Source organism: Bradyrhizobium sp. CCBAU 51627, from assembly GCF_028128765.1.
Lineage (GTDB): Bacteria > Pseudomonadota > Alphaproteobacteria > Rhizobiales > Xanthobacteraceae > Bradyrhizobium.
In genome coordinates this window covers 93,549-148,753 of sequence record NZ_LBJG01000012.1, presented here as the reverse complement: position 1 = coordinate 148,753, position 55,205 = coordinate 93,549, and the positions used below count along the sequence as shown (strand labels likewise).

Below are 55,205 nucleotides of genomic sequence, written 5' to 3'. Positions count from 1 at the left end.
TTTCCAATCTTTGCGCTAAGCATGACCTGACAACGCCGGTCCCTGCCGGCGTGAGCGGGGACGACGGGACGTGGTCGACATCGCGCACCAGGCTGCGATTGGTCCGGCATCGACAAAGGATGCAACGCCAGCGCTCGTCCCGCTCACAGCGGTCGAGCCCGGCCCGTGGCGCGCACTGGCGCAGCGCGCGATCGAGCCGAACGGCTATTATTTGCCCGCCTGGGAGCTCGCCGTCAGCGCAAGCGCGCGCGGCCGCACGGGTGCCTCGGCCCTGTCCGTCTGCGGCGGCTCGTCGACGCGGCCGATCGGGCTGATGCCGGTGGTCTCGCTCTGGCAAGCCTGGAAGATTCCCCTGCCCGCTTTGGTGAGCGCGCATCCCTATGGCACGCTGTGCAGCCCGCTGATCGATCGCGACTCCTCGGTCGAGGCCGCGACGCGCCTGTTGCAGCGGGCGCGCAAGGCCGGCGCGCATGCGCTGATCCTGCGCGACGTCGCGCTCGAAGGCGCGGCGATGGCGTCATTCAAGGAGGCGCTCGGCCGTGACCGGCTGGAACCACGCGTGCTCAGCTCTTATGTCCGTGCCAGCCTCGATGCGACACAGGATGGCGACAGGCTGTTGCACGAGGCTCTCGGTGCCAAGAAGCTCAAGGAGTTGCGCCGGCAGCGGCATCGCCTTGAGGAGCATGGCGCGGTCACCTTCGACATCACGCGCAAGGTGGACGAGATCAAGCCCGCACTCGAAACGTTCCTGCAACTCGAAGCCAGCGGCTGGAAGGCCGAGCGCGGCACCGCGCTGATTCAGGATGCCGGCGATGCGGCCTTCATCCGCCGCGCCGTCCCCGCCCTCGCAGAGACTGCGCAGTGCGAGATCGTGACGCTCCGCGTCGGCGCAACGCCTGTCGCCGCCGGCATCGTGCTGCGCCACCAGGACCGGGCCTTTTTCTTCAAGGTCGGCATCGACGAGCGCTTTGCAAAATATTCGCCGGGCGTGCAGCTCACGCTTGATCTGACGCGCCATCTCTGCGCCGATCCGGCCATTGCGAGCGCGGATTCCACCGCAAGCGCCGACCATCCCATGATCAACCCGATCTGGCGCGGCCGCTTCGCCATCGGCGATGTGCTGATTCCGCTGCGGCGGAACGATCCGCTCGTTGCGCTGATTCATGCGGCGCTGGTCGCACGCGGCTTCGCGCGCGAGACGGCGCGCCGCGCCATTCACCTGCTGCGCAAACCGACTCGCGCTACTCCGCCGACTGCGCGTTGATCTCCGCGGAGACCTGGCGGATGGCGCGGGCGAGCAGGTTCGGATCCTGAGCACCGGAGACGGCGTATTTCTGCGCAAACACGTAGGTCGGCACGCCCGAGATTCCCTTCTCGGCAGCCTCTTGCGCGTCGGCCGATACGCGCGCGACGTCCTCGTCGGACGCAAGGCGCCTGCGCACATCATCCGCATCGAGGCCGACATCGGCCGCCGCCTGCACCAGCACGTTCACATCAGTGAGATCGCCGCCGTCGCGGAAGTACAGCTCCATCAGGCGCTGCTTCATCTCCGGCGCCTTGCCGATCGCCTCGGCCCACAGGATCAGGCGGTGGCAGTCGGTCGTGTTGGGCTGACGCGCGACCAGCTCGGGCTTGTAGACGAGCCCCTCCTCGCTCGCGGCCGCGACGACGCGGCCGGCGATACCCTTATAGGCCTCCACCGAGCCGAACTTGGTGGTGAGATAGTCCTCGCGGCTGATGCCTTCGCGCGGCACCCAGGGATTGAGGAAGAACGGGCGGAAATTCAGTTTCACCGGCACGTCGGGCACGAGCGCCAGCGCGCTCTCGATCCGGTGCTTGCCGATGTAGCACCACGGGCACACCACGTCGGAGACGACGTCGATCTGGAGCGGTTTCAGCGTGCTCATGAGCGCCTCCTTGGGGCGATGCGGGTTCGCCCCAAGATAAGCCGAACCCGCCCCGAGGCAAGGGTACCGGATGAAGCGCTAGGTCATGGCGGCGGCCATCTGCCTCAGCCGCTCCGCCGTACGCTCGTCCGCCGGAAAGAACGTCTCGAGTGCCAGCTCCGAGAGCGTGATGTCGACCGGCGTGCCGAACACCATGGTGGTGGAGAAGAAACTGAGTATCTCGCCATCCTGGCGCAGCTTGAAGGGAATCGCGACATTGTCGCCCGACAGCGGCCCCGAGCGCGCCGGGATTGGGTAGCTCTTGAGGTCATTGTAGAGCTTGATCAACTCGGGATCGGCCGTCGCCTCGCACTGCCGGTGCAGCCGCTCCAGAAGGTGGGCGCACCACTCCGCGAGATTGACGGTGCGCGGCGCCAGTCCCTCCGGATGAAAGGCGAGCCGCAACACGTTGAAGGGCTGGCCGAGCAGCCGCTCCGGGACGCCGGCGAGCAGCGGCGCCACCATGCGGTTGGCGGAGACTAGGTTCCAGTGCCGGTCATAGGCCAGCGCCGGATTGGGCTCGTGCGCCTTGAGGACGAGATCGATCGCCTGACGGGCTGACTTCAAGGCAGGATCCTCCAGCGGCCGCTGCGGAAAGGCCGGCGCGTAGCCGGCGGCGACCAGCAGCACGTTGCGTTCGCGCAAGGGCACGTCGAGGCGCTCGGCGAGCCGCAGCACCATCTCGCGCGAGGGCGCGGCGCGGCCGGTTTCGACGAAGCTCAGATGCCGCGCCGAAATCTCCGCCTCGCCCGCGAGATCGAGCTGGCTCATGCGGCGGCGCTGCCGCCATTCGCGCAAATGGTCGCCGATATGGACCGGCTGGCTGCGATCGGCCTGTGCCGCGGATGCATGTGCGTTCATGGCCGGAAACCTACCACGCGCATTTCCCTCCATCCATTACCCCCGAGGTAATCGAATTGAGGCTCCGACCAGCGCATCTTCGGTCACGACAGGAGATGACCATGATCGCGCTGCTGCTCTATCGGACCGTCGCCGACCATCTGCTCCCCTGGGCCATGCCGTTCGCAATCCGGCTGCTTGCGCGCGGGCTCAACGTGCCCGAGCTGCTGGTGCACTCGAGCGGCAACTATGTCGTCGCCCAGGTCACCGCTTTTGAGCACAGCATCGGCAGGAGCCTCTGCCCGTTCCGCCTCGCCCGCCTGCTCCGCGCCTGGTGGCGCGGATGGCATTGATTTCATCCCCGCGTCCAACCAACCACGGAGACCTCTCATGATCGATGCATCCAGCTTCCTGCGCCGCGCCCTGCTCGCCGATACCGTCTTCAGCGGGATCGCCGCAATCGGCTTCACCTTCGGCGCCGGCGCGTTCGCGACGCTGTTCAACCTGCCTGAGACGCTGTTGCGGGAAACCGGCATGTTCCTGATTGCCTACACCGCGCTGGTCGGTTGGCTCGCCTCGCGCACGGCGGTGCCGAAGGCGCTCGTGCTGCTGGTCGTGATCGGCAACGCCGCCTGGACGGTCGGCAGCATCGCGCTGCTGTTCTCAGGCGCGGTGTCACCGAACCTCGTCGGCGAGCTCATGATCGTGGCGCAAGCGATCGCAACAGGCGTATTCGCCGAGCTGCAATATGTGGGCTTGCGCAGGAGCGGGAACGTGGTGGCAGCGTGATGCGCTCCGCTGGACCGTCCGCCCCCGGCCCCGGCTTCGCTAGGTTACGCTGGGCCTACAGGAACGCTCGGCCGGCGAAGCTTCCGCCAAGACGGCAAGCTGGAGCATGACAGCGGAGCTGGACTACGCCCGCGCGCGGCCGTTCGCTTTGCCCACGGCGTGACCGTTCAGCTTCTTCCTGGCCGGCTTCTTCGTGACGCTCCTGGCGCCGGCCTTGCGTTCAGCCCGCGCCTTCACCTTGGCGCGTTCGGCGCGGGCTTCAGCGCGGAGCTTCTTGCGTTTCTTCTCGCAGGAATCGCACTTGCAGCCGATCGGCTTCAGATAGGCTTTGAAATAGTCGGTGCCGTAGTCGTAGTTGATCTCCTCGCCCGGCTCGATGTTCTTGATGGCGCGGATGAAGACCTTGCGCTCGCGCGGGCGGACGTCGGATTCGGCGTTGGGCCGGCAGGAATGATTGATGTAGCGGGCGAGATTCTTGCGCACCGAGCCATCGATGGTCCAGCGGCCGTTGAGCTCGAACAGATATTTGTTCTCGATCTCGTCCTGCTCAGGAATACGGCAGTCCAGGATCGGCCCGAAATATCGGATGATCCGGGTGCCCTTCTTGATCGGCATGGTGGCGAAGAGGCCAAGTCCGGTCTTGGAACGACCGACGCGATAGGCTTTGCGAGGAGCGATGGCTGGCATGATCGAAAGAGATGAGGAACGCAAACTGGGCCGGATGCCCAAGCGAAGCCGCTCTTCTAGAACGATTCCGCGCCGCTGTCAGGTCTTTCGGACTGCGTCTGAGCCTTGCCCACAGTGAAGATGTCGACTGACGGAGTTCCGCAAGGTGCAGGCGTTGTCATGGTGCCTGTCACATCGGCCTGCTCCGGTGCTACCGCGGGAGTTTCCCCGCCACCGTCGACTTCAGGATCGCTTCCAGAAGCTGTTCGGCCGTCGTGCCATCAGGCAGCCGCTGCAAGATATCCTCAAGACGTCCGTCGAGCAGCAGCATGGTGAAGCCGTGCACCATCGACCAGGCCCGCGCGATCGCCGCCCCCTGCTCGATGGTCAACTTGTCGCCGCTGATCGGCTCCTGCCGCATCGCGCCGATGGCATTGGCGAGTCCGGCGAAAGAGGATTCCGCGGCCTCGTGCAGCGATGGCCTGGAATAGTCGAGCCGCTCGGTTCGGAACATCAGACCGTACATGCCGGGATGCGTCTGCGCATAGGCGACATAAGCTTTCGGCCGCGCCAGCGCCCGTTCCAGCGGCGAGGCGACCGCCTCGCAGGCCGAGGCCATCGCCGCATTGAACTGGCGGAAGCCGATCGCGGCGAGTTCGCTGACGAGACCGGTGAGATCGCCGAAATGATGGGTCGGCGCGGCATGCGAGACGCCGGCCTCGCGCGCCACCGCGCGCAGTGTCAGGCCGGCGAGCCCGTCGCGCTCCAACACCCGTTCGGCCGCCTGGAGCAGCGCCTCGCGCAACGCGCCATGGTGATAAGGCGTCTCGGTCTTTGCAACTGCCGGGCGGCGCGCCGGACGCGGCGCTGGCGATGTCTTTTTCGGCTGGCGCGCACTCCGCGCCGTGTCGCCCGTGGTGTCTCTCTTGGCCATTTGCAAGCTATATGACGCAATATTGACAGTGTAAAGATTTCACTTGACGGACGCTACTTCAGGCCTTATCCGATCTTTACGATGTAAAGATGAGGGAATGCGCCGTGCTTCAGGATGCGACCGCCGAGCGCCGCAACAACATCGCGCCGATCCCATTCGAGGCGGACGCGCCCTTCCTCAAGATCGTCGGCGAATTGCCGCGCGAGCTGAACGGCACGCTCTACCGCAACGGTCCCAACCCGCAGTTCTCTTCTCCCGGCGCCCACTGGTTTGTCGGCGACGGCATGTTGCACGCCTTTCACCTCGAGGACGGGCGCGCCAGCTATCGCAATCGCTGGGTCCGCACGCCGAAATGGCTCGCCGAGCACGATGCCGGCCGGGCGCTGTTCGGCGGCTTCGGCCGCAAGCTGCCGGATGCGCCGCCAAACCTTACCGACGGCGGCGTCGCCAACACCAATATCGTCTTCCATGCCGGCAAGTTGCTCGCGCTTGAAGAGGGACATCTGCCGACCGAAATCGAGCCGGGCACATTGGCAACGCGCGGCTATTACAATTATCAAGGCCGCGTCGCCGGCGCCTTCACCGCCCATCCAAAAATCGATCCGGTGACGGGCGAGCTGGTGTTCTTCGGCTACAATGCGGCGGGACCGCTGACACCTGCCCTCTCCTACGGATCGATCGACGCGAGCGGCAAGGCCACGCGCTTCGAACGTTTCGAGACGCCCTATGCCAGCATGGTGCACGACTTCATCGTCACCGAGAATCACCTGCTGTTTCCGATCCTGCCCCTCACCGGCAGCATGGAACGTGCGATGAGCGGCAAGCCGCCCTATGCCTGGGAGCCGGAGAAGGGCGCCTATGTCGGCGTTATGAAGCGCAACGGCACGGCGAAGGACATCGTCTGGTTCCGCGGCGAAGCCTGCTACGTCTTCCACATCATGAATGCGTGGGAGGAGGGAGGCCGCATCGTCGCCGACGTCATGCAGTTCGAAGAGGCCCCGCTGTTTCCGCATCCCGACGGCCGGCCGACGGATCCGGAGAAATCGCGCGCCCGCCACTGCCGCTGGACTTTCGATCTCTCGGGCAAGACCGATCGCTTCCAGCAGGCATATCTCGACGATCTGACTGGCGAATTCCCGCGCATCGACGATCGCCGCGCCGGCCTGAAGAGCCGTCACGGCTGGTACGCTTGTGCCAATCCGAAGGGGCCGATGTTCGGCGCGCTGTCGGGCATCGTCCATGTCGACGGTGCAGGCATGCGGCTCGGCCAGTATCTGTTGCCATCAGGCGATACCATCTCCGAGCCCGTGTTCGTCGAGCGATCGAAGGATGCGGCCGAGGGCGACGGCTGGCTGCTGGCGGTGGTCTGGCGCGCGCGGGAGAACCGCAGCGATCTCGCCGTGTTCAATGCCACCGACATCGAGGCCGGCCCCGCCGCGCTGGTGCAACTCGGCCATCGCGTGCCCGACGGCTTTCACGGCAATTGGGTCGGCGCGCGGTAGTTTTTGTCATTCCCGGGCGCGCCCCTTGGCGCGAGCCCGGAATCCATTTCACCGCACGTCCCGTTGGCTCACGCTTCGCGTGCCCCGGAATCACGAAAGAGGAGTTTCATGTGGATATGCCCTCGATCACCGCAGGCGGCCTCGTCGTTCTCGTCGTGATCTCGGCCGCGCTCACAGTCCAGATGATCCGGCGGCGGCGGCGAAGCGGCCAGACCATCTTCAACGGCGGTATCTTGCTCGGCCTCGCTCTCTCGATTGCCTGTGCTCTACCCCTCCTGTCGCACCTGTCTTGGGCGGAATTTCTGGACGAGGCGCTCGACCAAGGCGTTGCAGCAATTCGGTTTTTGGAAGCCACCTATCTCATTTTGACACTGTAAAGATTTCTCTTGACCCGACGCCGCCCCTGAACTATTGATCTTTACATCGTAAAGATTGGTTCGACCGAGGCGACCATGACGATCTTCCTGATCCTTGCCCCCTACGGCGTCTACACCTTCCTCATGTTCATGACGTCGGCCACTATCAGCGTGTTCGCAGCCTCCGCGATCTGCCTCGCCACGATCGCGATCGATGTGGCCCGGGGCCGCTCGGTCAAGGTCCTCGCCGCCGGCTCGGCGATCCTGTTCGCAGGCGTCGGCCTCTACCTCACGCTGCGCGATCCCTCGCTCAGCGCCCTCGGTGTCAAGCTCTCCGTCGATATCGGCATCTTCGCCATCTCGCTCGGCTCGATGCTCGCGCGCCGGCCATTCACGCTGCAATATGCGATCGAATCCGTGCCGGCCGAGACCGCCGCGATGCCCGGCTTCCTCACCGCCAATTACATCATCACAGCCGCATGGACCGTAGCTGCCCTGCTGATGATGACCGCCAACATCGTGCTGCTGTATTTCCCGGGCCTGCCGGTCTGGTCAGGTCTTGCGGTCGCCTTTGCCGCCCGCAACAGCGCGATCTATTTCACCAAGTGGTATCCCGAATATCGCCAGATCAAGTATGGTGCGCCTGATGGCGCGCTGCCCGAAGCCCAGTGAGACAGGACCGACCATGAAGGACGTATTCGCCCGCCTCGCCTCCGACTTCCTGTCGGCCATCGTCTTCCTGGTGATCTACCTGGCCACCGACAATGTCATCCTCGCAACATCGGTGGCAATTGCCGGGGCGGTCGCGCAGGTGATCTACGCCCGCATCAAGGGGCGCGAGCTCGGCTACATGACCTATGCGAGCGTCGCGCTCGTCGTTGTTCTCGGTACGGTGACGCTGCTGACCAACGATCCCCGCTTCGTGATGGCAAAGCCCGCGATCGCGCATTTCGCGATTGGCGCAATCATGCTCAAGCGCGGCTGGATGCTGCGCTACATGCCGCCGATGGTGGTCGAGACGGCGCCGGAATATGTCACAGCTGCGGGCTATGCCTGGGCCGCGCTGATGTTCGTTCTCGGCGCCGGAACGATCGCGGTCGCCGCCACAGGCGATCTGAAGCTGTGGGCGTTCTACATCTCCGCGGTCGCGGGCGGCGCCAAGGCCCTCGCCTTTGCCGTGCAATACGTGGTGTTGAGGCTTGTCGTCACCAGCCGCCGGCGCGCCGCCGCCCGCGCCTGAATGCCGCCGAAGGGACGTTAGGCAGCGGCGCCGAGTTGGGTTATAGGCTCGCCCAGGACTGGCCGCGGATCGTCGCGGCCCGCCAAAGTTTGTTCGGGAGACGGGAATGGCCGTGGACGGCAACTGGAATCTGACCATGACGACGCCGATGGGCGAGCGCAACTCGACGCTGAGCCTGAAGGCTGCGGGCGGCACGCTCACGGGCACGCAGGGCGTGGAAGGTAACACCGCCGAGATTTTTGACGGCGCCGTCAACGGCGACAATGTCTCCTGGAAGGTCTCGATCGACAAACCGATGCCGCTGACGGTCGAATTCACGGGCACGGTTTCCGGCGACAGCATCAGCGGCGAGATGGGCATCGGGCCGATGGGCAGCTTCCCCTTTACGGGCGCGCGAGCTTGATCTTCTCCCTCGCCCCGCTTTCGCGGGGCGAGGCGAAGAGCTAGCCCAGGTTCAGCTCCTTGAAGAAGTCGTTGCCCTTGTCATCGATGATGATGAACGCCGGGAAGTCGACGACTTCGATCCGCCAGATCGCTTCCATGCCGAGCTCGGGATATTCGAGCACCTCGACCTTCTTGATGCAGTGCTCGGCGAGATTTGCCGCCGCACCGCCGATCGAGCCGAGATAGAAGCCACCATACTTCTTGCAGGCCTCGCGTACCGCGGGCGCGCGGTTGCCCTTCGCCACCATCACCATCGAGCCGCCGGCGGCCTGAAACTGGTCGACGAAGGAATCCATGCGGCCCGCGGTGGTCGGACCGAACGCGCCGGAGGCGTAGCCCTCGGGCGTCTTGGCGGGACCGGCGTAATAGACCGGATGGTTCTTGAAGTAGTCCGGCAGCGGCTCGCCCTTCTCCAGGCGCTCACGCAACTTGGCATGCGCGCTATCGCGCGCGACGATCATGGTGCCGGTCATCGAGACCCGCGTCTTGATCGGATGCTTCGAGAACGTCGCGAGGATGTCCTTCATCGGTTGGTTGAGGTCGATCTTGACGACCTCGCCGCCGAGCGACTCTTCGACCTCGGGCAGGTATTGCGCCGGATTGTGCTCGAGCTCCTCGAGATAGACGCCGTCCTTTGTGATCTTGCCGAGCACCTGGCGGTCCGCCGAGCAGGACACCCCGAGCCCGATCGGCAGCGAGGCGCCATGACGCGGCATGCGGATCACGCGCACGTCGTGGCAGAAATACTTGCCGCCGAACTGGGCGCCCACGCCCAGGCTTTGCGTCATCTTGTGGATTTCCTTCTCCATCTCGACGTCGCGGAAGGCGTTGCCGTCGGGCGAGCCGTGGGTCGGCAGCGCATCGAGATAGCGGGCCGACGCCAGCTTCACCGTCTTCATGCAGAGCTCGGCCGAGGTGCCGCCGATCACGATAGCGAGGTGATAAGGCGGGCACGCCGCGGTGCCGAGGGTGAGAATCTTCTCCTTCAAGAAGGCGAGCAGCCGGTCCTTGGTCAACACCGAAGGCGTCGCCTGGAACAGAAAGCTCTTGTTGGCGGAGCCCCCGCCCTTCGCCATGAACATGAACTTGTAGGCATCGTCGCCCTCGGCGTAGATCTCGCACTGCGCCGGCATGTTGTTGGCAGTATTCTTCTCCTCGTACATCGAGAGCGGCGCGACCTGCGAGTAGCGCAGGTTACGGCGCAAGTAAGCATCGCGCGCGCCTTCCGACAGCGCCGCCTCGTCGTCACCGTCGGTGATGACGTTGCAGCCCTTCTTGCCCATGATGATCGCGGTGCCGGTGTCCTGGCACATCGGCAGCACGCCGCCGGCCGCGATGTTGGCGTTCTTCAAGAAGTCCAGCGCCACGAACTTGTCGTTCGGGCTCGCCTCGCCGTCCTCCAGGATCGCGCGGAGCTGCTTCAGATGGCCGGGCCGCAGGTAATGGTTGATGTCGCCAAAAGCCGCTTCCGACAGCGCGCGCAGCGCCTCGCGCGACACCACGAGCATGTCCTTGCCGAGCACCTTCTCGACCCGCACGCCCTCGGTCGAGATCTTCTTGTAGGGCGTCTCGTCCTTGCCCAGCGGGAACAGCGGGGTGTGCTTGTAGGGCGGAACGGGCTTGGACTGGTCGGGAAAGGCGGTCGGAGCGTTCATGGGGCGATCTCGGGTTCTGGAGCCCTCGCGGGGCCTCTAAGCGTAGAAGCGTTCTAAGCTTTTTTGCCGCAAAGGGAAGGCGTTCCGGCGCGGCCGGGCATCCCGATTCAGTGCCATCTGGGCCATTTTCCGGGACCGGGCTGCCCCTTGCGCTTGGCGCGCGGCGACGGTTGAATGCGCGCCCTAAGGGGCTTTTCATCATGATTTCCAGACTGCACGTCCGCGGCGCGATCCTGGTCGCCGCCGCCATCATCGGCCTTGTGACCCTCGCCGCGCCCGCGCGCGCCGACCAGTGCGACGACATCGCCAGGCAGCTCGCCGGCGGCATCGACGGGCTCAAGGTCAACTTCAAGGCCGCCAACATCATCTACCTCACCCACCCGGCAGCGAAGGAGCTGTCGCTCGGCTGCCGCTCGCGGGGACAGGCCTATTCCAACGAGCTCTATGCCAAGGGCGACCGCAAGCCGACGCCGCAATTCTATGATCTGGTGGCGTCCGCGGCCGCGATCATCTTCACGGTGACGAAGGATGACACCACGACCGGCGCGACGCGCTGCCTGAAGCGCATGGGCCTGTTGCGCGGCGACAAGGTCACCATGCGCTACAAGCGCCTCAACATGGAATGCACCCGCACCAAGACGGAAGCCGCGATCGCGATCACGCGACCGAAGGACGAGTAAGGTCCGCCAGATCCCTCGCATTTTAGCGATCGGCTTGAAGGAAATTTCGTCTCCTCCGGCGCAGGGTCAATCGTTCCCACCTGTGAGGATTTGTGGATGAGCGTTTCCAGCGTTTCGACCGTTGCTCCGCCGCCGATCGCGATCGTGGTTCCGAGCTACGACACGACCAAGCCGTCGGACGACCAGACCAAGACCGGGGATAATGACCCGACCAATCAGCCGACGCCGCCTGCGCCGCTGCCTCCGGGCCAGGGCACACGGATCGATCAGCTCGCCTGATCGGTCCTGCCGACGGAAGATCGCCCGATCCTGACGATCGGGCCTTTCGCGTGTCCGGCCCCATCTTTGCCCGATAGCGCGGCCACACTCGTGCGAGACTGCCCGGGGAAACCGCGCATGATCGCCCGCCTCTTGCTGCAGAACACGATCTTCGTCATCGCGATGGGCGCATTGTTGTTCGCCTCCGCGGGCACGCTGCGTTGGCCGTCGGCCTGGGTGTTCCTCGTCACCTCGGCTCTGGTCGGCCCGCTCTGCGGCTGGTGGCTCTACCGGATCGATCCGGGGCTATTGGCAGAGCGGCTTCGTCCCGTGATCCAACGGGACCAGCCGGGCGCCGACAAGGCCTTCATGATCACCTTCATGGCGGCCATCCTGGTCTGGCTCATTGTCATCGGTCTTGACCGGCGCGCAGTTGCCTCAAATGTACCGCTCGCATTGCAGGCCCTGGGCTTCGTGCTGTACCTCGCCTGCACGCTGTTCACGATGTGGGTATTCCGCGAGAACTCGTTCGCCGCGCCGGTGGTGAAGCTGCAGGCTGAGCGCGCCCAACACGTGATCTCATCAGGGCCTTACGCCTACGTCCGGCATCCCATGTACAGCGGCATGCTGATGTTCTTCGTGGGTGTGCCGCTGGGTCTCGGCTCGTGGTGGGGCCTTGCGATCGCACCGCTCCTCGTCCTGTTGATCGCAGTCCGCATCCGCATCGAGGAGCGCACGCTGACCGCGGGGCTATCAGGCTATGCCGACTATGCGGCACGGGTGCGCTATCGCCTGATCCCCGGCGTGTGGTGATTCATGCATCCAGCTCCTTGTAGCGTCGGAAGATGCCCTGCTCGTTGAAGGGAATGCGGCGCTCGCTTGCGAGATAGGCCTCGATGTTCGGCCGCGCCGCTACACGGCCGTGCAGACCGACGAGGCCGGAGATGGTCTTCTCGAACAGCTTCATGCGCTTGGGAAAGGCGTAGCGCAGCCCGTCGACGATCTGGAACAGCGAGAGATCGACGTAGGTGAGACGACGACCGGTGACATACGCGCCGCCATTGTCGTCGAGGAGCTGCTCGAAATAGCCGAGATATTTCGGCACGCGCTCGTCCCAGAATTCGGCGGTGCGCTTCTTCGCGGGCGGCTTCTGGTCTTCGTAGTACAGCGACGGTCCGAGCGGATGATGGGTGTCATGGATTTCGACAACGAAATCGGTGATCGTCAATTGCAGCTGATGCACCCACAATTGTCCGGCTTCGGTCTTCGGCGCGAGCCCGTGACGGGCGCCGAGGTAGAACAGAATGTTCGCGGTCTGACCGATCAAGAGCTTGCCCGCTTTCAGGAACGGCGGCGCAAAGGGCGGCGTACCCTTGCCCGCGTCCATCATCTTCATCATCGCAGCCGAGCCGCGAGGCCCGCGCGCGACGTCGACGTAGTCCGCGCCCGCCTCCTCCAGCGCCAGCCGCACATATTCGCCGCGTCCCTGGATCTCGGGCCAGTAGTAGAGCTCATAGGTCATGAGACGGTCCTTTGAAGCGCGCTGGACAAGCCTAGCACGCGACGCAAGTTCCGTCGTCACGCACTCCCGGCAATGCCGGGACGCTCAATTCGCCGCGAAGCAATACAACAGACCGTCGCCCCCGGTGCTCTTCAGATCGGCCTGCGAGCAGCCGCCGTCGGGACCGCGCGACAGGTGGGAGCTGTTCCAGGACTTTGAGGGCTCGTCGTCGCGCAGGCCCTGACGATCGGCATGGCCGACGACCGCCGCGCCTTGCGTGCTCGACGTCCAGTTCTTGCAGGTCTTGTCGTCGCCCGCAGCAAAAGCGGTGCCGTCCGCTTGCGACCCCGTGAGAATATCGTGTCGGTTCGGCGTGTCGCCGCGTCCGTTGATGACCTCGCCCTTCTCGCTGAGCGCGGTCTGCTTGGTGAGATTGTTGGCTGCGCTGTGCAGTTCGGCAACGTCCTTGGCGATCACCACGCCCTTGGCGTTCTGCCAAGGTCCCTTGCCGATACGGTCCCTTGCATTGACGGCCGGCTTGCCGTCGGCCGCCTGCGTCGAGAGATAGGCGCGCCACGTCTTGGTGCCGGCGCCGCTCGTTTGCGCCAGCTTCTGGCAATGCGCATCGGCGCCATCAAGGCCGCCAAGGTCGGCGCCCTTGCCCGGGCCGGTGGACGTCACAAAGAATGTCATGTCGGCCGTCTGCGCGTGCGCCGTTGGCGCGGCAAGCAGGGCCACGGCGAGCCCGAGGCCTGACATCGTCATGGATCTTTCGATGCGGATCATCTTGTCCTCCCGGAGTGCTTGTATTTGGCCGCCTGATGTCAACCCGACGCGCGCCCGCTTATTCCGGCGCCGCAATGCGAAACCACCAAAAGAAAAGGCGCCGTGCTGAAAGCACGACGCCGCCTTGGTTTCTCATGTTGCAGGCGATCAGTTGGTCTGCTGGATCGCCGACAATTCCCAGGGGCTGCCCGGGCGGCGGGCAAAGGTCCAGACCTCGGTGACTTCGCCGGGCTGCTCGCTGCCGGCGACGATCGCGCCGGTGTTGCGGTCGACGGTCTTGTCGGTGAGCGCGAAGCGCATCGCCACGGTCGCATAGTCGGTCTCGCCTTCGCGCCAGGCTTCCGCGAGATCGCCCTGGAGCAGCTTGACGTTGGTCACCTTGTTGACGGCGTTGCGCGCGCGGTTCTGGGCAAGATCCTGCTCGAAATAGGAGACCATTTCCGGCGTCGCCAGCGTGTGCAGCTTGGCCACGTCCTCGTTCGACCACGCCGACTGGATGTCGCCGAGCAGGCGCTCGAACGCCTCGTAATCGTCAGGCTTGATCTCGAGCGGCGCGTTGTTGGCGCCGAAGCCGAAGCCGCCGCCAAGCCCGCTGCGATAGCTCGCCTGCGGTCCCGGAGCCGCGCCGGCATAGGCTGCCTGCGGCGCGTTGCGGCGCTGCCACCAGGACATCGCCAGCCGCACCACGAACACGATCAGCACGATCTGGATGATCAGGCCCAGGATCGACGACAGGCCGCCGAGGCCGCCGAACAGGCCGCCGCCGAACAGCATGCCCAGAAGCCCTGCGCCGAGGAAGCCGGCCGCAAGCCCGCCGAGGAAGCCGCCGCCACGGCCGAACAGGCCGCCGCGCGAAGGCGCAGCCGTGTTGAAGCCGCCGCCCGGCTGGCTGTAGGTGCGGTTGAATTGCGAGGTCGAGCCCGGCGCGGTCGTGGTCGACGGCGGGGCCGAGAAGGTCCGCGAACCGCGCGAACCCGACGAGAAGCCGCCACCGACGCGGGCATCAGCGGAGGAGATCGCAAGCGCCGTCGGCAGCGCCAGCGCCAGAACGACAGCGATCGTCTTCACGAGGCTGCGGGACCATTGCGAGAAATTCATGTGCGTTTCCCAAATCCCCGGCATGGGGACGTGCCAGTAAGATGGGCAGGCCTCACGAAAAGGGAAGCCGGTTCCGCGACTTATAACTGCGGCCCTCGGTCGCGGGGAAGCGGCAAAAACCGAGATTTGTCGGGGATTTGGCCCGGTGCGGGGAGCTGTGGTCGCCGGTTACCGGCGGTCTCGCGGCCGGAGTTCCGCTCTTTCCGCTGTCATTGCCGCGGAAAGACTCTGGATTGCTTCGCTATGCTCGCAATTGTGCAATGACGGAGCATGAGGCGCCTCACCCCTGCTTCGTCATCGTCTCCTTCACCGCCGCGACGAGCTGGCTGAGCGTGAACGGTTTTGGCAGGAAGTCGAATTGCTGCCCCTCGGGCAGGCTCTTCTCGAAGGCATCCTCGGCATAGCCGGAAACGAAGATGAAGCGGATATCCGGGTTCTTTTCCCGCATCGCCTTGAGCAAGGTCGGCCCGTCCATCTCCGGCATCACGACGTCGGAGACGACGAGATCGATGGCGCCGCTCTGCTCCTCCAGCACGTCCATGGCTTCGACGCCGTTCTCGGCCTCGACGACGGTATAGCCGCGCGAGCGCAGGCCGCGGGCGTTGAGCGCGCGCAGGCCCTCTTCATCCTCGACCAGCAGAATGGTGCCCTGTCCCGTGAGGTCGGTGCGGGGCTTCGCTTCCGCGGCAACGGGCGCGGCTTCTTTCGCGGCACCATTGGTCGCGGTCGCCGCCGCGGGCTGCTCGACCTGCACTTCCGGCTCGGCGTGATGGCGCGGCAGGAAGATGTGGAACGAGGTGCCCTGCCCCGGCTCGGAATCGACGTAGATGAAGCCGCCGGTCTGCTTGACGATGCCGTACACGGTCGAAAGACCGAGACCGGTGCCCTTGCCGACTTCCTTGGTCGAGAAGAACGGCTCGAAAATCTTGTCGCGGATGTCGGCGGGGATGCCGGTGCCGGTGTCGGCCACTTCGATCCGCACATAGTCCGCCGCCGGCATGCCCTTGTAGGCGAGCTTGCCGGCCTCGTCGCTTCCGACATTGGCGGTGCGGATGATCAGCTTGCCGCCATCGGGCATGGCGTCGCGCGCGTTCACCGCGAGGTTCACGATCACCTGCTCGAACTGGGAGACGTCGACCTTGACCGGCCAGAGGTCGCGGCCGTGGATCAGGTCGAGCTTGACCTTCTCGCCGATCAGCCGGCGCAGCAGCATGGTGAGATCGCTCAAAGCATCGCCGAGATCGAGCACCTGCGGCCGCAGCGTCTGCCGGCGCGAGAACGCCAGCAGCTGCCGCACCAGGGTCGCGGCGCGCGTCGCGTTCTGCTTGATCTGCATGATGTCCTGGAACGACGGATCGGTGGGCTTGTGCGCGTTCAGCAGGAAGTCGTTCGCCATCATGATGGCGGACAGCACGTTGTTGAAGTCGTGGGCGATGCCGCCGGCGAGCTGGCCCACCGTCTCCATCTTCTGCGACTGGTTGATCTGGTTCTCCAGCGCGCGCCGCTCGGTGGTCTCGAGCATGTGGACGATCGCAGCTTCCGCGTCGTTCTCGGCGGCGTCGACCGCCGTGACGAAGAACTGGCCCCAGCGTTCCTTGGGTCCCTCCAGCGCCACCTCGACCGGCGCGATGTCGGCCTGGCCTTCGGCAGCCTGGTTGATCGCAGCGATCACCAGATGGCGGTCCCGCGCATTGATGGCGCGGAAGATCGACTTGCTGGCACTGTCGAGCCCGAGGCCCTGCGCGAGCTTGGCGTAGCGCGCGTTCGCGCGCACGACGTTGCCGGCGCGATCGACGGTGGCGATCGCCATCGGCGTGTGGTCGAAGAAGCGCATGAAGCGCACTTCGGCGGCGCGGTCGGGGTCGCTGCGCTCATCGCGGGCCCGGCTGATGACGAGCGTGCGCGACGGGCCCGGCGCGCCGTCGGCGCCGAAGGCAAGCTTGTGATAGAGCCGGACCGGCATGGTCTTGCCGGAGCGCATGCGCAGATCGATGTCGAAGACTTCGGTCTTCACCTCGCCCGGCACCGCCACGATCGCGCTCAGCAGCGACGCGCCGTCGCCGGAGACGATGTCGGCGAGCCTCAAGCCGCCGGAGCCGATCTCGGCGAGGTCGTAGTCGAGCCAGTTCGCGAGCGTCGCGTTGACGTAGGCGAGCTCGCCGGCGGCATTGACCGAGAAGAAGCCGCAGGGCGCATGATCGAGATATTCGATCGCGTGCTGGAGCTCCTGGAACACGTCCTCCTGGCGCTCACGATCGCGGGTGATGTCGGCGATCGACCACACCGCGTATCTGGCCTCGCGCTTGCCGTTGCCGAGCGGGCGCACCCGCATGCGCAGCCAGCGGCCCTGATTGCCGTCATGGCCGGAGATCCGCACTTCCTCCTGCTGCCGTTTTCCCTCGCGCGCGGCCTTGAGCAGCCGGAACACGGCTTCCGAGACGTCGGGGTTGCCGATGAAGACGCGCTCGACCGGGCGCACGTCCTGAGGGCCACTGGCACCGGTCAGCGTCAGATAGGCGGAATTGGAATAGACCACGTGGCCGCGCGCATCGGTCACCGCGAGCCCATCGAACGCGTGATCGGAGATCCGGGCGATGATGGGATCGTCGAGATTGCGGTCGGCGAAGCGGACGATGCCGGCGGCGAAGGCGAACAGGTTGAACAGGCCGATCATGGCCAGCACGGCGAGGATGCCGAGGATATAGGGCTGCGCCTGCGCGCGCCCGAGCGTCATCAGCCCGATCGCAACCGCGACGAGGCCGGTGGCCACCAGCAGCACCAGCGCAATGCTGCCCGAGCGCGGCGACGGCTCATGCGCCGCAACGGGCTCGCGTGACAGGTCGTGGTCGGTCTCGGCGGTCATTTCACGCTGGTGCAGCCTGTCGGCAGAGAATCAACGCGCCGTGGGGCACGTCGGGTCCTCCCTGCCTGAATCGGACCCGCAGACGCAAGGGCGCCAGGAAGGAAAGGTACGCTGATTCCCAGTTTACAGCCATTTCCGGTACTTTTCGGGGGGTTTTATTGCCGAGCGGCACTAAAACCGCGCTTCATCCGCATGACGTAGCCGATGACTTCGGCCACCGCATGATAGTGCTCCATGGGGATTTCCTGGTCGATCTCGACGGTGGCGTAGAGCGCGCGGGCCAGCGGCACGTTCTCGACGATGGGAATGTCGTGCTCGCGTGCGATCTCCCGGATCTTGAAAGCGAGGTTGTCGACGCCCTTGGCGACGCAGATCGGGGCCGACATGCCGCGCTCGTAGGAAAGCGCCACGGAATAGTGGGTCGGGTTGGTGATGATCACCGAGGCCTTGGGAACCGCGGCCATCATGCGCTTCTTGGAGCGCTGCTGCCGCAATTGCCTGAGCTTGCCCTTGATGTGCGGGTCGCCTTCGGACTGCTTGAACTCCTCCTTGATTTCCTGGAGCGACATCTTCTGCCGCTGGAACCAGCTGCGATACTGAAAGAAATAGTCGCCGATGGCGATGATCGCGAGGGCTGCGACCACCGCGCCGAGCAGATGGACGGTCAGGCCGGTGGCGGCGCCCAGCATGGCCATCGGATCGAGCTTGACCATCGCCTCCATGCGGTGCCGCTCCGGCCACAGGACCGTGGTCATGACCGCGCCGAGCACCACGAGCTTGCCGATGCCCTTCAGGAAATTGACCCCCGCCTGCTTGCCGAAGATGCGCTTGAGGCCGGCTGCCGGCGAAAGCTTGCTGAATTTGGGTTTGAGGGATTCGCCCGACCACACCAGCCGATGCTGGAGCATGTTGCCGGCAATGGCCGCGATCACCAGCATCAGCAGCGGCACGCCGACGGCAGCCAACACGGCGACTTCGATCTGCTGCATCAGCCCGAGCAGGTTTCCGGGATCGGTTTTGATCATCCAGGAATTGGCCAGCAGATTGCGCATCGGCGTCAACAGGCCGCTGCCGACCGAGCCCGAGAAGGTCGAGACCACGAGCGTGCCGCCCGCGATCATGAACCAGGTATTGATCTCCTGGCTTTTGGCGACGTCGCCGCGTTCGAGCGCCTCTTCGAGACGTTTTTGCGTCGGGTCTTCTGTTTGACTTTCTGGATCGTTGTCTTCCGCCATGTAGCGCCTTTATTTCAACGGCATCATCTGGTGCATGACACCGATGAAGTAGTCGAGATAGGTGCCCATCATCGCCGTCAGCACCACGGCCAGCACCATGAATCCAGCGAAGATCGACAGCGGCACGCCGACGAAATAGACCTGCATCTGCGGCATCAGCCGCGCCATCACGCCGAGGCCGATGTTGAAGACGAGGCCGAACACCAGGAACGGCCCCGACAGCTGCAAGCCGAGCAGGAAGGCAGCGGAGAAGGCGCGCGTGGCCAGCGAGGCAACGTCTCCGCTCGACACGGTCTCGCCCGGCGCGAAGATCGAATAGCTGTCGTTCAGCGCCGCGATCACCAGATGATGGCTGTCGGTGGCGAACAGCAGGGTCACGCCGAGCATCGTCAGGAAGTTGCCGACCAGAACGCCCTGCTGGCCCTGCGTCGGATCGACCGAGGTGACGAAGCCGAGCCCCATCTGCTGTGCGATCACGGCGCCTGCGACCTGGAGCGCCGCAAGCGTCACGCGCGCGGTCGCTCCAAGCACGATGCCGATCACGATCTCATGCAGCATCAGGACCAGCATCGGCGCGAGCGAGCCCATGTCGACGTGGTAGGCGTTCCGATGCAGCGGCAGGATGATCAGCGTCAGAACCAGCGCGATCGACAGTTTCACCCGGGTCGGGATATTGGTCTCGCCGAGCCCCGGCAGCAGCATCACCATTGCGCCGACCCGGGCGAAAGCGAGCATGAAGGCCGCGGCAAGCGCCGGCAGCAGCGAGACGTCGATGCGCATGACGTCCGCATTGTGCCTCAGCCGCCGATGATTCGCGACGAGATCCGCAGCATGTGGGAATGGAGGGCGTCCGCCATGAAGGGGAGCGCCAGCAGCATCGTGGCGAAGATGGCCAGGATCTTCGGCACATAGACCAGCGTCTGCTCCTGGATCTGCGTCAGCGCCTGGAACAGCGACACGATCACGCCGACCACGAGCCCGACCACCATCAGCGGCGAGGACACGATCACGATGGTCCAGATTGCATCGCGGGCGACGTCGAGGGTTTCAGGTCCGGTCATAGCAGAATTCCTTTATTCAACCTTCATCCCCACCAAACCTGGTGAGGAACGATTGCCCTCTCCTCGTCATTGCGAGCGCAGCGAAGCAATCCAGACTGCCGCCGCGGAAACACTCTGGATTGCTTCGCTACGCTCGCAATGACGGCGGAGGCCCGATCAGATCGGCATCTTCATGATGTCTTCATAGGCCGCGATCACGCGGTCGCGGACCGAGACCAGCGTCGACACCGCGACGTCGGTGTCGGCGACCGCCGTCACCACGTCCATCACGTTGGCCTTGCCGTTGGCCATCGCCACGGTCTGCGCGTCGGACTTGCGGCCGGACTCCAGGACACTGCCGACGGCGTCCTTCAGCAGCGAGGCAAAGGACTGCCCGTTCGGCTCGCTGCCCTTGCCGGCGCCGGCATTGTCCAGCACACGCGCAAGGTTGGCATAAGCATTGGCTGCGATTGTCGGTGTTGCCATGGCCTGGGAATTCCTGTCAGGTCTTGAGGATGTCGAGCGTGCGCTGGATCATGCGGCGCGTCGCACTGATGATGTTGACATTGGCCTCGTAGGACCGCTGCGCATCGCGCATATCGGTCATCTCGACCACCGAATTCACGTTGGGATATTTGACGTTGCCGCTCGCATCGGCCGCCGGATTGTTCGGTTCGTATTTGACGCGGAAGGCGGACTGGTCGGGCTTGATTCTGCCGAGCGTGACGACCTGCGCTTCGAGCGTGCGGTCGAGCGCCGAGGAGAACGTCGGTACCTTTCGCCGATAGGGATCGCCACCTGCGGTCTGCGAAGTCGAGTCCGCATTCGCGATGTTTTCCGAGATCACCCGCATCCGCCCGGCCTGTGCCCGCAACCCGGAGGTTGCGATCGCCATGGAACGGGCAAAGTCACTGCTGTCATTCGCCATGATGAGACTCCGCTAACTCTAGCCCTTGCCGATCGCGGTCTTCAGAAGATGCAGGCTCTTCGCATAGAGCGAGGTCACCGCCGCGTAATCCATCTGGTTGTTGGCGGATTTCATCATCTCCTCTTCGAGATTGACGGCGTTGCCCGCAGGGCGGGTCTCGAAACTCGCATTCCTGTTCAGGTCGAAGGTCGAGGCGCCGGAGGGCGTCATGTGAGAGGCGCTGGTGACGGTCATCGCCAGGGGCCCCATCGAGCTCGCGGGCGTGCCGGTCTTGTCGAATTTCGGCTCGACCAGCTCGCGCGGCCGGAAATTGGGGGTGTCGGAATTGGAGACGTTCTCGGACAGGACACGCTGGCGTTCCTGGTGCCACTGCATCTTGGTGCGAAGCGCCGACAGGACCGGGAGATCGTTGATGGACATCGTTGCGGCTCCTTCCGCCTCGCAAGGAGCCCCAAGTGCAAACCCTGGCTCCGAGCTAGGCAGAATTTGCCGCGTGTATGGTTAACAAGTGGTTAAGGCACGGCCGATGCATGTCTCCGATCGAGGCATAAAATGCGCCTCGTGATTCGCCCTGTTCCAAAAACCGCATTAACCCAACCGCTTGGCGGCCTGCGCACAGGCCAAGAAGTCGTTTTGGATCGGACGATTCATAGGTTATTAAGAGTTGGGGACGGCAAAACTTGCCGTGGGACGTTAAGAAATCGCAGTTTTGGGGCATCGCAGGCCGATGGTCGGCACATCCGACCATAGGCACGACGAAAGCGCCATTTACCGGGGACAGGTATGAACGGTAGCCCTATCACCTTCATCGTCGCGTTCATCGTCGTTCTGGCGTTGATCGCCGTCGCGGCGTGGCTGGTCCGCCGGTTCGCGACCACCCGGCTCGGTGCCAATACCCAGCGCGGCAGGATGCCCCGGCTCGCCGTGATCGACGCCGCCGCGGTCGACGGCCGCCGCCGCCTCGTGCTGGTCCGCCGTGACAACGTCGAACATCTGCTGATGATCGGCGGTCCGACCGACATCGTCGTCGAGCCGAACATCGTCCGGGCAGCGGCTGGCCGCGACCAGATTCCGCAACGTCCCAGTGCGGCCGAGGCGCCTCGCCTCGCTCCGATGCCCGATGCCGGCAGCTGGGCCGACGAAGCACCGCGACCCGAAGTGCTCGACCATCCCGAGCCGCACATGCCGGAGCCGCCGCCGCGGCCCGCACGTCCCTCTTTCGCCGATGAGGTCCGTCGGCCGGCGCCCACCCTGGCCGAACGCCGCGGCGAGCCGCAGCTCGGCGGCTTCTCGCCTGAACCGATGCCGCCGCGTCTCGAGCGCGAGCCTCGTCCCGAGCCGATGCCGCCGCGCATTGCCCGCAACGAGCCGCCTCCGATGCCGCGCCCGCCGCGCCAGAGCGAGCCGGTGAAGGTGCCGCCGGTGCGGGCCGAGCGCGCCGCCGCGCCGCCGCCGCCCGTGCCGCAGGCCTCGCCTGGATTACAGGCGCCGCCGCCGGCCCCTGTGGCCGCCGCGCCGTCGAGCGCTGAACAGAATCTCGCCGAGATGGCCCAGCGCCTCGAGGCGGCCCTGCGCCGTCCGGCCGGTGAGGCCATCGCTCCGCCCGTTGCACCGGACGCGCCTCCCCCGCGGACCGCGCGCAGCGAGCAGCCGTCACCTCCGGCCCCGCCGGCCAAGCCGGCCGCGGAAAAGACCAGCTTTGAAAATCTCGAAGACGAGATGGCCTCGCTGCTCGGCCGTCCGAAGCCGTCTTCGTGAGGCTGCCGTCCTTCCCGCGTAGAGTTCTTGTCCCTTCTGTTCTGATCACCGCGGCCTTGCTCGCCACCCCTGCGCACGCGCAGGACATCAGCATCAATCTCGGCGGCCAGGGCGGTGGCGGCGTCACCGAGCGCGCGATCCAGCTGATCGCGCTGCTCACGGTGCTGTCGATCGCGCCGTCGATCCTGATCATGATGACCTCGTTCACGCGCATCGTGGTCGTGCTGTCGCTGCTGCGCACCGCGATGGGCACGGCGACCGCGCCGCCCAACTCGGTGATCCTGGCGCTGGCGATGTTCCTCACCTTCTTCGTAATGGGACCGGTGCTGCAGAAATCCTACGACGATGGCATCCGCCCGCTCGTCGCCAACCAGATCGGCGTCGAGGACGCGCTTCAGCGCGCCTCCGTCCCCTTGCGCGGCTTCATGCAGAAGAACGTGCGCGAGAAGGACCTGAAGCTCTTTCTGGATCTGTCGGGTGAACCGCCGCCGGCGACACCCGACGAGCTCGCGCTGCGCATTCTCGTCCCCGCCTTCATGATCTCCGAGTTGAAGCGCGCCTTCGAGATCGGCTTCCTGCTGTTCCTCCCCTTCCTGATCATCGATCTCGTCGTCGCCTCGGTGCTGATGTCGATGGGCATGATGATGCTGCCGCCGGCAACGATCTCGCTGCCGTTCAAACTGATTTTCTTCGTGCTGGTCGACGGCTGGTCGCTGGTGGCGGGAAGCCTGGTGCAGAGTTACGGGGGGTAGTGCCGAATGCACCGTCGCGGCCGACCCTGGCAGCAGGGTTTTCCGGCGACGCAGCGCCGTTGCGCATGATGACATCATGCCGGTGTTTTGCCCGACGAGTCAAATCTATTTCGCAAAATCCGTATTCAATCGCAACCTCGGCCAACCCCCTGATTCGGTTGCTGCCGTCTACTGTGCATGGGGTTGTTTTCGCTACCGCGTCATCTTGATCTGCCGCACCACCGGGATCGTCGGCAGCGAGCCGGTGTGTTCGCTCTCGTCCCTGGCCAGCGGCGTGCCGGGCGCGCGGGCGGTGGCATCGGGGAAGCGCTGCTTCATCTCGCGGAGGAAGCCATCCAGCGTGTCGACGCTTGCGGCGAGCTTGGCGATCTCCTCGAATTCGGCGCTGGAGGCGGCGGCCGGCTTGCTGGCGATGTCGAAGGCAAGCCGGTCGGCGCTCTCGCTCATCAGGGGCCCGTACTTCTCGCGGAAGCGCGACAACCCGATCGAGTCGTCGGCGAGCGCGTAACCGACGGCGGCGCGGATGATGTCGCTCTTCTCCACCGCATTGAGCGGCTTGAAGTCGCGGAAGCGCTCGCCGTAATAGAGCTCGATCTGCTCGGCGGATTCGCGCCAGCGCCGCGCCGCCCAGAAGATGTCGGACCGCAGTCGCAGCACCTCGCGCCCCGAGACGTTCGAGACGATATCGAGCGCGAGGTCATGGCGACCGACGTCGCTTTGCGCGCGCGCCTCCAGCAGCAGACGCTGCTGCCGCAATTCGCCGGAGAGGTCGCTGATGCGGCTCGCCCGCAGCGCCGTGATCGCCATGTCGGGCTTGCGATTGGCGAGATAGATCATGGCAAGGCGCGCGGCAACCTGGGCCCGCGCAGCACCCTCGAGGCGATGGTCGACCTGGTATTGCAAGAGCTCGGCGGCCTGGTCGAGCAGGTCGACCGAGGCGAGACGATCGGCGAGGCGCCGGATCAGCTCGTCGCCGCGGCGACCGATCGGCGTCAGCTCACGGAACTCGTAGAACATCCCGAGCGCCTCGACCGGAGGCAGCTCGTCGCCCTTCGACCCCAGGAATATCTGCGTGAACAGATCCGACGCCAGATCCTGCGCCTGACGCGAGGCTTCCGCGTTCGGCTGCAGCCTGGTCGCGGTCCGCGCGGCAGTGAGCGCGTCACGGTAGCGTCCGTTCTCGGAATAGAGCTGCGACAGCATCTGCAGCGTCTTGACCTCGATCGCATCGCCGCGCCAGGTCATCGACAGCGTCTCGAGTTCGCGCAGCGCTTCTTCCCTGCCGATCTCGTCGCGCTTCTGCCGCAGCGCGACCTCGAGCTGCTTGGCTTCGGCGGCGGCCTGCCGATCCTTCGAGTCGACGGCGAACCTGTAGTCGTCGAGCGCATCCTTGTCGTGGCCGAGCGCTTCGGCGAGCCGCCCGCGCAACACGGCAAAGCCGGGCGCGGCCTCCGGCGGCACGCCGATCACCTCGATCTCGCTGCGGCGCTTGGAGGCGCCGGCATAGTCCTTGACCTCGAGCGAGGCGCGCATCGCGTCCATCGTCACGATGCGCTGGATGTCGAGCGGCAGCGAGGCGATGGCGAATTCGACGTTCTTGAACTTTTCGCGGGCGTCCGCCCATTTGCCCTGGCGCGCATAGGCGAGCGCCTTCCAGAGCTGAGAATCGTGACTGTTGCCGATCACGGGATTGGCGAGATCCTTCAGGCCCTGGGCCGTCCGCCCGATCAGGATGCTCGCGATCGCGTGGATGATCAGCGCGCTGCTCTCCTCCTTGTTGAGGGGATCCGTCAGCATCAGTTCGGTCACGGACTTGGCTTCGTAATACATCGCGCGCGACATGTAGAACTGGGCGAGATCGAGCCGCGGCAACGAACGCTGCGCCGGCTCGACGGCCGCGATCGCCGAGATCAGTTCGCTCTGGCGCGTCCAGAAATCTTCCGACTGGCCCTTGCGCCAGCTCTCTGGACTGAACACCGGCCGCACCGCGGTCGGTGCGCGCTCGGCCGAGACGTCGACCGGCGACAGCGTCAGGCCACCCTTCTTGCCGAGAATGACCTTGTCGGATCCGACCTCCACACCGACATCGTCGGAGTTCGGCCGGATCGCGATGCCGTGGGCGGATTCCAGCAGCGAGAGATCAACGAGGTCCTGCCGCTTGATGAAGCCGCGAACCGGCCGCTGCGCGGTGACGACGTAGAGCATGTCGCCGGCATCGGGATCGGTGAGCTTGTGGAGCAGGCCCGGATTGGCAAAGGGAATGGCGATGTTTGCGAGCGCCGGATCGGTGATGTTGCGCGACATCATCAGCGGCAGCGGCGTGGCCTGGATCTTGTCGGCGAGCGTGAGCAGCCAGTTGGTTTCCTTGCCGACCTCCTCGCTGGTCAACGAATAGACCAGCGGACGGGTGAGACGGATGCGCACCGCCTGCCCCTGTTCGAGCGGCATGCGGCTGACGTCGCCGATCATCGCGCCGCCCCGGGTGCGGATCGCCTCGACGTCGACAGGCTTCGGCGAGTCGAACACCAGCCACACCGTGTCGCCGCGGCGGAACGCTGCGGCCGGCGTTGCCGCGGCAATCGGGAACGTCACGCGCAGGCCGTCGCTGTCGCGCCGCGCATCGACGCTGGCAACGGGAGATGATGATGGCGCAGCCTGCGCCTCTGCAGGCACAGGCCAGGCAGCAGGCTTCACGACCTCTTTCGGAACATCCCTGACCGGCTCCCTGGCCGCTTCCGTCACGACCTCTTTTGGCGCCTCGGCAACCGCGGGTGCCGGGGGCGCCGCGGCCTCCTTGGGCAATTGCTTGGGGAGTTCCTTGGGCGTATCGGCAGCGTGCGGAGCTTCAGTCACCGGGAGTGCAGGCGCCGGCTTCGGCGTCTCGGTGGGCGGCATCGTGGCCGGCGGTTCCGGCTTCGCCTCGGGCTTGACGTCGATCTTGGCTTCGCGCGCGATCGTTTCCGACGTCGGCGGCATGACCTCGCGCTGGACGTCTTTCGGCTTCGCGGCCCCCGGCTTTTCCGCCGCGGGTCCGTGACCGCCAGCCCCGGCCTGCGCAATCGCGGCTTCAGGTGTTGCGGCTGCCTTGCCCCTGTCCGGCTGGAAAGCGACGTCGACAACATAATTCTTGTCGTCGCGGAAGGAGTGCACGTCGGAATCGCCGATCAGCTCGATCTCGATGCTGGTCTGGTCGATGTCGGCCTTCTGCTTGATCGAGGCGACGTTCGGAGGCGCTGCGACGACGGCGTCCGCGAGGTCGAAATTGAGGTTGGCATTGAACGCGAGCGTCAGCTTCTGCTCGTTGAGAACGGAGGAAACCCCGACGCCATCGGGCATCTCGAACACGAAGCGCACGAAGGTCGGCTGCACTGAAGCGCGCACGCGGATCGGCGGACGCTTCTTGCTTTCGGCCGCGGCGCGCTGGGCGCGCAGAGCGCGCTCGGCCGCACGCGCGCGCTCGGCGAGTTCCTTCACCACGTCCATCGGCAGCGGCGGTGGCGGCCCCTTCCAACCTTCCGGCAAAAGGTCGATGAAGGTGCGCTCGCCGGCATTCATGGTGTTGACCGTGACGCGCCGCGCCAGCGACAGCCGGATCGCGCTGCCATCGGGATCGCGCCGGGCGGAGTTGACGTAATCGGGCGCGCCTTCCGGCACACGGTCGACGGGAACGTCGACGGGGCGGTCGAAGCGGATGATGAGGATGGAGCCGGCGGTCGTCACCTCGGAGGGAACGTCCTCGCCGAGCTTGATCACGAGACGGGCAAAGCCGCCGCCGGCCGAAAAGCTCGCCTCGCCCCGGATAGCATCGGCCGCGCGGGCGACGGTGCCAAGGCCGATCAGCGCGCAGGCGGCCAGCAAGACGGCCTTGCGGACATGGCGCGACAGCCCCAGCGCCAAAGCGCGGGCTCGCGACACAAATCCAGCGGCAGCCTCTCGCGCCATTGGCGGCATTTCTTCCGGTTCGACGGCCCATACCGGCACTGGCGCCGGCTCATGCCGTCGAATGTAGGTTTTGCCAATTAAGGACTTGTTAATGCTGTATTGACGAAATGATCGGGCACAGCCCGTCGCAACGCCTTGCTTGTGGGCTGGGGCGATCGCAATCCGAATCTCGCGAGCAAGTGGTTAAAATGGCGTTAATACGCCGTCGTCGCGCGCACCGTCACTCGTCACCGAGGCCATAAGGCGCAAACTCGTCGGCGATGTTCCTCTGGATTGTCTTTGCAGCCGAAATGTCGGCACCCCCGCCGCTCGCATCGCCCTGCTTCGATTTGGCAAGCCCGCGGCCAAAAAGCGCGCTGGCCAATTCCGGGGCGGCTCGCAAGGCGGAATTGTAATCATCGATCGCCGCAGCGAATTCGCCCATCTTCAGGTGGATCAGCCCGCGTGAATCGTACACGGCAGCACTGGTCGATCCCGATTGAAGCGCCCTGTCGCAATCCTCCAGCGCCGCCTGCCAGGCGCCGAGAACCACCCGGGTCCAACATCGTCCGCTCCAAGCGGCCTGTGAGTCGGGCTGGAGACGAATGGCCTCGTCGTAGTCGCGCTCCGCGCGCTGGTGGTCCTTCTTCTTCAGGTAGGCTCCGGCCCGGTTGACGAAAGCAGCGCCGTAGCCGGGATCGAGCTTGATCGCATCATTAAGGTCTTGGATCGCGAGTTCATATTCGCCTTTCCTCAAGTAAGCCACGCCACGGTTGTTGAAGGCTTTTGCGTATGTCGGATTGAGTGCGATCGACTGATCGAAATCGCGGATGGCCCTGTCGTAGTCGCCCTTTGCGGTGTAGACGTTGCCGCGATTGTTATGAGCGATGGCCAGAGCGGTCGTCGAACCTTGACGCGTCTCTATAAAGGCCGTGCAGGCACCGATCCGAGCATCGAGCGGGGTGGCATCCGTCCCGTTGCACGATTCGATATTGCTGAGATAACTGTCCTTCGACTTGGAATTCTGCGCCGCGACCGGCAAGCCGACCAACAGCAGGACGACAAGCGCCATTCCACCTTCGGCAATGGAGAACCTTGATTTCATCTCAAGCTCTCCAGTCTTCTGAGATCTGGCGATGGCGCGGGCCAGACCAGTTCTAGCAACCGCGGCAGATGTTCAGATTTAGCCTGTGCTCTGCCCTTTGCCCGGGCTGAGGTGCGCCCGGAGCACCGGACTTCTTCGTCTGCTTGCTCTTGCTCTCTTCGATAAGAGTGGAAAACCTGGCGGTTCCGTCGTCTGCGATTTCGACGTAAGGCGTGGTGCCTCGAACGCCCATCGTGGCGACCGGCGTTTCGATCCGCATGTCGCCGGTCTTCGCAACCTGGCCCGCAACGAAAACGAACGTGCCCCGGGTCAGATTGAAGATCGTCGAATTGGACTTCCCGACCGGGTCGTAGACGTATTCGTCCAGCGTCATGCGGGCGTTGCTCGCCAAGTTGAACGTTGTTCCATCGACAAAGTTGATGCCGACCCGCCCGTCGGCGCCGGTTCGGACCAGATCGCCCGAATAGACCGGATCACCGATCTTCGTCTGGATGGATTCGCCCGCGATACTGGCCTGGACCGTGGCGGCGCCGGCATGCTCGATGTTGACAGAGCCGTCGGCGACCACAACTTTCCCGATTGGCTTCGACGACGAGTCCAGGACGGCACGCCGCGGAGAATCGTTCTGTGCCTGGGCTGGGCGGGGCAACGAACTGGCCAGTGCAAGCACGAGACCTGCCACGAGAAGAGTCGTTGCGCGCGTGCCCATGGCCTCCTCCCTTCTTGAGCAACCGAACGGCTCCGACAGCGTCGGTGAGAGCCATCGCGCATCATGGCAGACCAGTCATAACAAACCAAAATGGTTATTCCGGATTAATCCCAATGGCTGATAGCCGTGCCCGAAAGAGCCACTATGCGTGCTCGGCGATTTCGAACAGGTTCCCGTCCCATTGAAAGCCGTGCCGTCGGGGCCAAAACGACAACAATTCTGCCGTGATCAGCCCATGCGGAATTCTAGGAAACCACAACCTTCAGCGGGCCTGACTGAGGTTGCCGGCACAAAATTGCTTCCCGATCGCGTGACGCGGCAAGCCGGCCGAGATGCGGCGCAGCCTGGGGCCGACCATTTGGCAATCGAGGTTGAAAAATGTCCGTCACGTCCACTGCAACGCACGGGGACGAGCGCGAAGCCGCTGCGGCCCGTCATCACCAGGTGAAGACGGCGAAGAGCAGCCCGCTTGACTTCCCGGTTGCGCCGACTTGCGAACGAGTCTCGACCGGTCGTTTCGGAATGCTGTCGCTCACGGCACTGCTCTTCTCCTCGACGATCAAGGAGGCCAATGCCGCAGACCCCGACGTAACCTTCCTCGACGACGATACAATCACATACAAGGACCTTACGCACGGTGCGTTCGAGCTTGTGACCAAGGAACCGATTCCGCGACACATCATCGTCGACGACCCCGGCGAAACGATCGTCGTCAAAAAGGTCGGCTCCTCGGTCAGCGTGAACCAGGTCACGAACAGTGCTGCTCGCATGGAGGAGTTGCAGGCCGCACAACAGGACGCGCTCGCCAATCTTGAAGGACCGCACGGATCGGGCACACCCCCCTTCGTCAAATCCCTGTCGCTGCAGCCGATCAGTTTCATTCCGACCGAGGCTCCCGCGCCGCAAAATCCGCTGGCGCCTATCCCGCCGTTTATCCTCCCTGAGCTGCTGATCATGCATCTACCGCCGACGCTGAGCACCGGTGCCGGCCCCATCGAACGCGATACCATCGTGTTTGACAAATTCACGGCGACGAGCGGGTCGTTCTCCGCCAGCAGCAGCGACAGCGACGCCAAGCTGACCTTCGGTATCAGCGGCGGGATCAACGGCAACACGGTGCTGGACGGGGTGACCTATGATGTATCGCAGACCAGCCCCTATGGCACCCTTTACCTCAGCAGCGGGGGCGGCGCGTACACCTTCGTCCCAAACAGTGATGCGATCAATGCGCTGAAGGTGCCAACGACCACAAACTTCACGATATCTGTGTCGGATGGTTCGCTCTCAGTCGATCAGATCTTCACGATCACCCTCAACGGCGTCGAAGATGCGGCCGTCATTTCCGGTACCACGACCGGCTCAGCGATCGCGGCCGGTGGCGTGGTCAATGCCTCGCCCGGCACGCTGATTGCGAGCGGAACGCTCACCGACACCGATCCCGACGACCCAGCCAACACCTTCACGGCGGTCAGCTCGGCGACCGCGAGCACGTACGGCACCTTCACGATGACAACGGCCGGCGTGTGGACCTACACGCTCGACAAGGCCAACAGCCAGGTCCAGGCGCTCCATGTCGGCGACACTCTGACCGACAGTTTCACTGTGACCAGCATCGACGGCACCCCGCAGGTCATAACGATCACCATTAACGGCCCGCTGATCGCGGTGACCGGTACGGCTCCGTCGCTGACGCTCAGCGAGACGCACCTGACCGCGACGTCCCTGGACGACAGCATCGCTGGCTCGGCGCCGGACGCGACGCAGACCACGACGTCGGGCGACTTCTCGACGGCGTTCACCTCGGTCCAGGGGGCGAACGGTGCGACGATCAGCTACGCGCTGTCGATCACTGGTGGCAACGGTACGGCATCGGGTCTGATCGACTCGCACACCGGCCAGGCCGACGTGCTGGTCCTGAACGGCAACACCATCGAAGGCCATGTCAGCACCGTCAGCGGGACTCTGGCGTTCACCATCACGCTTGATCCGACGACGGGGCTTGTGACCTTCACCGAATTCCGCGCGGTGACGGAGCCTCTCGGCACCAACCCGGACGGCGGAGAAGGCCTGTCGCTGACCGCAGGGATTGTGACCTTGTCGGCGACGATCATCGAAAAGGACGGTAACTTCCAGACGGCGAGCCGTGATCTCGGCAGCCGACTGACCATCACCGACGACGGGCCGACGATTGCGGCAACGGGGACGGCTCCGTCGTTGACGCTGAGCGAGACGCATCTGACAGCTACTGCGCAGGACGACAACATCGCCGGCTCGAGCCCAGACGCGACGCTGACGACGACCTCAGGCAACTTCTCGACAGCATTCACGTCGGTTCCGGGAGCGGACGGTGCGACGATCAGCTACGCGCTGTCTGTCACTGGCGGCAACGGGACAGCGTCGGGTCTGCTCGACTCGCACACGGGCCAGGCCGATGTGCTGGTGCAAAACGGCAATACCATTGAAGGCCATGTTGGCACCGTCGGCGGCCCGCTGGCGTTCACCATCACGCTCGATCCGACGACAGGAATCGTGACCTTCACTGAGTGCCGTGCGGTGACGCAGCCTTTCGGCACCAACCCGGACGGCGAGGAAGGCCTCTCGCTGACCGCCGGGACTGTGAACCTGACAGCGACAATCACTGACAGGGACGGTGACTTCCAGACGGCGAGCCTCGATCTCGGGACCCGGCTAACCATCACCGACGACGGCCCGGAGATTGGAGGTTTTGGCCTCGCAACCATCGTCGCGACGGACAATCAAGTCTTGAACGGCACCTACAACGTGAGTTTCGGCGCGGATGGCGAGAGCGCGATACGTGTGGCCATCCACAATGGCACCGTGAATGGGTACGATCTGGCAACAACGGATCTGGGCGGCGGCATCACGTCGGTGCACGTGACCGGGAATGGTGATGATTACACCTTCTATTATACGACCAAGGCGGTGAGCGGAGGCGTGGAGCTGGATGCGTTCTTCACCGATAAAAGCGGGACGCTAAGCGATCCATACTTTAGGCTGCTGATCAACCCAGACGGAACCTACACGTTTGACATCGAGACCGTCGGCTTCTTGCAGCAGACGACGGTGACCGGCTCCGATTTCGGAGCATCTGGCAGTGGCCAGCCGTCGCTCACCGCGCCGGACGGTCTGCTTGTCATCAGCGGCGATTTCAATGGCGTCGCTGCGGACGTCAAAGCGTCGAGCAACGGCATCGCCGTCGGTGACACGGGACTGCAAATGGATCAACACGAAACCTTGAATCTGACCTTCACGCCAATGCAAACGGACGTCAGTTTCGCGCTGACGCAGTGGCAAGGAAACGGCACTGCCGACGTCGTCTTCAAGGTATTCGATGGCACCAGTGACGTCCACGACTTCAGCATAAACATTCCAAAGCCGTCGGGGGACGCCCACATCGTGGTGGAACAGACCTCGAATCTCGCGCTCGTAAACACTTACACGTTCGATAGCGCAACTTCGACCTATACGCTCTACGTCGGATCGAACTTCAACCAAATAGGGGTGTCGTACGATCACGCGATAGCCGGCAACGCTACGTTTGCCGTCAACAACATCTCATACAGCGAGGGATCCAGGATCCCCAGCACCGATCTGCTATTCGACGTGACGGCAGTCGACCGTGATGGCGATGCGTCAACGACCAGCCTGCCAGTAGACCTTCTGGGCAGCACTAACGTTGCGAGCGCTGTCGCCTTGAGCGCTCCCCCACAGCCGGCGACGACTGCCGTCAACGGCACCAACGATGGGGCTATCTCCGCGACCACGACGGGCTCCGTGATCGAGGCTGCAGGCGGCACGCCGACCGCTTCCGGTGCGCTCATCAACACCGACGTCAATCCGACCAACACTTTCACGGCGGTGCCCTCACCGAGTGCGGGCGACGGCGGCTACGGTATGTTCACGATGACCGCGGCGGGCCTGTGGACCTACCCGCTCGACAACAACAATAGTTTGGTGCAGGCGCTTGGTGTTGGCGACACGCAGGCCGACACGTTCACAGCGACAAACATCGACGGGAAAATGCAGGTCGTGACCATCGCCATCCATGGCGCCGGCGATGCTCCCAGCGATTTCGATAACCTCCTGGCGGGACCGGTCGCGACAAGCGATCCTCCCCTCACCCCTGTGACTCACGGAAGTGAAACTCTCGCGGCCGGCAGCAACATGGGCCAGATCATCTCCGCGGGTGCCGGCAATGATACCGTCAATGGCACTGGCCAGGCTGACATTCTTCAAGGCGGCTCTGACAACGACGCGATCAAAGGCAATGACGGCGATGTCACGACGCACGGTGGCTCGGGAAGCGATGCGGTCGTTGGCACCAAGGGCAATGACACGATCATCGGCGGATCCGTCGCCGACCAATTGACCGGCGGCACCGGAAACGACCGTTTCGCCCATTTGTCCGCAACGGATTCCAAGGCCGGCCAGTTCGGCACCGTCACCGATTTCAACCCGGGGTCCGACAGGATCGAGTTGACGGCTCTCGGCGCGCTGGGCTTCGTTCTCCTGGCCCTGAACTCGGCAAGCACGTCTGTGCCCGCGCACACGATCGCCTGGCTCCACGACAGCGCGGCCAACGAAACGATCGTGTACGTCAATCCGACGGACCAGTCCCTTCGCATCGGCAGTTCCGGCCTGCTCGAATTCCATTTGCAGGGGATTGCAACTATCGACGCGTCGGATTTCATCCTGCCCCCGGCGGCGGCGCCTGTTCTGGCGGCTGGCGGTGAGCCGCTCGATCTCAGCGCAACGACGCAGAGCGACGCGAGCACGGTGACGATAACCAGTTCGTCCGACATCACGCTCGGCGACGGTGCGCTACTCGCTGCCTGGAGCTCGACGGACCAATCAAGCGACGCGGCCCACAGCGTCTTTGCCGCCATGGACCAGATTGGATGGACTGAGTTTATCGGTCTCTCCGGTTCAGACGATGCGCAGGCGCGCACAGCAGAAATTGCCAGCAATGACGCGATAACCTTCTCGCCCGGCGATCTGTCCACAATCTTGCAGTCTGTGGCTGCACCGACAACGACCAGCTTTGTCTTCGATCATTTAACGGTGCCCGACAGCGCCGATAATGTCGCGGTCGCCGGAACCGGCCAGCTGCCCGGCATCGCCTTCGCCACGCCGGGTTTGGCCCACGATGCGGCCGAACAAGGCACGCTTACGCCGGAGCGCGGCCAAGAGGCGCGCGGTGCTCCGGAAAACGCCAACAATGCTCACGCCCACGGCGGCGCCGGCAATGACGGAGCCGATACGAAGCCCAACCCGAGCCTGCTGAAAGCAAACGACGACGACGCCAGTCATTCGTCTTCAGGCGAGGCGACCGGACATCACGACGTGCTCAGGCAAGCCGCGGTGGCTGTCGATCCGCCGTCTGCTGGTCATGCGGCGTCTGGCCCGGCGGCTGCAGATTCGCACGCGCTCGGCGACTCATTTCACTTCAGGGATGGCGCTTCGCATGGCGAGAGTTCAAGGCTCAGCGCCGGATTGGATGATCTCTCGGACCCGTCCGGTCATCAAGAACACGCTGGCGTAGTCGACGGATCCGGGGCCGAGCCGATGCCTGACCTGTCCCCGCCGCATATTGATCCGGCTCATGGGGCAGGCTCGGCTGGCGCCCACGTGCCGCACGATCTGATCGTGTGACGCCTGCCAGGCGACCGAGTCTTCAGTGCTGCCTTCCCGCACAATCCGGCGCGGAGGGGCTCTCCCGCTCGAGACCAGCGTCATCATCAGCATCGCCATCTTCCCCTTCAGGCGGCGATGCATGCTGATGATCAAGCGCGGACGTCCAGGCAAATGTCATCGCCGCGATGAGCAGCCGATTGACGGCTTCGATAGCGCGTTCTGCTACGGACGAGTAATTCATAGCTTCCTCCCCGCGCTGCTGATTGCCAATGGGGAAGCCTAGGACGAGTTCTTCAGCGCCACTGTACTCTACCTCACATTTGTACGCGTCAACTCATCGCAGTCCCAGAAGATGCCGCTTGCCTTCGCTGCATCCGCAACGCGAGTAGAAGTCATGCGCGCGCACAACCTTGGAGGAGTTGCGGTCCATCAACGACTCTGAATCAGATGTGGAATCACGGCGATGCGAATTCGATTGGTCAGCTTTTTGGGGGCAATCAATGAGCGGAGAAGCCAATTGCATTGTATGTAGCAAGGCAAGAGTGGTCGTGGCCGTCTTTCCAATCGCGCGGGGTTACGCCCTAAAGGTATACGAGTGTCCCTGCTGCCGCAGCACTCTGCATCTTGTAGGTCGCATGACGGAGGCTGCGCTTATCAAGCAGCACTGCGAGACCCTCCTTCCGGTCGAGAAACCGCAGAGCTCGACTGGTCGCAGGGCCCAGCCGCGGTTCGCGAACTAGACGCGCAAGGCGTCTGGCTAAGCACAGACCGGACGGCCGCGCGATCGCGCGCAGGCCGCCGCGGCGCGGGCGCCTTTTCGAGCCCTCAATTCGGCTTTTGCGTCGGCTTGCCCTCGATCTTCGGCAGGTCCCCGGCGGAAGCGGACTGATCTCCGCCTCCGTTGGCGCGGCGGGCCATTTCGACCGTCAGCCGCTCGGCGGCCTCCGGTGACATCAGGCCCAGAATATCCGACATCTTGCGCGGCGCGATCGCCGAGGCGATCTCGATCAGCACGCCCATCTCGAGGCGGTCGAACACCCGCGCGGCATCCTTGGGCTTCATGCCCTCATACATGGTGACGAGGCCCTTCATGCGCGCGGCTTCGGCCGCCTTCTGCTCGGCCTGGGTTGCGGTGATGCGGGATTCCACCGCCTTCATCTCCTCGACCTTGCCTTCAATGCGCTTCTCGGCCGACTTCAACAGGCTCTCACGGATATCGATCTCGCGCTGGCGGGACTCGATCTCCTGGCGGCGCGCTTGCAAGCGTTCCAGGATCGCGCGCTCCGAGGCCGAGACCTGCGGCTGGGCTTCGTCCATCTTGACCGGGGTGCCCTCGGGCTTGCTCTCGGGCGCAGCCGGCTTCGGCGCTTCCTTCGGCTCGCCATGCGTCGAGCCGGTGATGTCAGGGTCCTCGCGCCCGGTCGGGAAATTCAGATTCTCCTGCGCCCAGGACTTCTTCAGCGTGTTCGGCTGGTAATCGAACACATAGCCGCCATTGATCACGAGCCCCGCCACTTTCAGCATGGCAAGGCCTGCGACCGCGACCAGGACGACCGGAATGACGCGGATGTTACGAAAGGACTTCATACCCTGACTTTATGCGGCAAGACCGTTGGACCGTCGGCGTTCGGAGAAGGCTTCGGCGGCCGCGGCTACAGCCTTCGCAGGCGACGGCTTGGCCGCGGGGGCGGCGGCTTCCGGATTCGTGACCGGACGCGCCGCGATCGCGATCTTGGAGAGGCGGCGCACCACGTTGTCGGCTTCGCCGAGCTGCTTGTAGAGCTGGTCCGACATCTGCGTTGCGGCCGCAAGCTGGCTGCCGAGATTTTCGTTGACGTCGCGCACGGCGAGCTTCAACCCGCCGATCGCGCGTTCGGCGATCTCGGTCGCGGTGATCAGCTCGCCGATCACGGCCTTCAGCGAATGCTCGTCCGCCTTCAACCGCGTCAGCCGCTTGTTCAGCAGCATGCAGTAGCCGATCGTGAGCATCAGCAGGATAGCCACCAGCGTCTCGATCGCCATTCCCAGGGAGTGGTTCATGGGGCCTCCATCAGCTTGTTCTGTTCGTCCACCTTCTCGAACATCGCAAGTGTCGTACTTGGCTTGCGCAAGGGTTTCGTCACGCGGATCGCGACACGGTCGCCGACCCGGCCCATCCGCCCTTCGGTGAGGATGACGTCGCCGCAGCGCACGGAGACGTTGGCGTCGGCGCGCATTTCCAGCGGCAGCGTGTCCCCGACCTTCAGCCGCATCAGCTGCTTGAGCGGAATATCGGCCTCGTAGAGCACGGCATCGACGGCGATTTCGGCCTGGACGATCTCGGTGGCGAAATGGCCCTCCCAGATCGGGTCGCGGCCGAACTTCTCGCCCATGAACATCTGGAGCAGAACGGCCCGGATCGGTTCGATGGTCGCATAGGGAAGCAACAGCTCGATGTTGCCGCCGCGGTCTTCCATGTCGATGCGCAGGCGCACCAGGATCGCGGCATTGGCGGGACGGCTGATCGCGGCAAAGCGCGGATTGGTCTCGAGCCGGTCGATCGTGAAGGTCACCGGCGAGAGCGGCCGGAACGCCTGCTCGGCGTCCGCCAGCACCACCTCGACCAGGCGCTTGACCAGCTCGGTCTCGATCGTGGTGTAGGGCCGTCCCTCGATCCGAAGCTGGCTGTTGCCGCGGCGGCCGCCGAGCAGCACGTCGATCATCGAGTAGATCAGGCTGGAATCGACCGTCGCCATGCCGAAGTTTTCCCACTCCTCGGCCTTGAACACCGAGAGCACGGCCGGCAGCGGGATCGAGTTCATGTAGTCGCCGAACCGCACCGAGGTGATGCGGTCGAGCGAGACTTCGACGTTGTCGGAGGTGAAATTGCGCAACGACGTCGTCAAGAGCCGCACCAGGCGGTCGAAGACGATTTCGAGCATCGGAAGACGCTCGTAGGAGACCATCGCCGAATCGATGATCGCACGGATCCCGGAGTGGTCGTCGAGCGTGACGTCACCGACGGTGAAGCCGAGGAGATTGTCGATCTCCTCCTGCGACAGCACCCGTTCGCCGGAATTCTTGCCGTTGCCGAGATCGCGGCTGCCGTCCTCGACCATGGCGGCCCACTGCAGGGCCATGGTCTCCGACAGTTCGTTCTCGGCAGCAGCCTTCGCGGCCTCCGCCGGATCCTCGGAATCGAGCGACGCCTCCCATTGGGCGGCAATCGCATCCTGGTCCATCTGCTCGTTGCCGGCCATGACGCTAGCCCGTACCCTTCCGCAGCATCCTCACTGGAGCACGACTTCCTTGAACAGCACCGCGCTGACCTGGATCGGCGCGACCGCGGCATTGACGCGTTTGGTCAGCTCCTCCTTGAGCCGGAAGATGCCGGCCGAGCCATTCAGGTCTGAGGAGCGGAGCTCGCGCACATAGGTCTGGAAGATGTCGGTGACCCGCGGCATCGACGGCTTGATCGCCTCGATCTGCTTCTCTTCCTTCAGCTCGAGCACGATCTTGAGCTTGAGATATTGCACGCGCTCGCCGGGCGCGCCGGCGAGGTTGACCATCATGTCGGGCACCTCGACGAAGGCCGGCGGCTTCGGCGGAGGCGCCGCCTCGGCATGATGCTCCTCGTCGCCGTGACGGAAGAAGAAGAACCAGGTCGCGGCGCCGCCGCCAAGGACGGCGAGCAGGCCGACCGCCATGATGATGAGCTTGAGCTTGTTCTTCGGCGGAGCAGCTTCGGCGCCCTCAGTGGCTGCGCCGCCTTCCGCTTCATTCTCTGCCATGGTCGTCCCGGCTCGCTCATCTCAAATGGAATCGAAAGGGCGAAGCCTCCTGACAGACGGTGACGCGATACAAATGTCCCGGCGCGATGCGCTCCTCTTAAGCGCAAACGCTACGGTAATAATGGTTAACGGAACCTTTCCATTAGGCTTCCGCTAGGAAAAATCTGCCGGGCAAACATGGCTAACAGAACCTTTCTGCCTCCCGTCGGGAACGCTGAAAAATAGCCAACCAATTGTAATTACAGTACTTTTCGAGTTGGCACGGCTTTCGCTGAGAGAGGACCGAGACCGCACGGTTTGGGAGAACCCGACGGCCTCGTTCACGGGATCGGCCAAGGCGCTTGGGAGAGCGAAATGGCTGAACTCACGCAGGGGAGATTAACCGATGCAGAATGCGCTTCTGGTCGGCTTGTCACGGCAGATGACGTTGGAACGGCAGATGGATGTCATCGCCAACAACGTCGCCAACGTCAACACCAACGGCTTCAAGGCCGACCATTCGCTGTTCGAGGAGTATCTCAACTCGAACGCGCATGAGGACAATTTCATCGGCTCCGACCGCCGGGTCTCCTATGTGCAGGACCGCGGCACCTACCGCGACGTCGGCCAGGGGCCGATGGAGGCGACCAACAACCCCCTCGACATGGCGATCAGCGGCAACGCCTTTTTCGCCGTGCAGGTCAATGGCGCCGAGCGCTACACCCGCGACGGCAAGTTCGCGCTCAGCAGCACCGGCCAGCTCATGACCTCGGACGGCAATCTCGTGCTCGGCACGGCCGGTCCGATCGTGTTCCAGCCGACCGACCACGACATCAACGTCGCCCCCGACGGCACCGTGACGGTGCTGGAGGGCACGGCCAAGACCGACTCGATCCGCGGCAAGATTCGCATGGTGACGTTCGACGATCCGGCCAAGCTGATCAAGCTCGGCGCCAATCTCTATGACACAGGCTCCGCCACCCAGCGGCCCGATACCAAATCCACCCTGCAGCAGGGCTACGTCGAGAAGTCGAACGTGAACTCGGTCGTCGAGATGAGCCGCATGGTCGAGGTGATGCGCAGCTACACCGCGATTGCCAATCTGCTCCAGCAGCAGAGCGACCTCCACAAATCGGCGATCGAGAAGCTCGCCGACGTTCCGGCCTGATTGAGGGAGAACTGACATGCAGGCGCTTCACACCGCAGCGACCGGAATGGCGGCACAGGAACTGAACGTTCAGGTGATCTCCAACAACATCGCCAACCTGCGCACCACCGGCTTCAAGAAGCAGACCGCGGCGTTCCAGGACCTGATCTACGAGCACATCCGCCGTGTCGGCGCCCAGGCCTCCGACCAGGGCACCATCCTGCCTGTCGGTGTCGACATCGGCGGCGGCGTCAAGACCGTCGGTACGCCGCGCAGCATGACCCAGGGCACGCTGTCACAGACGGGCAACGACCTCGACCTCGCGATCTCGGGCGAAGGCTTCTTCAAGATCCTGATGCCCGACGGCACCTACCAGTACACCCGCGACGGCACGTTCCAGATGGACAATCAGGGCCGCGTCGTCACCGCGCAAGGCAACCCGGTGCAGCCGACCATCACGATCCCGAACAATGCCTCGGGCATCACCGTCAACGAGCAGGGCCAGGTGACCGTGACCCTGCCGGGCTCGTCGACCAACACCGTTCTCGGCCAGATCGGCTTGACCCGTTTCATCAACAAGGCCGGCCTTCAGCCGGTCGGCAGCAACCAGTTCGTCGAAACGACCTCGTCAGGCACGCCGCAGGACGGCACCGCGAACTCCGAGGGCTACGGCAAGATCACCCAAGGCAGCCTCGAGCAGGCCAATGTCGACGTCGTCTCGGAGATGAGCGACCTGATCGCTGCGCAGCGTGCCTATGAAATGAACGCCAAGGTCATCAGCGCCGCCGACCAGATGATGCAATCGACCACGGCGCTGTTCCGCTGAGTGATGATGATGATCCGCACCGCATTTCTCACAATCGCCGCCCTGCTCGCGCTGGTCCTGCCGGCGCAGGCCGCCGACGACGGCATCGCAGCGCCGACGCTGCGCGCCAACATTACCGTCACCTCCGACGTGGTGCGGGTCGGCGACCTCATCGACAATGCCGGCTCGGCCGCGCTGATCCCGGTCTATCGCTCGCCCGATCTCGGCACCACCGGCGCGCTGCCGGTCGCCCAGGTCCTGAGCGTGCTCCGCGCCAAGCAGGTGATCGGCGTGATGACCGGCGACATCAAGGAAGTCCAGGTCACCCGCCTTGCTCGCACGATCGCGAGCAAGGATCTCGAAAACGCGGTCGCCTCAGCGCTCGAGCATCGCTTCGGCCTGGGCGATGCCGCCAACATCGCGATCACCTTCGACCGCGGCATCTCGGACATGCGGCTCGACGCCTCCAACACCGGCGTGCTGCAGGCGGTCGCGACTCGCTACGACGCTCGCGGCGGCCGCTTCGACATCGCCTTCGAGATCAGCAACGACAGCAATCCGGTTCCGACCAAACTGCGCATGACCGGCACCGCGATCGAGACCGTCGAGGTCGCCGTCCTGACCCGCGACATCGATCGCAGCGAAGTGCTGAAATCCTCCGACCTCGCCCAGGAGCGCCGGCCGAAGGCGGAGGTGATAGGCGAGCCCGCGCTGCGCGAGCGAGCGGTTGGCATGCAGCTGCGACGGGCGATGCGTGCCGGCGCGCCGATCCGCGTCGCCGACATCGCCAAGCCGGAATTCGTGTCGCGCGACCAGAGCGTCACCGTCATCTACCAGGTCCCTGGGATTTATCTCACCACCCGCGGCAAGGCGATCGAGAGCGGCGCCGAGGGCGACACCGTGAGCGTGCTCAATCTGCAGACCAAGCGCACGCTGACCGGCATCGTCACCGGCCGCGGCCAGGTGACCGTGCAGGGCGCGAGCCAGTCCGCGCCGATGGCCCCTGCCGTCGAGCAGACATCTTCTCTCAAGCGCGACGAAGCGCCCGCCCCCGTCGACACCGCTGCCCTCCTCCGCAACCTGGTCCAGGCGCCCGCCTCGCCGGCCCGGATTGCGGAAGCCCAGATCCCGCAATCTCGCGTCTCGCAAGCTCAAGCCAAGTAAGAGTTCGTCATGTCCGCTTTCAGTTCGGCTCCCCGTCTCCGTCGCCTCGCGCTCTCCGGCCTGCTGCTCGCCACTTGCGCGCTCGCGAGCGGCTGCTCATCGATCGACCGGCTGTCGCAGATCGGCGAGCAACCAAAGCTGTCGGCGATCGACAATCCGACAACGCAGCCCGGCTACAAGCCGGTGCAGATGCCGATGCCGAAGCCGGAGGTCGCCTCCTACAATCCGAACTCGCTGTGGCGCAACGGCAGCCGCGCCTTCTTCAAGGACCAGCGCGCCCATCAGGTCGGCGATCTCCTGACCGTGACCGTGAACATCACCGACAAGGCCAATATCGAGAACGATACGCAGCGCAGCCGCTCCAACAAGGAAGACTCGGGCATCACGGATTTCATCGGCGCGAAGACCATTACCCAGGCCAACAAGATCCTGCCCGGCCGAATTCTCACCGCCGACTCCACTGCTTCCAGCGAGGGCAAAGGTAGCGTCGACCGCAAGGAAGCCTTGCAGACCAACGTCGCCGCCGTCGTGACCCAGGTGCTGCCGAACGGCAATCTCGTGGTCGAAGGCAAGCAGGAGATCCGCGTGAATTTCGAGATCCGCGAGCTCGTGGTCGCCGGCATCGTCCGCCCCGAGGACATCCAGAGCGACAACACAATCGATTCCAGCAAGATCGCGCAGGCCCGCATCGCCTATGGCGGCCGCGGCCAGATCACGGACGTGCAGCAGCCGCGTTACGGCCAGCAAGTCATGGACGTGCTGCTGCCCTTCTAAGTTTCTCCCGAGCTCCCACATCGTGTTCGCGAACCTAGGCGCGAACGACGGTGTACTACGCGGCCCTCGCTAGCTCCCCTGGCGAGGGCCGCATGTATTTTTGGCGGTGGTATCGTTGCGTTTGCGAGTCAGGTCCGCGCAACCGGATCGACGCTGCCGCCTCCCGCTCCGTCATTGCTGTGCGAGCGAAGCGAAGCAATCCAGACTGCCACCGCGGAAAGACTCTGGATTGCTTCGTCGCAAGGGCTCCTCGCAATGACGCCGAGATGTCGTTACGTGAACTCCGCCTCCACCACGCCCAACCCGTCCAGTTCCATCCGCACCTTGTCACCGGCCTTCAGCCACAGCGTCTTCACCAGGCTGCCTGTCAATACGAGCTGTCCGGCATGCAGGCCCTTGCCTTCGGCGGCGAGGTGGTTGGCGAGCCAGGCGAGGGCGTTGTGGGGATGGCCGAGCACGTCGGCGCCGGTGCCCTGGCTGACCTCCTCGCCGTTGACGAGCGCGTGGCCCTTGACCGCCTTCAGGTCCGGCACCGACGAGCGCGGCACCGCCCGGCCCAGCACGCAGCCGGCGGCGAAGAAATCGTCGGCGATCAAGCTCGGCGCGCCCATCGTCTCCCACTTCACATAGCGGTCGTCGACGATCTCGATGGCAGGATGATAGGCCTCGACGGCCTCGCCGACCCATTCGGCCGTGAATGGCGCCTCGCCGGCGGCGAGGTTGCGCTTCAGCCGCACCGCGATCTCGCACTCGACGCCGACGCGGACATAGTCGGCAGCCGCGAGCTTGACGCCGCTGTCGTGCACACCCTTCTGGAACACGCCGCCGCCGCAGGGATGCGGGATGCCGATATAGTCCTGCATCACCTGGCTGGTGCAGCCGATCTTGTAACCAACGAGCGGCCCAACATGCTGCAGCAGGAGATCGTGCACCGCGCGCTGGACCTGGTAGCCCTCGGCCTCGTCATCAGGCGGATGTTTCAGCGGCGCGAGCGGCGCATGATTGCGGCGCGCCAGCGCGATCGCCTTTGCGGCTTCGAGAATTTTGTCCATCGGCGCCGCCTCCCACGCTACGCAATCGCAAACGAGGGCGACACTTCAGCATCCCCGCCCCGGCCTGACAAGCGGGCGGCGTGCGACCTCACGCCGGGACCAGGCCGAGCCGGATCAGGCTTTCGGCCGTGGCAAGGATCGCTTCATCGTTGGAACGGGGCTGCCAGCCGAGCACCGACCTCGCCTTGGCGCTGGTGGAATGCCTGATATGTCCGAGCATCGGCACCACCGCCTGCAGCAGCGGAATCCGTCCATTGCGGGTCGAGTACGAGCTGACGGAGGCGGCTTACGGCCTGCTGCCGGCGTTTAAGGAAATATTGAGCTGGTCCAGGCTTTATGGAGACGCGCGCGTTGCAGCGCCGCATGAGGCCTGATTGCAGCAAAGCATGATGCTGCTGGATCAGACTCTCAGCATCCGAGTCGATCTCTTTGATGCGACTCGCAAAACCTCCCTGCACCTGAAGTGGATGCTGTTTCTCATGCGAACTCACGTGAGCTTGTAGGAGTGGCCTCTACGTCATTGATCGCGATTCGCGTTTCGCCATCGCGAAGATGAGGGACATGTCGGGGCGACTGAGCCGCCGCCACGACATGGCGAAACCGAGCTTGCGCGCCTCAGACGAGGCCAAGCGCCATCCGGATCGCGATCTCGACCGGCGAATAGCTGCCATCGGCTCGGTCGAGCCGGTACGGTTCGGCCGGAGGCAGATCCGGCTGCGCCATGAAGCGCGGCGTCTTTCCGCGATGCTTCTGCGCAGCATGCACCAGGAAAGGGTGACACAGATAAACCGTTCCAGCTTCGCCGGTCGCCAGTGCGAGCGGGCAATCGGCCCCCATCTCGTCCAAGACCATGCGCGACCATCCGGCCTCGCCCGCAGGTGCCAGTTAACGCGCCATCGGCATGTGCGAGCCGACCCTGATCCGCGTCGGCGCACATGCGGAACCTGGCCGGCTCATTCGGTTCACTGGAAGCCCGCGCGCGAACGCCAGCGGGGTCGATCAGCGCTTCCGTTCGGAAGCGGGATCAGCCCAGGAAGAAAACCGAAGCGATGTTGAGGGTGCAAATCATCATGGCGGCGCGAATTTACGCGCCAAACCGGCGGCGCTCAAGCGGCACCGTGAGCCCAAAAACAAAGAGCCGCATCGCTGCGGCTCGGACTTTATTCGTCGCGGTAGACCTTCTCGCGTTTCTCGTGGCGCTCCTGCGCTTCCACCGAGAGCGTTGCGATGGGCCGGGCCTCGAGCCGCTTCAACGAGATCGGCTCGCCGGTTTCCTCGCAATAGCCGTAGGTATTGTCCTCGATGCGCTGGAGCGCGGCGTCGATCTTGGCGATCAACTTGCGCTGGCGGTCGCGGGCGCGGAGTTCGATAGCACGGTCGGTTTCGGACGATGCCCGATCGGCCAGATCGGGGTGGTTCACGTTCTCCTCCTGCAGGGCCTGCAGGGTGAGCTTGGACTCTTTGAGGATCTCATCCTTCCAGGCGAGGAGCTTCAAACGGAAGTACTCCTTCTGCCGGTCGTTCATGAAAGGCTCTTTGTCGGTCGGTCGGTAGTTTTTCAACTTTTCCAAGGGCGGCCTATCTTCTTAAGCAACGACTCGCGAACGGAACGAGGTCCGTTGAGCCGGGCCTTATATAGTGGCCTCCTGTGACAGACAATATTTCCTTAATGGCGCGGTTAGCGCCCCCAAGCCCTTGCACAGGAACGTTTATCCTGGTGGGCCCGGGGGCCGTGAAAAGCCTAGTATCCGACCGTGAAGCGCTGCCTCGAGTGGGCCGGCTTCTCGATCTCGTCGGCGAGCGCAATGGCGTAATCGGCAAAGCTGATCCAGCTCTTGCCGTTCGCATCTGCGAGAAGCTGGTCGGTGCCGAGCCGGAACTTACCCGTGCGCGTGTCCTCGACAAACAGCGCCGAGGGCGAGAGGAAGGTCCAGTTCAGGTCCTTTTCCTGCCGCAACAGGTCGAGAAAGACCCCACCTGCCTCCGCTTCGGCCTTGTATTGGGCCGGAAAACCGGGGGTTGTAACCAGCTTGACGCCGGGGGTGACCTCAAGACTGCCGGCGCCGCCGACGACCAGATAACGCCCGACCTTCGAATCCTTGGCGGCGCCGATCAGCTTCATCGGATCACTGGCCAGGAAGTGCACGGAACTCACCGCAGCGTCATGCCCGGCCCAGAGCTTGGCTAGGCCAGCCTGGTCGAGCACATCCCCCTTTGTCGGCGTGACGCTTGGCAGTGCGGCAATCTTCTCGGGGTTCCGGGCAATGGCCGTCACCGCATGGCCGCGGCGGGACAGTTCCTTGGTGATCTCCGAACCGGCTCTGCCCGAGGCACCGGCAACTGCGATTTTCATCGAAGGCTCCTTCGCTTCTATAGTAACCAATGGTAACTAGATATCGCAAAGAATGCTGGTGTTAAGAGAGCACTTTGTGCTTACCTGATTACGCAGGAGTAACCGGTGGGCTCAAGCGAGCACGAGGGACTGAGATGAAACCGAATGTCTATGCAGCCGAATGCCCGACGCGCCAGATCCTCGATCGGGTCGGCGACAAATGGGCCGTGCTGATCCTGTTGCTGCTGCGCGAGGAGCCGATGCGCTTCAATCAGTTGCGTCGCACGATTGAAGGCATCTCGCAGAAGATGCTGAGCCAGGTTCTCAAGTCGCTCGAGCGCGACGGTCTGCTCAAGCGCCGCGCCATCGCCACCGTGCCGGTGACGGTCGAATATTCGATCACGCAGCTCGGCCTGACACTCGCCGCCGCAGTCGATCCGCTACGCGATTGGGCCGAGGAGAATCTGAAGGACGTGCTCGCCGCCCAGCGCCGCTACGACGCGCAACAGAAAGAGGAAGCGGCGTAGGATGCTGTTGCGAGAGGGCGCAGCGGTACAGCAAGCTCCGCTGTCATGCCACGGCTTGACCGGGGCATCCAGTACGCCGCGGCTTCTCGGTTCAACAATGACTGTCTCTGGAATACTGGGTCGCCCGGTCCCGGCTCCGCCAAGGCTACGCCGAGGCCTACACGCGCGCTCGGCACGCCGAAGCTTCGGCAAAGGCGGCAAGCCGGGCGACGACGAGAAAGCTTTTACAGTCGATCGAGAAGAACGTACGCCTCAGCCCTGCCCGGCCTTAGCCAGCTCGACCTCGACACGCAGTTCGATCTCCGACAGCACGGAATCCAGACCGGGATCGCCGGAGGACGATTTCAAATTCGCCGCTGCGTCGCGCAGCCGCAACACGGTCGACTTGTCGAGATTGCCGGAGAGAAGTCCCATCTTGAGATCGTCGAGCACGTCGAGCGCGGTCTTGCCGCGGGCGACCGAGCGCTTGCGGCGCTCGATCGGATCTTCCTCGATGCCTTGCAGGGCAAGCAGTCCATCGATGTTGGCGGTCGCCTTCGGCGCGGCAGCGCTCCGCGTCTCCTGCGCCGACGACGTGTCCGGCAGCACGAAGGTGCCGGAGCTCGTTCGCCTGGCCTGGCTGGCCGGCGTCCCAAGCGTGGTGCCATTCGGTCCGTAGATGCGCATGGAAGCAATCCGGGTGATCGTTGCGCCACATTCGCCGCTTTATGGTTAACGGGGCGTAAACGGCCCGGCAAAATCTGCCGGGAGGCGGCAGTTTCGCTCCCTAAGGCGAACGTCGGTTAGCGCGGATCGAAAGGGATTTATTCAACCCATTCAATAACCTACCTCCGCCGCCCCACGTTGGCACAGCCCTCGCAAGGAAAGCGTCGGACCAGCTCGTCATGGGAGTGTCGCAGACGGTCCGAGATGTGGGGAGGCTCTTTGAGGAGCCTTGGGGAGCATGGGATGCCAGGCGTTCGTTGGGTGAGGATTGTTGGAGTGGCCTGCGCCACGCTGTCAGCGCTGGTGCTGTCGGTCGCATCCGCCAGCGCGACCTCGCGCATCAAGGACCTCGCCAATATCGAGGGCGTTCGGCAGAACCAGCTCATCGGCTATGGCCTCGTCGTCGGCCTCAACGGCACCGGCGACACCCTCAACAACATTCCCTTCACCAAGCAGTCGCTGCAAGCGATGCTCGAACGCATGGGTGTCAACATCCGCGGCGCCACCATCCGTACCGGCAACGTCGCCGCCGTGATGGTCACAGGCAATCTGCCGGCCTTCGCGACGCAAGGCACGCGCATGGACGTCACCGTGTCCGCTCTTGGCGATGCCAAGGATCTGCGCGGCGGCACCCTGCTCGTCACCCCTCTGCTCGGCGCCGACGGCAACGTCTATGCGGTGGCGCAGGGCTCGCTCGCGATCTCCGGCTTCCAGGCCGAGGGTGAAGCGGCCAAGATCGTCCGCGGCGTTCCGACCGTCGGCCGCATCGCCAACGGTGCCATCATCGAGCGCGAGATCGAGTTCGCGCTGAACCGCCTGCCGAACGTGCGGCTCGCGCTGCGCAACGCGGACTTCACCACCGCCAAGCGCATTGCGGCGGCCATCAACGACTACCTCGGCGTCAAGTCCGCCGAGCCGATCGATCCCTCGACGGTGCAGCTTTCGATCCCGCCGGAGTTCAAGGGCAACGTCGTCGCGTTCCTGACCGAGATTGAGCAGCTTCAGGTCGATCCGGACCTCGCCGCCAAGATCGTGATCGACGAACGCTCGGGCATCATCGTAATGGGCCGCGACGTCCGTGTCGCGACCGTTGCGGTCGCACAGGGCAATCTGACGGTCACGATCTCCGAAAGCCCGCAGGTGAGCCAGCCCAATCCGCTGTCGCGGGGTCGGACCGTGGTCACCCCGCGCTCCAGCGTCGGCGTCACCGAAGACGGCAAGAAGCTCGCCCTCGTCAAGGACGGCGTCTCGCTCCAGCAGCTCGTCGACGGCCTCAACGGCCTCGGCATCGGCCCGCGCGACCTCATCAGCATCCTCCAGGCGATCAAGGCCGCCGGTGCGATCGAAGCCGACATCGAGGTGATGTGATGCAGACCGGCATGCTCAACACCGCGCGCCTCTCCACCGCGACCCTCTCCTCGAACCCCGCGTTCTCCGTGGAAAGCCGCAACGGCCGGCCCGACTTCGAACTCGCCGCCGCGCTTCAGAAGGTCTCGCCGCAGCAGCAGGCCAAGGCGCAAAAGACCGCCACCGATTTCGAGGGCATGTTCCTCAACAGCATGTTCGCGCAGATGACCTCGGGCCTGAAGGGCGAGGGCCCCTTCGGCGATACGCCGGGCACCGGCGTGTGGCGTTCGATGCTGACCGAGCAATACTCCAAGAACTTCGCCAGCGCCGGCGGTGTCGGCGTCGCCCGCGACGTCTACCGCACCCTGATCATGCAGCAGGCCAAGACCACTCTTCGTACGGCATAAGGTCCATTCGAGATGAACCATTTCAACGCCTCACGTCAGCAGATGCCTGCGCAGCGAGCGAACAACACGCCCGGCAGCGCCGAGGCGCGCAAGCTCGCGGAAAATCTGATGGACGCGATGAGCGCCCTGCTCGGCCTGATCGAACGCGAGACCGAGCTGGTCCGCGCCGGCAAGGTCCGCGAGGCGATGATGATGGAAGGCCAGAAGCAGGAGCTGTCGCGGCGCTACGTCGGCGCCGTCGGCCAGCTGAAGGCGAACCAGGACAAGCTTGCGAAATCCGCGCCCGAGTTGCTCTCGACGCTGCATCGCCATCACGATGCCTTCCGCGCCATGCTCCAGGTCAATCTCACCGTGCTCGCGACCGCGCACGCGGTCTCCGAAAGCGTCGTGCGCGGCGTCAACGCCGAGATCCAGAAGCGCAACGTGCCGAACACTTATACCGCGGCGGGACGACGTGCGGCTCCGGGGCCGCGCCATATCACACCGCTCGCGGTCAGCCGCTCGCTCTGAGCGCGCTCGAAGAAACTGATTCCAATTTTACGAAAACCCGTGCGACAAAAGCGTCGCGCGGTTAGGCACGTTTCCTAACCGGGTGTTCAATCCTGGTGTTCCATGGTTGCGCATTGAGAGGGGTTGGGATTTGACTCAGACGAGGCAACCAGGAGGCTGCCATGAGTACAGATTTCAGCATCAGGCCGGTGGGGATCCCGGCGCCCACCCAGTTCGTGACGACGTCGAATTCGGCGGCGAACGATGCCGTGCAAGCCGATTTGCCCGTGAGCCAGACGGTCGCGGCAAGCGATACCAGCGCGCCCGTGCGCAATGATCTGCAGAGCAACGAGAACATCTCGCGCCAGGTCATCTTCGACCAGGCGGCCGCGTCCATGGTGTTCCAGATCGTCAACGACAAGACCGAGGCGGTGGTCGACCAGTTCCCCGACGAGGCAATGCTGCGCCGACGAGCCTATTTCCACGCATTGGATTTGAAGTCGGAGCCCTCGCGCCCGCTCAACACGGACCTCAGCGCCTAAGTCGTCAACCGGATCAGCTGTCGAGCAAAGGCTGGAGCTGTGTCGAGATAGCTCGAGCCGGTTGCGCGATACGTCACGGCCGGCCGGATAATCCGGCAGCGATGTTGCGGTTGATCTCGATCAGTGGGCGGAAGTGATCGAACTGCGGGCTCATCTGCAGCGCCGCGGTCTGGCTCAGCACGAACACGCTGATGTTGGCGATCTTCTGCCGGACGTCGACCGGCTGGGGATTGTTGTCGCGCATCGCTTCGCTGAGAAAGATCGTCCAGAGCTTGCGATTGAACATCAGAGCCTGGGTCGTTTGCTCGCTGAATGGGTCGGCATTGTTGACCGCGTCCTGAAGCTTGTTAGCGGCCTTCAGCAGGGTCTGCGCCTCGATGTCGCGAGGAGATGCAGTAGTCGTTGCAACACGCGCGTAGGCCGAGGCAGCAGAGTTCGACATCAATCACACCTTGGAAGCTTCCTAGCCCGTTGAACAGGCTTAAGGATTTCTTTCCCAACCCTATGCATCACCGCTTAAGATTTGCTTACGTGTGCGCTTGGAAGCACTCCGCATAATTACGGGTCGCAGAATGCATCGCGAGCGCGAGAATAGATGTGCGAGACGCATGCTGTAAACTTGCACTGCATCATGTGCATCGATCTCAGCTAATTCAATCTTAGCGAACTCCCTCAAAAGAACGGCGGAGCATTAGCTCCGCCGTTCTGTCTCGAGATTCGATTCTGCGCTTTCGAATTAGCGGAGCAGCTGGAGCACGCTCTGCTGCGACTGGTTGGCCAGCGAGAGCGCGGAGACCGCGATCGACTGGCGGGTCGACAGCGCCTGGCTGTTGGCAGCTTCCTCGTTGGTGTCGGCGAGCGTCAGGTTGGACGAGCCGGTTTGCAGCACGTTGATCAGGTTCTTGGAGAAGTCCTGGCGCACCTGCACGATCGAGAGATTGGAGCCGAGCGCCGACCCTTCCGAGCGCAGCGTGCTGGAGGCGGCGTTCAGGCTGGCGAGCACCTTGTTGGTCGCGCCGTTGTCAATGAAGTCGACGCCGTTGACGAGGTTGCTGAGGCCGAGGCCGGCCGCGTTGAATACCACGCCGTTGATGCCGAGCGTGGAGCTGCCGGTCTCGTTGAACACGAGCTTGAGCGTATCGCCATTGAGCAAGTTGACGCCGTTGAACGAAGCGTCCTGCGAGGTGGTGTCGATCTGCGCCAGGATGTTGTTGAACTGGTTGACCAGATTGGAGCGCGCCGTCTGCGCCACGGGATCCTGGATCGGCGGCTGCGCGGTGGTGAAGGCAACCGTGCCGGTGATCGTGCCGCCGACGACGCCCCCGGCGGTCGCCGAGCCGAGGGTCGAGGAGGCGTATTCGTTGACCGTGGTGATCGTGAGCACGCCGTTGGCGTCGATCGTCGCGGTCAGGTGGTTGGCCTGAAGCTGGTTGTTGAGCTGATCGAGCGTCTTGACGGTGCCGTTGGTGCCGTCGCCGAAGGTGACGTTCACGGGCGTGCCGCCGTTGAAGGAGGTGAAGGTCAGCGTCTTGCCGGAAATGCTGCCCGGACCCGGCGAGCGGCCGGCGGTGAAGGCCGTGCCGGTGCCGGTCGGACCGGTCAGGCCGAACGCGGACAGCGCGTTGCCCGTTCCGGTGATCGACAGATCCGCCGTGGTGCCGGTGCTGAGCTTGAGAGCGCCGTTGACGACCGTGGACAAGGACGAACCGGGGGCGGCGGCGACGGCGCCGCTGCTGACGATGCCGGCACCCGACGCCAGGTCGATCGCATTCAGCGAGTCCTGAACGGAGGCGCCCTGGAGATAGACGACGGAGTTGCCGTTATTGTCGGTCACGATGTTGCCGATCTTGGTCGACCCCGTCGGAGCGGCAGCAGGAACGGCCGCATTCTTGAAGCTGACGGTCTTGCCGTCGACGTTGAGCGTGGAGCCGTCCTGAACCAGCGTGCCCAACGTCGTCGAGTTCGTGAGACGCGCCTTGGTCACATTGACGTTGCCGGAGCCGGTCGCGGAGGTCAGACCAAGCGCCTTGAGGAAGTCGGCCTTGCCGGTGATGCTGAGGTCGGCGCCCGTGCCCGTGGTGAGCGTAAGCTGACCACCGCCGATCGAGGCATTGGCGCCGGAGGAGTTCGACAGCGTTGCGGTGCCACCCGTAATGGCCGCCTTCTGCACGCCGCTGGCAAGATCGATCGCGTCCATCACGTCCTGGACGGTCGCAGCCGGGGCTGCGTTTGTCCCGAGATAAACGGTGGAATTGCCGTTGCCGTCGGTGACGACGTTGTTGTTCTTGCCGGAGCCGGCCGGAACGGAGGCCACGGCCGGTGCCGACCCTGCCCTGAATGTGATGGTCTTGCCGTCGACGATCAGCACATCGCCATCGGAAGGCGCGCCGTTGGTTGCGATGGTGCTGGCGCTCGGCGTGCCGAGCAGGGTGAGAGTCGGCGCAAGGTTCGCCGCGCCGCCGGCACCGTCGGGAGCGGCAAAGCCGGTCAGGGATTGCGAAATGCCGCCGAGCGTGGTCGCGCTGGTGATCGGCGTCGTGCCGCCGGCGGTACCGTTTGTGACGACGTTGCCGGTCGCCGTCGCATAGGTGTAGCTGGTCGTGCCGCGCAGATCCGCCGGCGTCGCACCGGGGATCGTGGTCGAGATGTTCGACTTGGTCGAGTAGCCGACCGTGGTCTGGAGCGCCTGGTTGGCGATCGACTTGGCGCTGTCGATCAGCTTCTGCAGCGAGGTGATGCCGGTGTTGGCGGCCTGCAGCACCTGCACGCCGTTGTTGATGCCATCGAGCAGGTTGCTGATGTCGCTCGCCCGGTTATCCAGGCCCTGCGCGGTGAAGAAGTTGGTCGGATTGTCCAGCGCCGTGTTGACCTTCTTGCCGGTCGACAGTCGGGACTGGGTGGTGGCGAGCAGGTCGGCCGTTGATTGCAGCGACAACAGGTTCTGACGAACGGACGCCGAGAGAACGATGTTGGACATTGGCGGTCTTCCTCTTGAACCGGATACGAATCGGGCTCGCCGATCTGGAAAGCGGGCTTTGGTAGAGTCTTAGGGGCTCTCCTTTAAAGTATGGTTAACGGCGACTTAAGGGATAGGGTTAATGCGGGGTTACGCAGCAAGAGGCCGAGACGACGCAACAAAAAAGCGGCGGGGCCGAGGCCCCGCCGCTCTCTTTTATGATTTTGAATCAGCTACTTAGCGGAGCAGCTGAAGCACACTCTGCTGCGACGTATTGGCCAGCGAGAGCGCGGAGACCGCGATCGATTGGCGGGTCGACAGCGCCTGGCTGTTGGCCGCTTCCTCGTTGGTGTCGGCCAGCGTCAGGTTGGACGAGCCGGTCTGCAGCACATTGATCAGGTTCTTGTTGAAGTCCTGACGCACCTGCACCACCGACAGATTCGAACCCAGCGTGGAGGCTTCCGAACGCAGCGTGCTCGAGGCCGCATTCAGGCTCGTCAGCACCCTGTTGGTCGCGGAGTTGTCGATGAAGTCGGTGCCCTGCACCAGGCCGGCCAGACCCAGTCCCTTCGAGTTGAAGGTCACGCCGGTGATGTTGAGGCTCGACTTGCCAGTCTCGTCGAACACCAGCTTGAGCTGATCGCCGTTGAGCAGGTTCACGCCGTTGAAGGACGAGTCGACCGACGTGGTATCGATCTGCGTCAGGATGTTGTTGTACTGCGCGACCAGATTGGAGCGCGTGGACTGGGCAACAGCATCGACGGTCGGTGCGGTCGCGTTCGTCCATGTGAGTGAGGTCGTGATCGTGCCGCCGATCGTGCCGCCAGCGATCGCAGATCCGATCGTCGAGGACGCATAGTCGTTGGTCGCCGAGACCGTGAGCAGACCGTTGGCATCGATCGTGGCCGACAGGTTGNTATGACCATCGACGGTCAGCGTTTCGCCGTCAGAAGGTGCACCGTTGGCAGCGATGGTGCCCGCGCCGGCCGTACCGGCGAGCTTCAAGGTGGGGACGAAAGTCGTCGTGCCGTCGCCGGCCTTGACGGCTGCGCCGGTCAGCGCAGCCGAGACACCACCGAGCGTCGTCGTGCCGGTCGCAACAGTGGTGCCGCCGGCAGCGCCGGAGAACAGCACGTTGGAGAGCGCGGTCGTGCTGGAATAGGTCGTGGTGCCGCGCAGGTCGGTCGCGGTCGCGCCGGCGATCGTGGTCGAGACGTTCGACTTGGTGGAGTAGCCGACCGTGGTCTGCAGCGCCTGGTTGGCGATCGACTTGGCGGAGTCGAGCAGCTTCGACAGCGAGGTGATGCCGGTGTTGGCGGCCTGCAGCACCTGCACGCCGTTGGCGATGCCATCGAGCAGGTTGTTGATGTCGCTGGCGCGGTTATCGAGCGACTGTGCCGTGAAGAAGTTGGTGGGGTTGTCCAGCGCCGTGTTCACCTTCTTGCCGGTCGACAGACGGGACTGGGTGGTGGCGAGGAGGTCGGCGGTGGACTGGAGAGAGAGCAGGTTCTGGCGAACCGACGCAGAGAGAACGATACCGGACATAACTCTTACCCTTCTGGTTTACGCGTCTTCGTTCGATCGCTTCGGATCGAGTGACACGCGCAGCCTGCGGGGACATGGCTAACAAAGGGTGAAATCTGTTCGCGAACCGCAAGCGCCGGTTCACCATAACGTGGCGGAAGCCCCTTCCCGCGGGATGATGATCTCCCTGAAACTTCTCGGCTTTTCCTGGCGTTTCCTCCCCGTTAACCATAACGGAGGGTTACCTTTCGCCCAAGGGATAGTCGCCTCTCAATGACCGCCACAAAAAGAAAGCGGCGGGGCCGAAGCCCCGCCGCTGCATTTGCTTTGCGATGCCAGCGGCTATTAGCGGAGCAACTGGAGCACGCTCTGCTGCGACTGGTTGGCCAGCGAGAGCGCGGAGACCGCGATCGATTGGCGGGTCGACAGCGCCTGGCTGTTGGCCGCTTCCTCGTTGGTGTCGGCCAGCGTCAGGTTGGACGAGCCGGTCTGCAGCACGTTGATCAGGTTCCTGTTGAAATCCTGACGAACCTGCACGACCGAGAGGTTCGAACCCAGCGTGGAGGCTTCCGAACGCAGCGTGCTCGACGCACTGTTCAGGTTGGTCAGCACCTTGTTGGTCGCCGCGTTGTCGATGAAGTCGGTGCCCTGCACCAGGCCGGCCAGACCCAGACCCTTCGAGTTGAAGGTCACGCCGGTGATGTTCAGGTTCGACTTGCCAGTCTCGTCGAACACCAGCTTGAGCTGGTCGCCGTTGAGCAGGTTCACGCCGTTGAAGGACGCGTCCAGCGAGGTCGTGTCGATCTGCGTGAGGATGTTGTTGTACTGGGACACCAGGTTGGTACGGGTGGCCTGGGCAACAGCATCAGCAACCGGCGCGGTCGCATTCGACCAGGTCTGGCTCGTCGAGAGCGTACCGCCGATCGTACCACCAGCAGCGGCGGAACCGAGCGTTGAGGACGCATAGTCGTTGGTCGCCGAGACCGTGAGCAGACCGTTGGCATCGATCGTGGCGCTCAGGTTA

At 64.2% G+C, this 55,205-nt stretch carries 54 protein-coding genes and 3 pseudogenes; 24 read left to right on the top strand and 33 right to left on the bottom strand.

Annotated features, from left to right (window positions below; translation table 11 throughout):
- The first annotated feature begins 70 nt into the window (after nucleotides 1–70).
- Nucleotides 71–1,264, top strand: coding sequence for a GNAT family N-acetyltransferase (locus tag XH88_RS07425; protein ID WP_271614754.1), 1,194 nt, complete (start codon nucleotides 71–73; stop codon nucleotides 1,262–1,264).
- Here the strand turns inward: XH88_RS07425 and XH88_RS07420 are convergent.
- Nucleotides 1,242–1,907 (bottom strand): DsbA family oxidoreductase, encoded by a 666-nt coding sequence (locus XH88_RS07420; RefSeq protein ID WP_271614753.1) that lies wholly within the window; start codon nucleotides 1,905–1,907, stop codon nucleotides 1,242–1,244. The genes XH88_RS07425 and XH88_RS07420 overlap by 23 nt on opposite strands.
- 78 nt (nucleotides 1,908–1,985) lie before the next feature.
- Entirely contained in the window at nucleotides 1,986–2,807 is an 822-nt protein-coding gene (locus tag XH88_RS07415; RefSeq protein WP_271614752.1) for a helix-turn-helix domain-containing protein, read from the bottom strand.
- A gap of 101 nt (nucleotides 2,808–2,908) precedes the next feature.
- Here XH88_RS07415 and XH88_RS07410 point away from each other — a divergent pair, with 101 nt between their 5' ends.
- Nucleotides 2,909–3,139, top strand: a complete 231-nt coding sequence (locus XH88_RS07410) for a hypothetical protein (RefSeq protein ID WP_271614751.1) — start codon at nucleotides 2,909–2,911, stop codon at nucleotides 3,137–3,139.
- Nucleotides 3,140–3,176: 37 nt separating this feature from the next.
- Nucleotides 3,177–3,575 carry a hypothetical protein gene (locus XH88_RS07405; protein ID WP_271614750.1) on the top strand — a complete coding sequence of 133 codons (399 nt, stop codon included), beginning with the start codon at nucleotides 3,177–3,179 and terminating at the stop codon, nucleotides 3,573–3,575.
- A 123-nt stretch (nucleotides 3,576–3,698) separates the two neighbouring features.
- Here the strand turns inward: XH88_RS07405 and XH88_RS07400 are convergent, their stop codons facing one another.
- Complete coding sequence (locus XH88_RS07400; RefSeq protein ID WP_271614749.1) at nucleotides 3,699–4,262, bottom strand: SET domain-containing protein; 564 nt, start codon at nucleotides 4,260–4,262, stop codon at nucleotides 3,699–3,701.
- Nucleotides 4,263–4,452: 190 nt separating this feature from the next.
- Nucleotides 4,453–5,175 (bottom strand): TetR/AcrR family transcriptional regulator, encoded by a 723-nt coding sequence (locus XH88_RS07395; RefSeq protein ID WP_271614748.1) that lies wholly within the window; start codon nucleotides 5,173–5,175, stop codon nucleotides 4,453–4,455.
- An 89-nt stretch (nucleotides 5,176–5,264) separates the two neighbouring features.
- On the opposite strand from XH88_RS07395, the gene XH88_RS07390 reads away from it, so the two are divergent.
- The 5 genes from XH88_RS07390 (at nucleotide 5,265) to XH88_RS07370 (ending at nucleotide 8,676) form a co-directional block, all read left to right on the top strand.
- A complete protein-coding gene (locus tag XH88_RS07390) occupies nucleotides 5,265–6,677 on the top strand; it encodes a carotenoid oxygenase family protein (RefSeq protein WP_271614747.1) in 1,413 nt (470 codons plus the stop codon).
- 116 nt (nucleotides 6,678–6,793) lie between these two features.
- Entirely contained in the window at nucleotides 6,794–7,054 is a 261-nt protein-coding gene (locus tag XH88_RS07385) for a hypothetical protein (RefSeq protein WP_442868420.1), read from the top strand.
- Nucleotides 7,055–7,129: 75 nt separating this feature from the next.
- A complete protein-coding gene (locus tag XH88_RS07380; protein ID WP_271614745.1) occupies nucleotides 7,130–7,705 on the top strand; it encodes a hypothetical protein in 576 nt (191 codons plus the stop codon).
- Nucleotides 7,706–7,718: 13 nt separating this feature from the next.
- Nucleotides 7,719–8,273: an inner membrane-spanning protein YciB gene (locus XH88_RS07375; RefSeq protein ID WP_271614744.1), complete on the top strand. Its 555-nt coding sequence runs from the start codon at nucleotides 7,719–7,721 to the stop codon at nucleotides 8,271–8,273.
- A gap of 106 nt (nucleotides 8,274–8,379) precedes the next feature.
- Nucleotides 8,380–8,676, top strand: coding sequence for a hypothetical protein (locus XH88_RS07370; protein ID WP_271614743.1), 297 nt, complete (start codon nucleotides 8,380–8,382; stop codon nucleotides 8,674–8,676).
- Nucleotides 8,677–8,716: 40 nt separating this feature from the next.
- Here the strand turns inward: XH88_RS07370 and XH88_RS07365 are convergent, their stop codons facing one another.
- Complete coding sequence (locus XH88_RS07365) at nucleotides 8,717–10,372, bottom strand: fumarate hydratase (protein ID WP_271614742.1); 1,656 nt, start codon at nucleotides 10,370–10,372, stop codon at nucleotides 8,717–8,719.
- A gap of 200 nt (nucleotides 10,373–10,572) precedes the next feature.
- On the opposite strand from XH88_RS07365, the gene XH88_RS07360 reads away from it, so the two are divergent.
- The 3 genes from XH88_RS07360 (at nucleotide 10,573) to XH88_RS07350 (ending at nucleotide 12,123) form a co-directional block, all read left to right on the top strand.
- Nucleotides 10,573–11,052, top strand: coding sequence for a hypothetical protein (locus XH88_RS07360; RefSeq protein ID WP_271614741.1), 480 nt, complete (start codon nucleotides 10,573–10,575; stop codon nucleotides 11,050–11,052).
- A gap of 96 nt (nucleotides 11,053–11,148) precedes the next feature.
- Nucleotides 11,149–11,331, top strand: a complete 183-nt coding sequence (locus XH88_RS07355) for a hypothetical protein (RefSeq protein ID WP_271614740.1) — start codon at nucleotides 11,149–11,151, stop codon at nucleotides 11,329–11,331.
- Between the two features lie 117 nt (nucleotides 11,332–11,448).
- Nucleotides 11,449–12,123, top strand: a complete 675-nt coding sequence (locus tag XH88_RS07350) for a methyltransferase family protein (RefSeq protein ID WP_271614739.1) — start codon at nucleotides 11,449–11,451, stop codon at nucleotides 12,121–12,123.
- A gap of 1 nt (nucleotide 12,124) precedes the next feature.
- Here the strand turns inward: XH88_RS07350 and XH88_RS07345 are convergent, their stop codons facing one another.
- The 10 genes from XH88_RS07345 to flgB all read right to left on the bottom strand — a co-directional run bounded on the left by XH88_RS07345 (nucleotide 12,125) and on the right by flgB (nucleotide 21,181).
- Entirely contained in the window at nucleotides 12,125–12,832 is a 708-nt protein-coding gene (locus tag XH88_RS07345) for a glutathione S-transferase (protein WP_271614738.1), read from the bottom strand.
- Between the two features lie 84 nt (nucleotides 12,833–12,916).
- Nucleotides 12,917–13,597: a lectin gene (locus tag XH88_RS07340; RefSeq protein WP_271614737.1), complete on the bottom strand. Its 681-nt coding sequence runs from the start codon at nucleotides 13,595–13,597 to the stop codon at nucleotides 12,917–12,919.
- Nucleotides 13,598–13,744: 147 nt separating this feature from the next.
- On the bottom strand, nucleotides 13,745–14,719 hold the full coding sequence (locus XH88_RS07335) for a Tim44 domain-containing protein (protein WP_271614736.1): 975 nt from the start codon (nucleotides 14,717–14,719) through the stop codon (nucleotides 13,745–13,747).
- A gap of 256 nt (nucleotides 14,720–14,975) precedes the next feature.
- Entirely contained in the window at nucleotides 14,976–17,558 is a 2,583-nt protein-coding gene (cckA, locus tag XH88_RS07330; protein ID WP_271614735.1) for a cell cycle histidine kinase CckA, read from the bottom strand.
- A 155-nt stretch (nucleotides 17,559–17,713) separates the two neighbouring features.
- Nucleotides 17,714–18,793 carry a flagellar biosynthesis protein FlhB gene (gene flhB / locus XH88_RS07325; protein WP_271614734.1) on the bottom strand — a complete coding sequence of 360 codons (1,080 nt, stop codon included), beginning with the start codon at nucleotides 18,791–18,793 and terminating at the stop codon, nucleotides 17,714–17,716.
- A 9-nt stretch (nucleotides 18,794–18,802) separates the two neighbouring features.
- On the bottom strand, nucleotides 18,803–19,573 hold the full coding sequence (gene fliR, locus XH88_RS07320; protein ID WP_271614733.1) for a flagellar biosynthetic protein FliR: 771 nt from the start codon (nucleotides 19,571–19,573) through the stop codon (nucleotides 18,803–18,805).
- A gap of 17 nt (nucleotides 19,574–19,590) precedes the next feature.
- Nucleotides 19,591–19,854: a flagellar biosynthesis protein FliQ gene (fliQ, locus tag XH88_RS07315; RefSeq protein ID WP_027534765.1), complete on the bottom strand. Its 264-nt coding sequence runs from the start codon at nucleotides 19,852–19,854 to the stop codon at nucleotides 19,591–19,593.
- Between the two features lie 156 nt (nucleotides 19,855–20,010).
- A complete protein-coding gene (gene fliE / locus XH88_RS07310) occupies nucleotides 20,011–20,319 on the bottom strand; it encodes a flagellar hook-basal body complex protein FliE (protein WP_271614732.1) in 309 nt (102 codons plus the stop codon).
- 16 nt (nucleotides 20,320–20,335) lie between these two features.
- Complete coding sequence (flgC, locus tag XH88_RS07305) at nucleotides 20,336–20,761, bottom strand: flagellar basal body rod protein FlgC (protein WP_271614731.1); 426 nt, start codon at nucleotides 20,759–20,761, stop codon at nucleotides 20,336–20,338.
- An 18-nt stretch (nucleotides 20,762–20,779) separates the two neighbouring features.
- Entirely contained in the window at nucleotides 20,780–21,181 is a 402-nt protein-coding gene (gene flgB / locus XH88_RS07300) for a flagellar basal body rod protein FlgB (protein ID WP_271614730.1), read from the bottom strand.
- A 363-nt stretch (nucleotides 21,182–21,544) separates the two neighbouring features.
- On the opposite strand from flgB, the gene XH88_RS07295 reads away from it, so the two are divergent.
- Nucleotides 21,545–22,519, top strand: coding sequence for a flagellar biosynthetic protein FliO (locus XH88_RS07295; RefSeq protein WP_271614729.1), 975 nt, complete (start codon nucleotides 21,545–21,547; stop codon nucleotides 22,517–22,519).
- Nucleotides 22,516–23,271: a flagellar type III secretion system pore protein FliP gene (gene fliP, locus XH88_RS07290; protein WP_271614728.1), complete on the top strand. Its 756-nt coding sequence runs from the start codon at nucleotides 22,516–22,518 to the stop codon at nucleotides 23,269–23,271. Before XH88_RS07295 ends, fliP begins: the two co-directional genes overlap by 4 nt.
- A gap of 192 nt (nucleotides 23,272–23,463) precedes the next feature.
- Here the strand turns inward: fliP and XH88_RS07285 are convergent, their stop codons facing one another.
- From XH88_RS07285 to XH88_RS07275, 3 genes are all read right to left on the bottom strand, one after another.
- Nucleotides 23,464–27,213, bottom strand: coding sequence for a tetratricopeptide repeat protein (locus XH88_RS07285; RefSeq protein ID WP_271614727.1), 3,750 nt, complete (start codon nucleotides 27,211–27,213; stop codon nucleotides 23,464–23,466).
- A gap of 220 nt (nucleotides 27,214–27,433) precedes the next feature.
- Nucleotides 27,434–28,297: a tetratricopeptide repeat protein gene (locus tag XH88_RS07280; RefSeq protein WP_271614726.1), complete on the bottom strand. Its 864-nt coding sequence runs from the start codon at nucleotides 28,295–28,297 to the stop codon at nucleotides 27,434–27,436.
- Between the two features lie 52 nt (nucleotides 28,298–28,349).
- Entirely contained in the window at nucleotides 28,350–29,006 is a 657-nt protein-coding gene (locus tag XH88_RS07275) for a FecR family protein (RefSeq protein ID WP_271614725.1), read from the bottom strand.
- Nucleotides 29,007–29,384: 378 nt separating this feature from the next.
- On the opposite strand from XH88_RS07275, the gene XH88_RS07270 reads away from it, so the two are divergent.
- Nucleotides 29,385–34,679 carry a DUF5801 repeats-in-toxin domain-containing protein gene (locus XH88_RS07270; protein WP_271614724.1) on the top strand — a complete coding sequence of 1,765 codons (5,295 nt, stop codon included), beginning with the start codon at nucleotides 29,385–29,387 and terminating at the stop codon, nucleotides 34,677–34,679.
- Between the two features lie 22 nt (nucleotides 34,680–34,701).
- Here the strand turns inward: XH88_RS07270 and XH88_RS07265 are convergent, their stop codons facing one another.
- The 5 genes from XH88_RS07265 to fliL form a co-directional block, all read right to left on the bottom strand.
- Entirely contained in the window at nucleotides 34,702–34,902 is a 201-nt protein-coding gene (locus XH88_RS07265) for a hypothetical protein (protein WP_271614723.1), read from the bottom strand.
- Nucleotides 34,903–35,486: 584 nt separating this feature from the next.
- Nucleotides 35,487–36,248: a MotE family protein gene (locus XH88_RS07260; protein ID WP_271614722.1), complete on the bottom strand. Its 762-nt coding sequence runs from the start codon at nucleotides 36,246–36,248 to the stop codon at nucleotides 35,487–35,489.
- A gap of 9 nt (nucleotides 36,249–36,257) precedes the next feature.
- A complete protein-coding gene (locus XH88_RS07255; protein ID WP_271614721.1) occupies nucleotides 36,258–36,701 on the bottom strand; it encodes a DUF6468 domain-containing protein in 444 nt (147 codons plus the stop codon).
- Nucleotides 36,698–37,900 (bottom strand): flagellar motor switch protein FliM, encoded by a 1,203-nt coding sequence (gene fliM / locus XH88_RS07250; protein ID WP_271614720.1) that lies wholly within the window; start codon nucleotides 37,898–37,900, stop codon nucleotides 36,698–36,700. Before fliM ends, XH88_RS07255 begins: the two co-directional genes overlap by 4 nt.
- 30 nt (nucleotides 37,901–37,930) lie before the next feature.
- Entirely contained in the window at nucleotides 37,931–38,431 is a 501-nt protein-coding gene (fliL, locus tag XH88_RS07245; RefSeq protein WP_271614719.1) for a flagellar basal body-associated protein FliL, read from the bottom strand.
- 385 nt (nucleotides 38,432–38,816) lie between these two features.
- Between fliL and flgF the strand changes: the two genes are divergently transcribed.
- Genes flgF through flgH form a run of 4 tightly spaced genes read left to right on the top strand, consistent with a single transcriptional unit; the run spans nucleotide 38,817 to nucleotide 42,300 of the window.
- The gene (gene flgF / locus XH88_RS07240) at nucleotides 38,817–39,578 is read left to right on the top strand and encodes a flagellar basal-body rod protein FlgF (RefSeq protein WP_271614718.1); all 762 of its coding nucleotides are present in this window, start codon (nucleotides 38,817–38,819) and stop codon (nucleotides 39,576–39,578) included.
- Nucleotides 39,579–39,594: 16 nt separating this feature from the next.
- Nucleotides 39,595–40,383 carry a flagellar basal-body rod protein FlgG gene (gene flgG / locus XH88_RS07235; protein ID WP_271614717.1) on the top strand — a complete coding sequence of 263 codons (789 nt, stop codon included), beginning with the start codon at nucleotides 39,595–39,597 and terminating at the stop codon, nucleotides 40,381–40,383.
- 9 nt (nucleotides 40,384–40,392) lie between these two features.
- The gene (flgA, locus tag XH88_RS07230; RefSeq protein ID WP_271614716.1) at nucleotides 40,393–41,526 is read left to right on the top strand and encodes a flagellar basal body P-ring formation chaperone FlgA; all 1,134 of its coding nucleotides are present in this window, start codon (nucleotides 40,393–40,395) and stop codon (nucleotides 41,524–41,526) included.
- Nucleotides 41,527–41,535: 9 nt separating this feature from the next.
- Entirely contained in the window at nucleotides 41,536–42,300 is a 765-nt protein-coding gene (gene flgH / locus XH88_RS07225) for a flagellar basal body L-ring protein FlgH (protein WP_271614715.1), read from the top strand.
- 272 nt (nucleotides 42,301–42,572) lie between these two features.
- Here flgH and XH88_RS07220 read toward each other — a convergent pair whose 3' ends face one another.
- Both XH88_RS07220 and XH88_RS07215 read right to left on the bottom strand, forming a co-directional pair.
- Nucleotides 42,573–43,352, bottom strand: coding sequence for a 2-keto-4-pentenoate hydratase (locus XH88_RS07220; RefSeq protein WP_271614714.1), 780 nt, complete (start codon nucleotides 43,350–43,352; stop codon nucleotides 42,573–42,575).
- Between the two features lie 88 nt (nucleotides 43,353–43,440).
- Nucleotides 43,441–43,602: pseudogene (locus XH88_RS07215) on the bottom strand (aldehyde reductase); the annotation flags it as partial.
- Here XH88_RS07215 and XH88_RS39175 point away from each other — a divergent pair.
- A pseudogene (locus XH88_RS39175) lies at nucleotides 43,601–43,726 on the top strand (winged helix-turn-helix transcriptional regulator); the annotation flags it as partial. The pseudogenes XH88_RS07215 and XH88_RS39175 sit on opposite strands and share 2 nt — an antisense overlap.
- Before the next feature lie 241 nt (nucleotides 43,727–43,967).
- Here XH88_RS39175 and XH88_RS07210 read toward each other — a convergent pair.
- The 3 genes and pseudogenes from XH88_RS07210 to XH88_RS07200 all read right to left on the bottom strand — a co-directional run.
- Nucleotides 43,968–44,297: pseudogene (locus XH88_RS07210) on the bottom strand (phytanoyl-CoA dioxygenase); the annotation flags it as partial.
- Between the two features lie 215 nt (nucleotides 44,298–44,512).
- The gene (dksA, locus tag XH88_RS07205; RefSeq protein WP_085966600.1) at nucleotides 44,513–44,878 is read right to left on the bottom strand and encodes an RNA polymerase-binding protein DksA; all 366 of its coding nucleotides are present in this window, start codon (nucleotides 44,876–44,878) and stop codon (nucleotides 44,513–44,515) included.
- A 215-nt stretch (nucleotides 44,879–45,093) separates the two neighbouring features.
- Entirely contained in the window at nucleotides 45,094–45,705 is a 612-nt protein-coding gene (locus XH88_RS07200) for an NAD(P)-dependent oxidoreductase (protein WP_271614712.1), read from the bottom strand.
- Between the two features lie 134 nt (nucleotides 45,706–45,839).
- On the opposite strand from XH88_RS07200, the gene XH88_RS07195 reads away from it, so the two are divergent.
- A complete protein-coding gene (locus XH88_RS07195) occupies nucleotides 45,840–46,211 on the top strand; it encodes a winged helix-turn-helix transcriptional regulator (protein ID WP_271614711.1) in 372 nt (123 codons plus the stop codon).
- A gap of 252 nt (nucleotides 46,212–46,463) precedes the next feature.
- On the opposite strand, the gene XH88_RS07190 is transcribed toward XH88_RS07195, so the two are convergent.
- Entirely contained in the window at nucleotides 46,464–46,877 is a 414-nt protein-coding gene (locus XH88_RS07190; protein WP_271614710.1) for a flagellar assembly protein FliX, read from the bottom strand.
- A 282-nt stretch (nucleotides 46,878–47,159) separates the two neighbouring features.
- On the opposite strand from XH88_RS07190, the gene XH88_RS07185 reads away from it, so the two are divergent.
- From XH88_RS07185 to XH88_RS07170, 4 genes are all read left to right on the top strand, one after another.
- On the top strand, nucleotides 47,160–48,284 hold the full coding sequence (locus XH88_RS07185; protein WP_271614709.1) for a flagellar basal body P-ring protein FlgI: 1,125 nt from the start codon (nucleotides 47,160–47,162) through the stop codon (nucleotides 48,282–48,284).
- Entirely contained in the window at nucleotides 48,284–48,670 is a 387-nt protein-coding gene (gene flgJ, locus XH88_RS07180; protein ID WP_271614708.1) for a flagellar assembly peptidoglycan hydrolase FlgJ, read from the top strand. Before XH88_RS07185 ends, flgJ begins: the two co-directional genes overlap by 1 nt.
- Before the next feature lie 12 nt (nucleotides 48,671–48,682).
- Complete coding sequence (locus tag XH88_RS07175; RefSeq protein WP_271614707.1) at nucleotides 48,683–49,180, top strand: hypothetical protein; 498 nt, start codon at nucleotides 48,683–48,685, stop codon at nucleotides 49,178–49,180.
- A 161-nt stretch (nucleotides 49,181–49,341) separates the two neighbouring features.
- On the top strand, nucleotides 49,342–49,701 hold the full coding sequence (locus XH88_RS07170) for a hypothetical protein (RefSeq protein ID WP_271614706.1): 360 nt from the start codon (nucleotides 49,342–49,344) through the stop codon (nucleotides 49,699–49,701).
- Between the two features lie 73 nt (nucleotides 49,702–49,774).
- On the opposite strand, the gene flaF is transcribed toward XH88_RS07170, so the two are convergent.
- From flaF to XH88_RS07150, 4 genes are all read right to left on the bottom strand, one after another.
- Nucleotides 49,775–50,143, bottom strand: a complete 369-nt coding sequence (flaF, locus tag XH88_RS07165; RefSeq protein ID WP_271614705.1) for a flagellar biosynthesis regulator FlaF — start codon at nucleotides 50,141–50,143, stop codon at nucleotides 49,775–49,777.
- 294 nt (nucleotides 50,144–50,437) lie between these two features.
- Nucleotides 50,438–52,678 carry a DUF1522 domain-containing protein gene (locus XH88_RS07160; protein WP_271614704.1) on the bottom strand — a complete coding sequence of 747 codons (2,241 nt, stop codon included), beginning with the start codon at nucleotides 52,676–52,678 and terminating at the stop codon, nucleotides 50,438–50,440.
- 216 nt (nucleotides 52,679–52,894) lie between these two features.
- Nucleotides 52,895–54,202 (bottom strand): flagellin N-terminal helical domain-containing protein, encoded by a 1,308-nt coding sequence (locus XH88_RS07155; protein WP_271614703.1) that lies wholly within the window; start codon nucleotides 54,200–54,202, stop codon nucleotides 52,895–52,897.
- 324 nt (nucleotides 54,203–54,526) lie between these two features.
- Nucleotides 54,527–55,205: flagellin (locus XH88_RS07150; RefSeq protein WP_271614702.1), on the bottom strand; the 679-nt coding region annotated here is incomplete at its 5' end.

Excerpts from the sequence above, each read along its gene's own strand:
- XH88_RS07420 (WP_271614753.1), bottom strand. The coding sequence starts at position 1,907 with ATGAGCACGCTGAAACCGCTCCAGATCGACGTCGTCTCCGACGTGGTG.
- XH88_RS07415 (WP_271614752.1), bottom strand. The coding sequence starts at position 2,807 with ATGAACGCACATGCATCCGCGGCACAGGCCGATCGCAGCCAGCCGGTC.
- XH88_RS07410 (WP_271614751.1), top strand. The coding sequence starts at position 2,909 with ATGATCGCGCTGCTGCTCTATCGGACCGTCGCCGACCATCTGCTCCCC.
- XH88_RS07405 (WP_271614750.1), top strand. The coding sequence starts at position 3,177 with ATGATCGATGCATCCAGCTTCCTGCGCCGCGCCCTGCTCGCCGATACC.
- XH88_RS07400 (WP_271614749.1), bottom strand. The coding sequence starts at position 4,262 with ATGCCAGCCATCGCTCCTCGCAAAGCCTATCGCGTCGGTCGTTCCAAG.
- XH88_RS07395 (WP_271614748.1), bottom strand. The coding sequence starts at position 5,175 with ATGGCCAAGAGAGACACCACGGGCGACACGGCGCGGAGTGCGCGCCAG.
- XH88_RS07390 (WP_271614747.1), top strand. The coding sequence starts at position 5,265 with ATGAGGGAATGCGCCGTGCTTCAGGATGCGACCGCCGAGCGCCGCAAC.
- XH88_RS07385 (WP_442868420.1), top strand. The coding sequence starts at position 6,794 with ATGCCCTCGATCACCGCAGGCGGCCTCGTCGTTCTCGTCGTGATCTCG.
- XH88_RS07380 (WP_271614745.1), top strand. The coding sequence starts at position 7,130 with ATGACGATCTTCCTGATCCTTGCCCCCTACGGCGTCTACACCTTCCTC.
- XH88_RS07375 (WP_271614744.1), top strand. The coding sequence starts at position 7,719 with ATGAAGGACGTATTCGCCCGCCTCGCCTCCGACTTCCTGTCGGCCATC.
- XH88_RS07370 (WP_271614743.1), top strand. The coding sequence starts at position 8,380 with ATGGCCGTGGACGGCAACTGGAATCTGACCATGACGACGCCGATGGGC.
- XH88_RS07365 (WP_271614742.1), bottom strand. The coding sequence starts at position 10,372 with ATGAACGCTCCGACCGCCTTTCCCGACCAGTCCAAGCCCGTTCCGCCC.
- XH88_RS07360 (WP_271614741.1), top strand. The coding sequence starts at position 10,573 with ATGATTTCCAGACTGCACGTCCGCGGCGCGATCCTGGTCGCCGCCGCC.
- XH88_RS07355 (WP_271614740.1), top strand. The coding sequence starts at position 11,149 with ATGAGCGTTTCCAGCGTTTCGACCGTTGCTCCGCCGCCGATCGCGATC.
- XH88_RS07350 (WP_271614739.1), top strand. The coding sequence starts at position 11,449 with ATGATCGCCCGCCTCTTGCTGCAGAACACGATCTTCGTCATCGCGATG.
- XH88_RS07345 (WP_271614738.1), bottom strand. The coding sequence starts at position 12,832 with ATGACCTATGAGCTCTACTACTGGCCCGAGATCCAGGGACGCGGCGAA.
- XH88_RS07340 (WP_271614737.1), bottom strand. The coding sequence starts at position 13,597 with ATGATCCGCATCGAAAGATCCATGACGATGTCAGGCCTCGGGCTCGCC.
- XH88_RS07335 (WP_271614736.1), bottom strand. The coding sequence starts at position 14,719 with ATGCCGGGGATTTGGGAAACGCACATGAATTTCTCGCAATGGTCCCGC.
- cckA (WP_271614735.1), bottom strand. The coding sequence starts at position 17,558 with ATGACCGCCGAGACCGACCACGACCTGTCACGCGAGCCCGTTGCGGCG.
- flhB (WP_271614734.1), bottom strand. The coding sequence starts at position 18,793 with ATGGCGGAAGACAACGATCCAGAAAGTCAAACAGAAGACCCGACGCAA.
- fliR (WP_271614733.1), bottom strand. The coding sequence starts at position 19,573 with ATGCGCATCGACGTCTCGCTGCTGCCGGCGCTTGCCGCGGCCTTCATG.
- fliQ (WP_027534765.1), bottom strand. The coding sequence starts at position 19,854 with ATGACCGGACCTGAAACCCTCGACGTCGCCCGCGATGCAATCTGGACC.
- fliE (WP_271614732.1), bottom strand. The coding sequence starts at position 20,319 with ATGGCAACACCGACAATCGCAGCCAATGCTTATGCCAACCTTGCGCGT.
- flgC (WP_271614731.1), bottom strand. The coding sequence starts at position 20,761 with ATGGCGAATGACAGCAGTGACTTTGCCCGTTCCATGGCGATCGCAACC.
- flgB (WP_271614730.1), bottom strand. The coding sequence starts at position 21,181 with ATGTCCATCAACGATCTCCCGGTCCTGTCGGCGCTTCGCACCAAGATG.
- XH88_RS07295 (WP_271614729.1), top strand. The coding sequence starts at position 21,545 with ATGAACGGTAGCCCTATCACCTTCATCGTCGCGTTCATCGTCGTTCTG.
- XH88_RS07285 (WP_271614727.1), bottom strand. The coding sequence starts at position 27,213 with ATGGCGCGAGAGGCTGCCGCTGGATTTGTGTCGCGAGCCCGCGCTTTG.
- XH88_RS07280 (WP_271614726.1), bottom strand. The coding sequence starts at position 28,297 with ATGAAATCAAGGTTCTCCATTGCCGAAGGTGGAATGGCGCTTGTCGTC.
- XH88_RS07275 (WP_271614725.1), bottom strand. The coding sequence starts at position 29,006 with ATGGGCACGCGCGCAACGACTCTTCTCGTGGCAGGTCTCGTGCTTGCA.
- XH88_RS07270 (WP_271614724.1), top strand. The coding sequence starts at position 29,385 with ATGTCCGTCACGTCCACTGCAACGCACGGGGACGAGCGCGAAGCCGCT.
- XH88_RS07265 (WP_271614723.1), bottom strand. The coding sequence starts at position 34,902 with ATGAATTACTCGTCCGTAGCAGAACGCGCTATCGAAGCCGTCAATCGG.
- XH88_RS07260 (WP_271614722.1), bottom strand. The coding sequence starts at position 36,248 with ATGAAGTCCTTTCGTAACATCCGCGTCATTCCGGTCGTCCTGGTCGCG.
- XH88_RS07255 (WP_271614721.1), bottom strand. The coding sequence starts at position 36,701 with ATGAACCACTCCCTGGGAATGGCGATCGAGACGCTGGTGGCTATCCTG.
- fliM (WP_271614720.1), bottom strand. The coding sequence starts at position 37,900 with ATGGCCGGCAACGAGCAGATGGACCAGGATGCGATTGCCGCCCAATGG.
- fliL (WP_271614719.1), bottom strand. The coding sequence starts at position 38,431 with ATGGCAGAGAATGAAGCGGAAGGCGGCGCAGCCACTGAGGGCGCCGAA.
- flgF (WP_271614718.1), top strand. The coding sequence starts at position 38,817 with ATGCAGAATGCGCTTCTGGTCGGCTTGTCACGGCAGATGACGTTGGAA.
- flgG (WP_271614717.1), top strand. The coding sequence starts at position 39,595 with ATGCAGGCGCTTCACACCGCAGCGACCGGAATGGCGGCACAGGAACTG.
- flgA (WP_271614716.1), top strand. The coding sequence starts at position 40,393 with ATGATCCGCACCGCATTTCTCACAATCGCCGCCCTGCTCGCGCTGGTC.
- flgH (WP_271614715.1), top strand. The coding sequence starts at position 41,536 with ATGTCCGCTTTCAGTTCGGCTCCCCGTCTCCGTCGCCTCGCGCTCTCC.
- XH88_RS07220 (WP_271614714.1), bottom strand. The coding sequence starts at position 43,352 with ATGGACAAAATTCTCGAAGCCGCAAAGGCGATCGCGCTGGCGCGCCGC.
- dksA (WP_085966600.1), bottom strand. The coding sequence starts at position 44,878 with ATGAACGACCGGCAGAAGGAGTACTTCCGTTTGAAGCTCCTCGCCTGG.
- XH88_RS07200 (WP_271614712.1), bottom strand. The coding sequence starts at position 45,705 with ATGAAAATCGCAGTTGCCGGTGCCTCGGGCAGAGCCGGTTCGGAGATC.
- XH88_RS07195 (WP_271614711.1), top strand. The coding sequence starts at position 45,840 with ATGAAACCGAATGTCTATGCAGCCGAATGCCCGACGCGCCAGATCCTC.
- XH88_RS07190 (WP_271614710.1), bottom strand. The coding sequence starts at position 46,877 with ATGCGCATCTACGGACCGAATGGCACCACGCTTGGGACGCCGGCCAGC.
- XH88_RS07185 (WP_271614709.1), top strand. The coding sequence starts at position 47,160 with ATGCCAGGCGTTCGTTGGGTGAGGATTGTTGGAGTGGCCTGCGCCACG.
- flgJ (WP_271614708.1), top strand. The coding sequence starts at position 48,284 with ATGCAGACCGGCATGCTCAACACCGCGCGCCTCTCCACCGCGACCCTC.
- XH88_RS07175 (WP_271614707.1), top strand. The coding sequence starts at position 48,683 with ATGAACCATTTCAACGCCTCACGTCAGCAGATGCCTGCGCAGCGAGCG.
- XH88_RS07170 (WP_271614706.1), top strand. The coding sequence starts at position 49,342 with ATGAGTACAGATTTCAGCATCAGGCCGGTGGGGATCCCGGCGCCCACC.
- flaF (WP_271614705.1), bottom strand. The coding sequence starts at position 50,143 with ATGTCGAACTCTGCTGCCTCGGCCTACGCGCGTGTTGCAACGACTACT.
- XH88_RS07160 (WP_271614704.1), bottom strand. The coding sequence starts at position 52,678 with ATGTCCAACATCGTTCTCTCGGCGTCCGTTCGTCAGAACCTGTTGTCG.